Below are 57671 nucleotides of genomic sequence, written 5' to 3'. Positions count from 1 at the left end.
GCAACGATGTGGCTTCGCCTGGCACGAACCGATACCGCGAATCTCGATCTCGTCCTTCGCGTGTCGTACGCGTTGTTCGACGGTGGAAACTCGCGCCGCGGCGAGCCGTTCATCACGGCGGCGGCGGATGCGCATCCCGACAACCTGCAGCTCGTGCAGCAGAAGTGGCGCATGGCGTACGAGAACAAGAGCTGGCCGCATGCGCTCGACGCGGGCGAAGTACTGCTCGCGCGCGACGTGAGCGCGCTTGGCGACTCGACGTTCTATCTGCACCTGGGCACCGCGTATCGTGCCGCGGGCAAACCGTTTAAGGCGATCGAGACGCTGGCGCACGGTGTGGCCGCGTTTCCGAAGGATGCGCGCATGTACTCGTTGTACACGCAGTACATCAAGGCCGAAGCGGATTCGGTGGTGCCGCGCGGACTCGCGCTGTTTCCGCGCAGCGCGGATCTGCTGGCGCTCAACGCCAAGGAGCTCCGCGCGCGCGGCAAGATTCAGGAATCGCTCGACGCCACCAAGCAGGCGGTGGCGCTCGACTCGACGATGGCGCAGGGGCAGCTGATGGTGGCGCAGCTCGAGCTCGAGCTCGGGCGGCCGGACAGTGCGTTGGCCGCGTTGCATCGTGCGATGGTGGCGGGTGAGGACACGACGCTCGTCGGGCAGTTCGCGCTCGCGAAGGGCAACTCGCTCTATCGCGCGGCGAGCGGCACGAAGGCGTCGGCGGACTTCGCGCTCGCGTACCGATTCCTCACGTTCGCGGATACGGTGCGCTCGTCGGTACAATCCAAGTTTCTCGTCGGCGCGGCGGCGCTCGGTGTCGCGCAGGCGGCGCTCACGGAAGCGCCGAAGGTCAAGGACAAGACGGAGAGCTGTCGCCTGGCGCGGCTTGGCGTCGACATGGTGCCGGTGGCGCGCAGTGGACTGCAGGCGGGCCAGGATGCGTTCGCGGAGGCGGCGAAGCAGTCGCTGGATTATCTGACGCAGCTCGATCCGTACGCGGCGCAGGCGTTGACGGCGTACTGTGAGAAGAACGACCAGATCTGAGAAGATCTGACCGGGTCTGTGACAGACGTCGTCAGACTCGGCCCAATCCGGTCGTTCTTTACTTCTTGCGTCCCCCAGAACTCCTAGGTACGATACCTAGGACTCCTTGGTAACCCCCATCGCCCATCGCCCAGCGCCCAGCGCATGACCACCGACTTCCTCAAAGGCACGCTCGATCTCATGATCCTCAAGACGCTCTCCTGGGCGCCCACGCACGGCTACGGCATCGCGCGCTGGATCGAGCAGTGCACCGACGACACCCTGTCGGTCGAAGAAGGATCGCTCTACCCCGCGCTACATCGCCTCGAGGAACGCGGGCTGATCGCCGCCGAGTGGGGCCTCTCCGAGCTCAATCGCAAGGCGAAGTTCTATCGCTTGACCGCCGCCGGGAAAAAGCAGTTGAAGGAGTCCCACGCCTATTGGGCACGTTTCGCCGGCGCGGTCACCAAAGTCCTCGAAACTGCGCCGGGAACCGTATGAATCGCAGTTGGCGACGCTACGCGCGCTTCTGGGGCGCGCGCGTCGACGCGGATGTCGACGACGAATTGGCGTTCCACTTCGAGATGCGCGTTCGCGACTACATGGCGCGCGGCATGAGCGAGCACGACGCGCGCGAAACCGCGCTGAACCGGCTCGGAAACCTCGGCTCGGCACGCGAAGCCTGCCTCACTATCGGCCATCGGAGACAACGCCGCGTGACTCGTACGCAGATTCTCGACGCGCTCGCGCAGGATGTTCGGTATGCGCTCCGCACGCTCGCCAAGCAAAAAGCGTGGACCGTAGTCGCGCTTCTCACGATGTCGCTTGGCATCGGCGCGAGTACGGCGGTATTCAGCGCCGTCGACGGCGTCATTCTCAACCCCCTGTCGTATCGCAACGCCAATCGCGTGGTGAGCATTTGGCGCGATGCCGCATCGGGGATCATGGTGACGCCGAGCGACGCGATGTTCGCCGCGTGGACGATGCGGGCGCGCTCGCTCGAGTCGATCGAGCGATACGGCACGAAGCCGATGACGCTCACCGGCCGCGGCGAGGCCGCAACGGTGAACGCCGGGCTCGTTCGTCCCAGCTTCGCCGAGTTCGCGGGCGTGCACATCATCGCGGGGCGTATGTTCGCGCCCGACGAGATGTTTTCCAACAACCGTCGCGTGGCGGTGATCGGCGAACCGATGTGGCGCGAACGCTTCGGCGGATCGGCGAATGTGATCGGCCAGACGCTGACGCTCGACGACAAACCGTACACGATCATCGGCATCGCGCCGGCGAACCTGCGCCTGCCGGCCCTCGACGCACCGACAACCGACGCGTGGCTGCCACTCGTCAAAGACAGCGTCAATCCCTTCAGCTTCACCATCGCACGGCTCAAGCGCGGCGTGTCGGTGGCGGCCGCCGAAAAGGAGCTGAATGCCATCGATGACCAGGAGCACCTGAGCGGCGATTTCGGTCCGAAGTTCGTCATCCGGCTCGTTCACCCCGGCGATCTGTCCACCACGCGTACCGCATTGTTGCTGCTTGCCGGCGCCGTTGCGCTTCTGCTGCTCGTCGCGTGCGCCAACGTCGCCCACCTGCTGCTGGCGCGCGGGGCCACGCGCGAACGCGAGCTCGCCATTCGCGCCGCCCTCGGCGCCGGACGCTGGCGACTCGCGCGTCAGCTGCTTACGGAGAGCACGGTGCTTGCGGCGGCGGGATGCCTTGGCGGTGTCGCGATCGCCTACGCCGGCGTCCGCGCGCTGGCCGTCGCGCGCCCTGATTCTCTGAGCGAGTTGTCCTACGCGCAACTCGATGCCCGTGCGTTGTGGGCCGCCATCGCGATGTCGGCGCTGGCAGGCATGGCGTTCGGATGCGCCGCCGCGCTGCATGCCATTCGCCGCGCGAGCCATGACGCGCTGCGCGCGTCGGCGTCCGGGACCGCGGCCGCGCGCACGCAGACGCTTCGCTCCCTGCTCGTGGTGAGTGAGATGGCGGTGTCGGCGGTGTTGCTCGTGGGCGCGGCGCTGCTCGTCCGCAGCGTCACGAAGCTCGAGCAAATCGATCCACACTTCGACGCACGCAACCTCTACGCGATGACACTGACGTTGCCGCACGACCACTATAGCGCGAGCAGCGATCGGTACAACTTCGTTCAGCGCGTCATGCAGAGTGCGGCCGCGCTTCCCGGCGTCACGGCCGTGACGGTCAGCAGCGGGACGCCGCCTCATCTCGGCGGTGTGTTCCTCGCTGAAGTTCGCACCGAAGACGGGGTTGCGGCGTCCGGCGCGGGTGAGGTCGTGCAGCCGTTGAACTTCGTCGTGGCGTCGTATTTTCAGACTCTTGGAATTCGTCTCACCGGTTCAACGTTCGGTGCGTCGCCAATCGAACAGCACGAAGTCATCGTCAATCGCGGCTTCGCGTCGAAGTACTGGCCGGGCCAATCGGCGGTCGGCCGTCGCTTCCGCTTCACCAGTGCCAACGACAAGCAGCCCGCCGATTGGATGACCGTCGTCGGCGTCGCGGACGACGTTCCGACGAACGGCCTCGCCGCTGATCTTTCGAGCCCGTTCGTCTATCGACCCATCGATCCGAAGCACATGAACACGCGCGTCGTCGTGAGCGTGCGGACGAAAGACGGCGTCGATCCCGTGCCGTCGCTTCGGCGTCTCGTCACATCGTTCGACTCGCGGATGGCGCCGCCTCCGGTGCAAACGGTCGAGAGCGATCTCGCACGCTCGATCTCGATTCAACGCTTCACCATGACGCTGCTGGCGGCGTTCGCGTCGCTCGCGGTGGTGTTGTCCGCCGTCGGCCTCTACGGCGTCATCTCATACATCGTGACGCAGCGTACGCGCGAGATCGGCATTCGCATTGCGCTCGGCGCCACACCGCGCCTCGTCGCGCGCGCAATCGGAACGCGCGCGCTCGTTCTGTCGGTGGCCGGGCTCGCGATCGGGCTGACGGCGTCGGTCTGGGCCACGCGGTTGATCCAGGGGCAGCTCTACGAAATTCGCGGCACCGACGCGGCCGCATACCTCGTGACGGGCTTGCTGCTGCTCGGAATCTCGCTCGCGGCGTGCGCGGTGCCGATGCGGCGTGCCATGCGCGTCGATCCCGTCATCGCCATGCGAGGGGATTGATCGCACCTGGTCATCCCGACCGCAGGCGCGTTGATCGCGCCTGTCATCCCGAGCGGAGGCGTGTTGATCGCGCCTGTCATCCCGAGCGAAGGCGCGCAGCGCCGTAGTCGAGGGACCCCCGTCCCGACGGAGGAGCCATATCTCTCCTCGGCGTACGGGGGTCCCTCGACTCGCTCACGCTCGCTCGGGATGACACACTCTCGCTCACGCTCGCTCGGGATGACAATGCTTCGTTTTGTAGCGTATTATGCCCGCTATGGTCGTCCTCCTCATTGTCGTTGCCGCGTTGGCGGCCGCATCGCTCGCCGCCCAACTGCTCCTCCTTTCCCGCAAGCCCGCCGTCGACCTGTCGCCGCTGCTGTCACGCCTCGACGCCGCCGAGCGGTCGAGCGAACGCCTCGAGCGCTCCCTGCGCGACGACTTCGCGCGCCAGCGTGAAGAGCTGCGCGTGCAGCTCGCATCCATTCGCTCCACGGTCGACGAACAACTGCAAGGCACGCTCGAGCGCCGGCTAGGCGAAAGCTTCAACATCGTCAGCGAGCGGTTGGAGCTCGTCCACAAGGGTCTTGGCGAAATGCAGTCGCTCGCCGCGGGCGTCGGCGATCTCAAGAAAGTTCTAACCAACGTCAAAACGCGCGGCACGTGGGGCGAAGTGCAGCTCGGCAACTTGCTCGAGCAAATTCTCACCCCGGCCCAGTACGCGCAGAACGTGTGTACCAAAGGCGAAGGTGCGGAGCGCGTCGAGTTCGCGATTCGCCTTCCCGGCCGCTCCGCCGAACAAGGTGCGAACGATCAGGTCTGGCTGCCGATCGACGCCAAGTTTCCGCAGGAGGACTACGCGCGTCTCATCGAGGCCGCCGAAGCGGGCGACGCTGCCGCGGTCGATCAAGCCTCGCGCGCACTCGAGCTGCGTGTGCGTCAATGCGCGCGCGATATCGCCGAGAAGTACGTGGCACCGCCGGGCACCACGGACTTCGGCATCATGTTCCTGCCGACGGAAGGGTTGTACGCCGAAATCATTCGCCGCCCTGGTCTGCCCGACGTGCTGCAGCGCGAGTATCGCGTGATGGTCTCCGGGCCGACGACGCTCGCCGCGCTCCTCAACAGTCTGCAGATGGGTTTTCGCACCCTCGCCATCGAACAGCGATCGAGCGAAGTCTGGACCGTGCTCGGCGAAGCGAAGACGGAATTCCGCCGCTACGCCGACGCATTGGAGAAGATCCGCAACAAGTTGCAGGAGGCGTCGAGCGCGGTCGACAAGGCTTCCGTGCGCACGCGGGCCATCGAGCGAAAGCTGCGCGGCGTCGAAGAGATCGAGCAGCCGCTGGTGTCATCCTGAAGCCCCCCAAATCGAGATTCTAGACCGGGTAAACCGTTCGGCGACTCGCCGGTACTAACTCGCCAGTCCAAGCGGTCGCAGTCCTTACGCCCACCCCACCACCGATGACTCCTCGCCGCCTGCTATTTCTGCTGGCGCTGGCCTGCGGCTCCCTGCTGCCCGCGCGTGTGCTTTCGGCTCAAACCGACGTTGTGCGCGGCCGAATCATTGGCCCCGATAGCCTGCCTGTCGAGCGGGCGAACGTCACCGTCACCAGCTTGAGCGGGAACGTGTCGCGCAACGCGCGCACGGACAAGAACGGCCGCTTCACCGTCACCTTCCCGGGCGATGAAGGCGACTACATGGTGACGATCGGCGCGCTGGGCTTCGCGAGCAAACGCTTCGAGGTGAAGCGCACGAACGATCAGGAGATTCTCGTCGCCGATGCGCGCCTGCAGCGTGTCGCCACCGAGCTCGATGCGGTGAAGGTCAACGCGCAGCGCCAACGGGTCGGACGAGACAACGGCTTGCCCGACATCGGCGGCAGCGAGCGCGTGATCAACTCGAACGCCGTCTCCGCCGACCAGATGGGCGATCTCGCCGCGCTGGCCGCGTCGATGCCGGGAGTGCAGATGATCCCCGGCGCCGACGGCGCTCCGAACGGCTTCTCGGTGCTTGGCGTCGGCGCGGACCAGAATTCGACCACGCTCAACGGCATGAACTTCGGCGGATCGAGCCTGCCGCGCGACGCGAACGTCATCACCTCGGTGATCACCACGCCGTACGACGTTTCACGCGGTGGATTCAGCGGCGGCCAGCTCAGCGTCCGCACTCGATCCGGCAACAACTACGTCATTCGCGCGTCGAGCGTGAACTTCGATTCGCCGAGCATGCAGTGGACCGACCCCGCGGCGCAGGCGCTCGGGCAGCGCTATCAGAACGTGTCGGTGGGCGGATTGTTCTCGGGTCCCTTCCAGCCCGACAAGTCGTTCTATTCGGTGTCGTATCAGGCCGGACGCCGCACGCAGGGTATTCAGAGTTTGCTCAACACCGGTCCGCTCGGCTTGCGGGCGGCCGGCATCGCGAACGATTCGGTCTCGCGGCTCCTGGGCATTCTGAACCGCTCGCACATTCCGAGCACGGTCGGCGGCATTCCGGGCGAGCGGCTCGGTGATCAGGCACAGCTCCTTGGCACTTTCGACTTCACGCCGCCGTCGTCCACGACCGGCCAGGCGTTCAACCTGATGGTCAATGGCTCGTGGTCGCGCCAGGATCCCTCGGGCATTTCGCCGATGGAGTTGCCGTCGCACAGCGGTGAGCGCAGCAATTACTTCGGCATGATCTCCGGCAAGCACTCCGGCTATTTCGGATTCCTGCTCAGCGAGACGTCGTTCGGATACAGCCAGATGGGCCTCAACGGGAATCCCTTCGTCGATCTCCCGAACGGCACGGTCCGCGTGAACTCGACGTTCGCCGACGCGCCGCAGAGCGTGCAGACGGTGTCGTTCGGCGGCAATCCCGGCATGAACCTGTCGTTCGGCACGAAGAGCGGGCAGCTGCGGAACCAGCTCGGCTGGTTCAGTGAGAACAACAAGCACAGCCTCAAGCTCACAACGGAGCTTCGCGCCGATCGATACTCGCAAAACCTGACGAGCAATCAACTCGGCACATTCTCGTTTTTGTCGCTCGCCGATCTCGATGCGGACCGGCCGTCGTCGTTCACGCGCCAGCTCTCGCAGTCGGCGCGAACGACAGGGCTCAACATCGCGAGCGTCGCACTCGGCGACTCGTATCGTCCGGGCGACAATCTGCAACTGCAGTACGGCTTGCGCGCGGACGGCACACGCTTCACGAGCGATCCGACGCTCAACCAGACGGTCGAGCAAGTGTTTGGCGCGCGCAACGATCACGTGCCGAACAAGATCTACTTGAGCCCGCGCTTCGGCTTCTCGTACGCGTACGGCGAGGCGCCGCAGATCGCCGCATTCCAGGGCGCCATTCGCGGCCCGCGCGCCAACGTGCGCGGCGGCATCGGCATCATTCAGGGTCTGCCGAACACGCAAACGCTGGGCACGGCGCTCGACAACACCGGCCTGCCGACCGGCGCGCAGCAGCTCGTGTGCGTCGGGCAAGCGGCACCGACGCCCGACTGGGCCGCGTACGCCGCGAGCGAAGCGGCCGTTCCCACGCGGTGCGCCGACGGCACCACCGGTACCGTGCTCTCGAGCACGGCGCCGAACGTCACGCTGTTCGATCGCAACTACGCCGCGCCGCGCGCGCTGCGGTCCAATCTGCAGTGGACCGGGATGTCGCTCGACAACCGGTTCGCGACGATGGTGGACTTCACGTACTCGCTCAATATGAATCAACCGAGTACGTATGATCTGAACTTCAATCCGTCGTCGCAGTTCGCGCTTGCGAACGAAGGCGGCCGGCCGGTGTACGCGCGTGCGTCGAGCATCGTCGCGCAGACGGGCGCGATTGGCGCGGGCGAAGCGCGCGTATCGCCGGTCTTCTCGCACGTCGGTCAACTTCGCTCGGACATGAAGTCGGAAACGAAGCAGCTGAGCGTGGGTCTTCGCCCGTTCAACTTCAGTTCCAACTACTCGTGGAGCCTGTCGTACGTCTATATGAATGCGCGCGAGCAGTATCGCGGCTTCTCGAGCACGTCGGGCGATCCGCTGGACGTTGCGTGGGGCCGTTCGTCGTTCGATTCGCGCCATCAGATCGTCTATTCGCTGACGTACAACGCGTTCAACATGATTCAGCTTGGCTGGTACGGCACCATTCGTTCCGGTACGCCATACACGCCGATCGTGCTGGGCGACATCAACGGCGACGGCTACTCGAACGATCGGGCGTTCATTTTCGATCCCTCGCACACGGCCGACACCGCGCTTGCCTCGGGCATGCGCTCGCTGCTCGCGTCGGGCTCAGGATCGGCACGCGACTGCCTGGCCCGTCAGATCGGACGCATTGCGGAGCGCAACAGCTGCCAGGGTCCGTGGACACAGACCGCCAACTTGAGCTTCTCGCTCTTGCCGCTCAAGCTGCGCCTGCCGCAGCGCGCCAACCTCACATTCCAGATCTCTAATCCACTCGGCGCCGCCGACGCGCTCCTGCATGGCGACGACCATCTGCACGGCTGGGGACAGGTGTTCGTGCCGAACAGCCAGCTCTTGTCGGTGCGGGGCTTCGATCCGGCAACGAATCAGTTCAAGTACGAGGTGAACCAGCGGTTCGGCGCGACCGCGTTGTCACAGAGTGTGATTCGCGCCCCCGTCACGCTGACGGCACTCATGCGGTTGGACGTCGGGCCGGCGCGCGAGCGTCAGGACCTGACGCTGGCGCTCGACCGCGGCCGCAGTGTCGGTGGCGCCAAGATCCCCGAGCAGATGCTGCGCGTGCTGTACGGCGGCGGCAGCATCCTCAATCCGATGGCGCAGATTCTTCGGAACGCCGACACGCTCGAGCTGAGCGCGACGCAGGCTGACAGCATCGCGGTGCTCAATCGCACCTATACCATCAAGCTCGATTCCATCTGGACGCCGGTCACGAAGTATCTGGCCGAGCTGCCGGACCGGTACAACCGCGACGAGGCGTACTATCGGTATCGTCTCGCGCGCGAGACGACGGTGGACGCCCTGATCAAGCTGGCGCCGGCGATTCACGGCTTGCTGACGCGGACGCAGCTGCGCCGGCTGCCGTACAACGTGACGCAGTATCTGGACACGCGATACCTGGCGTCGGTGCGTTCCGGCACGCAGGGGACGAGCCTGGCCTCGATGATGATGGGCGGCGGCCCGATGGCCGCGATGGGCGGTGGCGGCGGCGGCCCGACCGTGATCATGATGAAGACCGGCAATCCGTAGCCGATACCTATACTTTAATTGGACGATGAATATGAGAAAACTATTAACACTGGCGCTGGCCGCCGCACCCGTCGGCGCGCAGGCCCCGGCCGTTCGCCTGATCGCGGCGCCCGACGCGTCGTCCGCGCCGCTGTTCGGCGTCGCCGCCGCGGTGCGCGCGCTTCCCGGCGGGCGCGTGCTCGTGAACGACGTCGCGCGTCGGCAGCTCACGCTGCTCGACCCGACCCTCAGGTCGCCGACGGTGATCGCCGACTCCGTGAGCGGCACCGCGAGCTCCTACGGCACGCGCGCCGGCGGGCTCATCGCCTACACCGGCGACTCGACCCTCTTCGTCGATCCCGCCGGCCTGTCGATGTTCGTCATCGACCCCGCCGGCACGATCGCGCGCGTCGCGTCGGTGCCGCGGTCGCAGGACGCGGGCGCCATCGCGGGAAGCGGCGTGCTCGCGCTCGACGGAAAAGGACGCCTGGTGTATCGCGGCGGCATGAACATCATGCGCATGAGCGCCCCGCGAGGCGGAAACACCGGCAGCGGTCTGCCCTTCATGCCGGACTTCCCCGACAGCTCGGCGATCGTTCGCGTCGACCTCGCGACGCGAAAGCTGGACACGGCCGCCTATTTCAAGATCGCGAAAGTCAAACTGAACATCACGCGCACGGAGAGCGGAATCGGGTCCATGTCGCAGGTGATCGACCCGTTGCCGGTGATCGACGACTGGGCCGTGCTCGCCGACGGCTCGATCGCGATCGTCCGCGGTCACGACTATCACGTCGATTTCGTGCACGCCGACGGCACGGTGAGCGCCGGCACCAAGATTCCCTTCGACTGGCAGCGCCTGAGCGACGATGACAAGATCGCCGTGATCGATTCGGCGCGAAAAGCGGCCGAGGCGCAGGCAGCCGCCGCACCGAAGGACGGCAACACGGCGGCGAATACATTGGCTGGGGCCGTCGGCGGCGCCACGCAGCAGCGCGTCGTCATGAACTTCAGCACTGGCGGTGGCGGCGCTCCGGCGGGCGCGAAGGTCGCGGGCGCTGCGGGCGGCGGCACAACCGAATACGTCAACGCGTCCGACCTGCCGGATTACCGGCCAGCCTTCACCGCCTCCGCCGTGCGCGGGGACGAGGACGGCAACGTGTGGGTACGCACGACGGCCGTTCGCGGCGGCGCGGCGGGCGCGATCTACGACGTCATCAACAGTCGCGGGGAGCTGGTCGATCGCATTCAGATTCCCGCCGGCCGCCAGATCGTCGGCTTCGGTAAGAGCGGCGTGGTGTACATGGCGGCGCACGACGCGTCGGGGACGTGGATCGAGCGGACGCATCGCTAGGTGGAGCTGTTATCCTGAGCGCCGCAAGCGCGAAAGGATCTCATCCACGTCCGGGCAGCGGGATCATCCATCCGGATGAGATCCTTCGCTACGCTCAGGATGCAACGCCCCCACCACGGTGCGGGCGTTGCATTGCAATAGGCACATGAGCCGTGCCTACCCAATCCTTTCTCTGTCGCTGAGCCTGCTCGTCGCCGCCTGCGGCGATTCTCGAAGCGCCGCGTCGGAAAGCCGACCAGTCGCGAAAGACTCCGCCGCCGGCGACGTGAAGCTTGCTACTCGCGACACGGCGCGCGACAGTCTCCGAACGGACACCGCCGCTGCGAGCACCTCCGACACCGCGCACGCCAAGAACAAGAAGGCCATGCCGGACTCGGCGATCATGATCCAGCTCGCCACGCAGCCCAAGCTTCGCACGAAGGCCGACAGCATCTCGCTCGTCGCCTCGATTCGCACCGGCCTCAAGAATCCCGGCTGGCCGGTCAAGACACCGCCGCTGCTCGCGGGATCGATCTTGCCCGCCAAGCGCATCGTCGCGTTCTACGGCAACCCGCTCTCGAAGAAGATGGGCATCCTCGGCGAGATCCCGTACGATCAGATGCTCGCCAAGCTCGACACGGTCGTGAAGTGGTGGCAAGCGGCCGATCCATCCACGCCCGTCCAGCCCGCATTGCACCTGATCGTTTCCGTTGCGCAGGGCGCGCCGGGCAAGGACGGCATGTATCGCCAGCGCTCGGATCCGGACCTCATCGAAAAGATCTACGGTTTCGCGCACGCGCGCGGCTACATCACCATTCTCGACATTCAGGCGGGCAAGAGCACCATCGACTCCGAGTTGCCGGTGATCCTGCCGTTTCTCCAGCGGCCCGACGTGCATCTGGGCGTCGATCCCGAGTTCTACATGCACTACAACCGCGAAGGACGTATTCCGGGATCGAAGATCGGCGCGATGGACGCCAAGGACATCAATTACGTCATCGACCAGCTCGGCGCGCTGGTGACGAAGTACCACCTGCCGCCCAAGGTGCTGATCGTGCACCGCTTCACGACCAACATGTTACAGAACTCTGATAAGATCAAGCTCGACCCGCGCGTGCAGGTCGTCATCAACATGGACGGCTGGGGCCAGCCGTGGCTCAAGTTCGACACGTACGCCAAGTGCGAGGCGTCGGATCCCGTCGAATACACGGGATTCAAGCTCTTTTTTCACAATGACGTGAAGAAGGGCGACAAGCTCCTGTCGCCCATCGAAGTGCTGGCGTTGAGACCGCGGCCGATCTACATCCAGTATCAGTAAACTGTAAACTCCGCGGCGGCGTCAGCGCACGAACTCGTGCCACAGATTGATGCCGACCCCGATGACCATCGACGTCGCGCCGTTCACGAGCGCGACGCGCACCTTGTCGGGGCCGGTGTCCGGACGCCAGCTCGCCTGCGCGAAGCTGCCCGCGAACGCACCGACGATGCGCGGGACCGCCACCATCCGCTTCTTGTTCGGTAGCACGTCGCTGAAGCCCTGGGAGATTGCCCAGCCGATACGCGCGCCCGTGCCGTGGCACTCGCAGTGCGCGTAGTCGAGCGGCCGATTCATCGCCGCGGCAAGACCTTCCGTCACCCCTTCCTGAATCACGAACTCGCCGACGTTCGACGCGGCGCGCTTCCCGTAGCCGCTCCAGCCCTTGCCCCACTGCGCCGGACTGTCGCTCAGTTGATCGATGCCGGCAAAGGCCAGGCCTTCAGCCGTGCCGTACACCATGTCGCGCCCGAAGCGCGTCAGCCGCGTGGCCGAATCGGACCCGACGCGCGACTGAGCCTGTGCGGCACTGGCCATGACGATGGCGGCAACCGCGAATGATCCCGTTCTCTTCCACATGCGCCCGCTGATTGGCAATCCTCGCGCCGTGCGATCAGCGCCGCTGTGTCATTCCGAGCGAAGCGAGGAATCTTATGCGAGTTGTCGAGAGACGTTCCTCGATCGGGATACAAGATTCCTCGCCTGCGGCTCGGAATGACGGCCTACTTGAGTTCAGCGCAGCCCTTCGGTGCTTGGACGGCCTTCGCAAACGCACCGCACCACGCCGCAACCACCTGCCGAGCCGTCTCGGGCTCGCGAAGATAGCCGACCAGCTCGTGTGGATCCGGCTCATCGGCCGGCGGCTTCGACGCGATGTCGTGATTCGCGGCCGTCACCGATGTCGCGAACGGATCGCCGTCGTTGCGGATGTTGATCCAATCCGCGACGCTGACCGGCCGCGCCAGGGAATCGCTGTCGTCGCCGCCGATCAACAGATGCCGCAGATCCGGCGAGCCGAGCGGCGATCCAAGCGTGAGCAGCGTCCGGACGGTTCCGGTGTCGCGCGCCGCGGAAAAGTAGTCATACGCGACGAGCGACCCGAGGCTGTGCGCGACGACGATCACCGGTCGCCCTTCGCTCCGAGCACGCAGGATCGCGCTCGACAGCCGATCCTCGGACGCGCACCGTTTGCGCGCATCGCTCAGGAACGCGGCGTCGCCCGCCAGGTCGCGCATCTGCGCCGCCGTCTCCTTGTCGTCGACCAACTTGGACAGCGCGCCAAACAACCCGCCGGCGACGGACGCGACGGTCTTGAGCCCTTCGTCGCTTCGGCCCGCACGGAGCGCGCGCGGATCGTTCGCGGGATAGTCACAGCCGGCATCCGACGACGGATCGAGCACATCGGCATACCACACGACGCGCACGTCGCTTTCCTCGAGCAGCGGCGCCTTGGTCAGCGTCGATGCGCCGGTGCGCAGGCCGTCCATCCACAACTTCCTCGTCAGCGCCGTATCGCGGTCGATCATCCCGCGACCGTGAACGAGCAGCACGAGCGGCCGCCCACGATCGGACTGCGCCGGCGCCGCTTGGGCCGCGACGAGAAGGAGTATCGCCAGGAGAAACCGCATCATTCTCATACTACCCGCTCGCGCCGCGCGGTGTTTCGCTCAGGCAAAAACGCCGACCTGTCCGCCGGTGTGCCAGAAGAGGACGGTTTCGTCCGGACGGAAGCGTTCCTCGCGCACGTAGGCGATCAACGCGCCGAGCGCCTTGGCGGTGTACGTGTGATCGACGAAGAATCCCTCGCGCCGCGCCGCAAGCTCCTGCGCCTCGCGCGACTCGTCGGTCGGCGCGCCGTACCCGGCGCCGACCCGGCGGTCGTCGACCTCGATCGCGCCGTCGAATGATTCCATGCCTTCGATGCCACGCACGATCTCACGCACGGTCCGCTGAATCGCCTCCGACGGATCGTCCGCGCTCACGCCGATTACGCGCGACGTCAGTCCGGCGAGCGCCACGCCCGCGATCAACCCGGCCTGAGTACCGCCCGAGGACGTCGCGTGTACGATGACATCGGGCTCGATGCCCTGCTCCTTCAACTCGCGCACCGCGTGCACGAATCCGAGCGCGCCGTACGACGTGGACGCGCCGAGCGGAATGAGATACGGATTTCTCCCCTCGCGCCGCAGGCGCTGCATCACGCGCTCGCACGACTCGGCCCGCTCCGCGCGCGACGGGATGTACTCGATCTCGGCGCCCAGCAGCCGGTCGAGCAGCGCGTTGGCGGTCGGCCGCTCGGGCGGCTCGCCGTTGATGATCAGCACGCATCGAAGGCCAAGCTGTGCGGCGGTCGCGGCCGTCGCGCGGGCGTGATTCGACTGCACGCCGCCGAGCGTGACGATCGTATCCGCGCCCGCGTTGATGGCTTTAGCGATCTCGAATTGAAGTTTTCTGATTTTATTGCCGCCGAACCCGAACGGGATCGTGTCGTCGCGCTTGACGACGAGGCGTGGGCCGCCGCCCAGGACATCGCGCAGGTGCTCCATCGCGTGCGCCGGCGTTGGAGCATGGAGCAGCCGGTGAAACGACGCGTCGAGCGGGGCGGTCACTCTTCACCCGTCGATGGCGGGCCGCCGGAGCGCGCGACCTGATCCGCCTTGATCTTGCCGGGGTCGAATCGCCGCGCACTGCCCAGCATCTTGTCGATCGTGTCGTCGAAGTCGGCGGTGGGCTTCCGCATGAATCGCAGCGGGTTGATGCGCGCCACGACGAACGCCTTGAGATACGGACTCTCCAGGCCTTTGGCCTTCATCGCCTTCACGGCTTCGTTCACCAGCTCGTTGAGCTCCAACAGCTTCTCGGCACGCTCGCGCCGCGTCAGAAGCGCGTTCGGCAGCTTGCTCCCGAGAAACTTGTCGCAGCGTTTGAGGACCGGGTGATACGCGCCGCCAGAGAATCGGCCGTTCTGCTGATAGCAGAGCCCGAGCGTCACGAGCGCCGCTTCCTCGAACTCCACCGAGAACTCGCGCTCCGGACGGTCGTCGAGCACCGACAACGCCTCGGCGAGGCGCGCCACTTCGAGCGCGCGCTCGCGGAGGTTGTGCGCTTTCTCGGTATTGAGCAGCAGAATGCGATGCGCGACTTCAGGCTCCGGCACCACGAGCGCGACGATCGACTTGGCGCCAAGCTCTTTCATCGCGCCAAGGCGATGATAGCCGTTCGGCGACCAGTATTTGCCGCCGCCCGCCGGCACCGCGATCACGGGATCGAGATAGCGATCGAGTTTGTCGATCGCGTTCGCGACGCGGCCGACGTGCGCTTCGGACAGGTCGCGCTGAAACGGCGTAGGCTCGACGGCGTCGATGGGCAGCGCGGCAAGGATCTGCCAGTGTCCGCCCAGCGGATCGCGATACGTCGCGAGCGTAGCGCCGCCGTCGTCTTCGATCGTGCGGCCGAGTGTTTCGACGGACGTGGGTGCCGCAGCGGAGGCAAGCCGGCGCGCATCGAGACCGCGCGAGGCGGCCGGCGCGACGGCGCGCTTCTTCTTCGCGCGTTTTTTTGCGGTGGCCATGGCGGATAGATGCAGGCGTCGAGGACGGCGGTCAAGCTGGCGGTACAAGCTCGAAGACGCCGATCGGCTGCGCGTCTTCGCCCTCGCCGACGATCCACTTCGTCATCCCGACGCGCCAGTGCTGCGACTCGAGCGTCTCGAGCAATCCAAGGCTGAACTTGCGAAAGGGATCGGAGACGAGAATGCGGCCGCCTGCCGCAAGGTTGCCGTTGAATAGCCGGTGCAGACGATCGTGCATTGTGTCCGAGTAGAGAATGTCGGCGCCGATGATGAGGTCGTAGCGCTGCACGTCGTCCCACGTCGACCAATCAGCGGTGCGATACTCGATGCCGCGCGCGCCATTCCGCTCGCCGTTGCGGCGGCAGAGGTGCATCGCGACGTCGTGGTTGTCGGTCTGCGTCACGCGCGCGCCGAACGTCGACGCGACGATGCCCGGTAATCCAGTGCCGGCTCCGAGCTCCAGCACCGTCTTGCCGCGCAACGCATTGCCCCGCGATGCCAACTCGTGCGCGAGTGCGATCGCCGACGGCCAGAGCGCGGCGCCGTAGGGTATACGATCGTGATTCGTACCGAGGAAGATCTGCTCTTCCACCCAGCTCATGAGCGCCGCCGTATGCAGAATGCTCCACTCGCGTCCGCCGACGCGCAGGCTGCACTCTTCGAGGTCAAAGTCGCCGGCGGTTGTCGTGAGGCGCTCAGCCATGCGCTCTGCCATGCGCTCTGCCATGCGCTCTGCCATGCGCGACGTGACCGAGAAGCAGGCGGTAGCCGGCGCAATCGGCGGCTATGAGAATTCTCTGAATTTCCGCGTGGTCGAATTCGGCGGCGACGTCGGCGAGCGGCGGAAAGCGCGGTAAATCTCGAGCAAGCATCCCCGGAAAATAGTCTTCCATCGACCAGAAGCCGGCATGATCGCGATCCCACGTCATCCCCACCACGCGGGACCGCACCACACGCCGGCACTCGGCCAGCCCGCGACGCCAGTCGCTCCAGTGTCGCCGATGGCCGTACGGATGAGTGCGGCGAAGCGTGGGTCGGCCCGACGGCGCGCGGTGTAGCCGGTTCCGATAGTGTCGTAGATCGTCATCGTAGACATCGGTTATGTTGAAATCATGATTCGGCCCGCCGCACTGTCGTCCGGCACGAGTACGGCGATTGCAACGTGTGGGGCGGACAGCGTCTTCAGGGGCGCGGCTGCCATCACGGCGGTACAATAGCATGCGACGTTCGACGACGGTTCGGCTTTGTGCGTTGGTTGCGGCGACCGGTGCCATCGGCGCGATTGCGGCCGGCTGCTCGGCGGACGCGACGCTTCCGGGTCTGAGAGGCGGCGCCGACACGAGCGTGGATTGCTCTCTTCAATCGATCACCGTAAGCCCGCCTTCAATCACACTCACGGTTGGAGACACCGCGGTGTTCGTCGCGGTCGTCCCGGTGTGTGGTACCACGTCCGCGTCCAATGCGTTCACGTGGCGATTGAGTGACAGTTCCATTGCGACCATCGCAGTGCGCGGTGATAGCGCGGTGTGGCTGCGCGCGCGCAACCCGGGTACAACGACCCTCATCGCGTCGCCGAATGCCACTCCGGCGGTGCAAGGCGCGGCCGCGGTCAACATCGTGGCGGCGGTGCACTAACACGCCGCCTGTCATCGCGAGCGAGTGAGCGCGGCGAGCGAGCGCGGCGAGCGAGCGCAGCGAGCGAGTCGAGGGACCTCCGCCCCGACGGAGGAGCCGCATGCAGTCCTCCGCTGAGAAGGGGGTCCTTCGACTTCGGCGCCGCGCGCCTCCGCTCAGGATGACATGCGCGGCGGCTTTGCGTCAGAACCTGAACAAATACGAATACTTGACGAAGAAATAATCCGAGGATCGAATCAGCGGCTGAAACGTGAAGCGCTCATTCGGATCGGGCGGACCGTCCGCCCGCGAACCGTACCCGACGAAGAACACCGTGCCGGGATTCGGCTGATATGAGAACAGGTAATCTCCGCGCACCGTACCGCTTCGCATCGCGATCGCCTTCTGCCCATTGATGATCAGCGGAAAGAACGTGCGCGTCTCGTCGCGCAGGTCGGAATGCTCGGACAGATCGTACTCGCCGACCAATCGCAAGAACATCGAGCGCGTCAACTGATACTCGGCCTTGAGCCGCGGAATCATGTTGCGCCCCGCCAAGCTGCCGTCGCTCCGCCGCCAGTAATCCTGATAGTCGAAGTTCCCGGTGAGACGAATGCGATCCGTCGGCCGGAATGTCAGCGCCGTCGACAAATAATCGATGTTCGCCTGCGCCCACTCGAAGAAGTTCTCGTCCTGCCCGCCGACATACAGCATGGTGGCGTTGAAGCGCGACCACTGCGGCGTCGCGAGCGTGAAGACATAATCGCGATTGGGAATGCGTCCGACGCCGACGAACGGCACCGTGTCGACCGTGGCGCCAACCGTCCGCTCGATCTGATAGCTGCGGTAGAGCTGCGTATCGTAGCCGAACGTCTCCCAGTAGACGCCCAGGCCCGTGGTCCATCCGCCGCGCAGGCCGGCGCTGCCCGAGAGGTGGAACTTCTTATCCTGCGCATCGCCGTGACGCGTGAAGTGCGTGTACTGCCAGGTGTCGTCGTACAGGATGTCGCCCGTCAACGTCTCGAACAGCTTCCCGCGCTCGTTGAACCACGTGCCGCGCTGATCGGCCGCGCCGTGAACGATTCCGTTTCGCGAAATGAATCCGCTCGTCGTGATGAACTTGTCGCTGATGCCGCTCAGGCTGTAGCGCAGCCCCAGCCGCTTTCCATTGCGCGCCAACGTTCCCGACCACAGCGGCGCATTGACCGCGACGTCGTGCGTCTTGTCGAACGACTCCGCGTATTGGAACGAGCCGTTCCACACCTGCGCGAACAGAAGCCGGCCGTCGACGTCGGCGACGCGATTGTAATCGCCGCCGACCGCGCGGTCGGTGTACGCCATGCCGATCCGCGACTGATCGCCGACGTCGCGCTGCGCACGGAGGATGTTGTACGTCGTCTGATAGCGGCCGTTGAACGACAGGCTCGGATCGTCGTTCGCGCTCAGGAATCCAATGTTGGTGCCGGCCATCTTGCCGGTGATCTTCGTCGCCAGCTCCGGCTTGGCGATCCGCCTGGTGTAGATCAGGTTGTTCGGCACGCTGAACTGCTCGAGCCCATCCAGGAAGAACGGCCGCTTCTCGGGGAAGAACAGCGCCTGGCGTGGATCGATCACGAACTGCCCCGCGTCGGATTCCACCTCGGCGAAGTCGGGCCGAACGGTTCCGTTGAGCGTGAGATTGTTCGTGATTCCCCACCGAACGTTCGTCCCGAGCTGCGGTCGCGTGCTCTCGTACCTCCAGCCCGCCGGCGACGGCGCCCCCGTGGACTTCCGCGTCACGAACGGATTGACGTCGAGCACCAGCCCGCGATCGAACCCGCTCAATTCATCCAGGCTCCCACTCTGGCCGAGGAACGAGGAGCTCGAGCGTTTGGCCGGCGCCCAGGAGTCCTCGAAGCCGGAATGCTGGACCTCGCGCACGACGTTGAAGTCCCAACTCTGGACATCAGAGGATTGGTATTTGAGACTTTTAAACGGAATCCGCAGCTCGACCTCGTAGCCGTACTCCGTCACGCGTCCTTTGGACGCGAACACGAAATCCTGGCTCAGATCGGGGGCCGTGCGGCCGGAGAGCGTCGGTGTCCATCCGCCGCCCGACACGGTCGTCTCGACGATCGTGCCGTCCATCTGAATGCCCAGCGGATTCACCGCGAACACGTACGCCTGCCGCTGGTCGTGAAACGTGCCGATGAGCAGCTGCACGTTGTCGTCGGCCGAGATCTTGTCGCGATCGGCGAGCGAGGCGTGCGGCGGACCGTGCGCCTCGAACGCGCGAATGCCGACGTAGAGGGCCGTCGGCGAATACCACAGCAGCACGTGCGTCGAATCGGACGCGGGCACCCCGTCCTGCGGCGCGAACTGCGAGAATCCGGTGAGCAGGGCGGCGCGCTGCCACACCGGTTCGCTCAAATCCCCGTCGATGACAACGTTGGCGGAATCCGCCGATACGCGTGGAATGCGAACGTGCAGCTCATTCGCGCGTCCGACGAACGTCGCGTCGGGCGAAGGCCGCCGCGGCGAGGGCGCCGCGAACGCCGACACGAGTGCCAGCGCGAGGGGGAACGAGGGGGACATGGCAGACATACTATGTCGAATCGCCGGGCCGTCCGCCAACCTCCGATGTTCGAATTGAGCAAGGATTTCAGGGTGTCTTGTCGCCAACGGTGTATCCGAAACGACGACGGGCCGCTCCGCGCGACCCGTCGTCGTAATACTCAACGCCTTCCGTTTACCGCACCGTTCGATTCGCCTTGTTCGCGTTGCTGATCTGCAGGTCGAAACCATTGGGCGTCGTGGTATGATAACTCTTATACAACGCCTTCTCGTCGTGAATGTCGCCCTTGCCGCCCGTATCCGGCCGCGCGCTCAAGCCGCGCTTCGTCAGTTCGGCCGCCACGGCATCCGTGTCCCACGGCGTGATGCCGAAGGCGATGTGGTCGATCGATGCCTTGGTCGCGTTGCCTTGACCGGGCGGACGACCCGCCGCGGCGCCGCGCGCGCCGCCGCCGCCGCGAATGATGATGTTGCCCAGATCGCCGATCTCGGTCTCGTTCTGGCTGCCTTCGTCGCCCGTCGGCTTCCAGCCGAGCAGCGCTTGATAGAACGCGGCGCTTTCCTTGTAGTTGGGGCACTGGAACGAGATGTGGTCGAGCCACACGGTTTTCCAGTTCGTGTTCTCGAATGGCGCCGGCTCGGAGAGCTTGATGCCCGAGCCGCCGTGCACCTTGGCCGCGTCGGAAATCTTGAGCGTGAAGCCGCCGGGATCCGTGATCATGAAATACTCGGACGAGCCCGGGCCGTCGTTGCCACGCACCGGGTTGAGCCCGCGCTTCTTGAGCTCCTCTTCGACTTTGCCGGTGTTCCACGGCTCGATGCCCCAGCAGAACGAATCCCACACCGCGTTGCGCGGCGCGCGCTGTCCGCCGCCGCCCCTGCCGCCGCGACCGCGACCCGCCGCGCTGTCACCGGCCGCCGGCGCAGGACGCGGCGGCGGAGGCGGCGCCTGGTAGCCGCCGCGAATCACGACCTTGCCCACGTCACCCATGCCGAGAACGGCCTTCGTGCCGTCGTCGCTGAGCACCTTCCAGTTCATGAGCGCCGCGTAGTACGCCACCTCTTTCTTGTAGTCCGCCGCCGCCATCGTGAAGTGATCCAGCGAGACGGTTCTCCATCCCGTTGAATCGAACGGCGCCTTGGCTGGTATGGTGTCGCACCCCGCTGCTCCCGCCTGACCGCCGCAGCGGCCCTGGCTGAACAACGACATCGGCACCGCGGAGCCGACCGCGGCCAGTCCGAGCGCCTGCAACAGTTGGCGACGCGAGAGCACGCCTCGGTCGAATTCGTCGAACAGCTCCGTCAGCGGTTCATCCATGGGCTCAATCCTCAGGGCGAGGTGCTCAAATGATCGATCGAAATCCGGCTGAATTACTCTGAGTCATCGCGTGATCTACGCGGGAGAGTATGGCCCGCGTTGACGGGCACTCGCAAGGCGGCGTTCGTCATCCCGAGCGCCGGAGTTCGTCATCCCGAGCGCTAGCGAGGGATCTTTCTTCCCGATAGAGAGCCCTCTGCCAAGAGGCTAGATCCCTCGTCGCTTCGCTCCTCGGGATGACAACGGGCTCGCTCCTCGGGATGACAACGGGCTTCGCTCCTCGCGATGACAACGGGGCTTCGCTTCTGGCGTGACGCCCATCACCCCGCTAAAACCGCGCGCTCACGTAGACGATGCTCGCGTCCCCGGTCTGCGCCGGCACCACCCGCGGCGGTCGCGGCGGAATCGTGACCCCGGGAATCGGCGGCAATCCCATCCGCCGCGCGGATACATCGACGTCAATGGATTTGCCGGGCGGAATCGCCAGCGAAAAGACCGCGCCGCTGTCCGGCACATTCCAGAATTGGAATTGCCACGTCGGGGGGTGATACCGAAAGCGCGTCGTATCCACCACGCGCGCGTCGATCGCCACGCGGCCCACTGCTGCACCCCAGGCGCGCACGATCGCGCCGGTCGTTCCCGGCGGCACGTTCAGTCGGAACACGACGCGACGCGCGTTGTCGATCACGGTGTCGCGAATGTACGTGAGCGTCGGCGCGCTCAAGCCAACCGCCGTCACCGGTTTTCCGGTCAGCACGCCGCCAAACTCGCTGATCCCCCGCGTCCACGCCGGCGCGCGACGCGCAACCTTAGCATCCGCCCCGATCACGGACCGCGTCCAGTCGTCCGCCGCTCGACCCAGGCTACCGAGCCACGCTTCGTGCGTCGCCGCGTTCTCGACATAGAGCAGCGACGTCCCAATCGGATGATCGGCACTCGGGCGAACCGTCGCCAATCCGATCGCGGCAACGACCACCGCCGCCGCCGCGATGCTCGCATCCACCTTCCATGACGGCGACGCGCGATCGAGCAACGGCGAGACGAGCCACGTCATCAGCGCGGTCAGCACGCCGAGTGCGATCGAGCCCGGGACGCTCAAGCCAAGCATGATGACGGCCGTCGCGTATGCGAATCCGGCGAGCATGAAAAGGGTCATCGCCGCCGCGATCCATTCCGCCACCGGATGCTTCGACCGCGCCGCGATCAGCGCGAACAGGAGCGGCCACGTGAAGAGGTAGCTCACGCCCGGCGCCACAATCGACGCCAACAGCGACACCGCCAACCATACGAGCAGTACGCCGCCGTACGCGCCGCCGCGCCGTGCGCGGATGACGTGATACGCGGCGAGATTGATCGATACCATCAGCAGCGCGAGCGCCGCGGCGTAGATCCCGCTCCACCGGGCCGCGCCGCCAAGGTTCACGAATCGCGAGATCGTGACGCTCACGGCGAGCGCAATCATCATGGCGACGGCGCCGATCAGCGAATCGCGCCAGATCGGCCGCACCAGGACCACGGTGAGTACCAGCGCGACGATCGCGAGCGGAATCGCGAACCACTGTGGATACACGATCAGCCCGAGTCCCGGCAGATCGAAGAACACCGCATCGCCGGTTTTGGGCCGCGGCAGGTCTTCATTCGCGATACGCGTCGCGACGCGCAGCATCTGCTGGCCGTGATGCTGCAAGCTGCCGGGATTGAGATGCGCGACGTCGTCCCGCGTCGTGTGGTATCGTTGGACGCCGTCCGCGAACGCGAAGTTGAGCGCCGGAACGCCGAGCAGCGCGAGCTCCGACAGATCCGTGTCGTTGGGCAGCACTCGATAAATCTTCGTGAACACGGAGCCCGCGGTGACGTCGCGCGCCGCGCGCAGTTGGCGAACGGCGTCGAGATTCCCCGGCCCCGTCTCGAACATGAACGAACGGCCCGTCGTTCCACGCGCTTCGAAATTGAGCGCGAACGCGACGTCCTTCGCCCACGGATGCTCGCGCACGAAGGCCGCGGCGCCGAGCAGGCCGGCTTCCTCGCCGTCGGTGAAGAGCGCGATGATGTCGTGCTCCAGCGGCGCCTTCCGCGCGCGAATGGCTCGAATCGCCTCGAGCAGAGCGGCCGTGCCGGCGCCGTCGTCGCTCGCGGCGGGGCCGGCCTCGACGCCGTCGTAATGCGCCATGAGCAGCAGGGCCTTGCCCGTCGACGAGCTGCCGGGGATGTACGCCAGGATGTTCTGGACGCGGCCCGCCTCCTGATAGCGCGTGCCGATGGCCGTCGTGACCTGCAGCCTGGGGCGCAGGCCCATGGCGTTCAGTTGCGCCATCACGTAGTCGCGCACACGATCGTGGTCCGCCGAGCCGATTGGATGCGGCCGCACCGCGATCTGCTCCACGTGGCGCATCGCACGCTCGGCGGAGAAGACCGTGTCCGATGCGGTCGCCGGGACAGGCGACGGCGGGCGGGAAACGCGGAGGATCGACAGCGCGACCAGCGCGATCAGTCCGACTGCCGTGGCGAGACGTCGTAGCATGTTGGTCGCATGTTGGTCCTTGCGCTTGTCGGACGATGCACCATTCTACAAGCATGTCCGTAAAGACAGTACTAGTGGTCGACGACCACGAAACGACCCGGCAGACGATCACCCGCATGCTCGAGGCGGGCGGCTTCGAAGTGCGCACGGCGAAGAACGGCGTCGAAGCCCTGGACCGCCTGGCGCGCGAAGCGAGCGAGATCGACATCGTGCTCTCCGACGTCACCATGCCGGAGATGGGCGGCATCGATCTGTCGTATCAGATTCGCGAACATTATCCAGCGATGCCCGTCGCCCTCGTCTCCGGCGACGTGAGCGATCTCGAACGCAGCATCATCGGCCGCCAGGACGTGCCGTTCATCAAAAAGCCGTTCCACGCCGAGTCGCTGTACAGCGCGGTGAACGAAGCCATTCGTCGTCACACGGCGCGGCAGACCGAGACCTGAACGGGCCTGAAAAGAAGAACGGCGCTGCATCGCTGCAGCGCCGTTCTGAGTTTTCACGCCGGACCTTGGACGATCACGCCTTGTTGAACGTCTGCTTGGTCTGCATCGACTGACCCATCATGCTGGCGCTGGTGTCGATGGTGAGCACCTTGCCCGCCGCGTCGAGCGAGTAGCGATCCGTGCGTTCGATCGCCTGGCCCTGCATCTCGGCCTTCGTCTTGATGACGAGCGTCGAACCGTCCCAGTTGGCGTTCGACGTCATTTCGAGCGACTGGCCCATCTGGCTGACGGTGTTCTTCGAGTCACTGCCGTCGAGGTTGTACGTGACCGTGATTTCCTGCGGGCCGGTCATTGTGGTCGTCATCGACTGCACCTGCTTGAGCGTCTTGGCATCCTGCGTGATCGCCAGCGATGCCTTGCTGATCATCGCGGCGGCCTGCGGCTCGAGCTTGGTCATGTCCAGGTTCCACGTTCCCGTGAAATCCGGGTGGGCGGTCTGAGCGTGCAGCGGCGCGGAAGTAGACGCGACGGACGCAACGGCGGCGAACAACAACACGGCAAGACGACGCATGGAAACTCCAATGAGGTGGGAATTACTTCTTCTTTGACGCCGCGTCGCGGAAGATCTTCGACTCTCCCTCGTACGCGAACTTGACGTTGGCGCTCTTTTCGACCTGCGTGATCGCCAAACCGCTGGAGTCGATCGGGACATCTATGGATGCCATACGATCGAGCAACGACAGGTCGGGCACTTTCACGTCGTAGTTGAACCATCGGGTCAGCGCCTCTACGACCTCGCGAAGCTGCTTGTTTCGCACGGTCACCCGGCCGTCGACCCAGCCAAAAGACTCCGCACGCGCGTCATCGGTCACGGGATGAATGCCGGTCGCGTCGGCGTGCATTGCCTGGCCCGCGGTCACGACGGCCTGGGCCTTTGGCGTCTTGACCGTGACACTCCCTTCCTGCACGAGAATCGAGGGCGTGCTGTCCGCTGAGAATGTCGAGATGACGAACTTGGTTCCCGTGGCGATGAAGTGATATCGGTGCGCCACGACGCGGAACGGCAGCTTCTGCCCGGGCGCGACCTCGAACGCCGCGGTGCCTTCGATCCTGATGACACGGCTCTTGGAGCCGAACTCGTCCGGCTCCCAGTAGCTCGTGTTCGGACCCATGCGCATCTTGGTGCCGTCGCGCAACGTGGTCGACCCGAACTGTCCGGCCGGCGAGGTGACTGGCTGCGTCTGCGAGTTCGCGACGATGGCGAGGGCCGCGTCGTCTTCGCCGAGCCGGTCGACGTACATCACGCCGGCAACGGACGCGACGAGCGCCACCACGCCGATCGCGAGCGGAATCACCCAGCCCGGTCGCTTCGACATCTGCTTCATGTGCGCCGCGGCCTCGTGCCGACCGGCGTCCGCGGCCGCGCGATGCGCCTCGGCCGTTTCGCCGGTCCCGTGCAGCGCCCTGTCGATCTGTCCCCAGACGTATTCGGGCGTCTCGCGGTCGGCCGCGAGGTCGTGCGCTTTCGCGGCGGCGCCGCCGACCGCGCCGAAGCGGCCGCCGGAATGGCGCCGGCTCAGCGCGCGCGCGGCGCCATGACGGATCTCATCTGAGAGAATACTCTTTAAATGATCCTCATTGCCCAACGTGGCGCGCTGGCCCCAGGCGTTGAGGAACGCCGTCTCCACGACGCGCGGCGCGTGCGCGGCGGCTTCGCCAAGTTGCGTTTTCGCGCTCGCCAGGCATTGCGCGAATTCGGCATCGAAGGCGCGCTTGAGCGCGGCTTCGTCGGCAAGCGGGCCGGTGAGTGCACTCGTTGGAGTCAGCGAACTGGGCGAAGCGGTGCTGCGTGCATCCGGCGTCGACATGCGGCCTCCAAGGCCTCGGTGTGCCTCTATCATGCGCCCGGGAAACGTCCGCGCAAGATGGCATTGCCCGACGGATTGAAGGTTACCGACGGCTACGGCTCGTACTTCGCGTCACTGCCCGGCCGATAGGTGCGGCCGCCGTCCCGCCGAATGTCGTCCAGGTTCCACAAGACCGGCTTGAGCTCCCCCCGCGCGAACATCGCCGCCTGATCGGAATACCACGGCGAGTAGGGATGCGGGCTTTCGCCGTAGGCGAGGATGGAGAACGCGCGCGGCTCGTCCGCGAACTCCACGGCGAGAATCCATCCATCCGATCCCGTCGCGACGAGCTTTCCGTCCGCCGCCGGTGCGTAGGTCAACACGCGAAAGCAGCCTTCGTCGCTGGCACAGCCGCCCACCGGCACGTCGACGTCGCCGCGTCGCACGCGATGCACGTCGCCCCACGCGACGTCCACCGATCCGTAGCGCTGGATCACGTCGGTCACGGCGCGACCGAATACCACGGCGGCTCGGGCCGGATTGCGCAAGCCGCGCGGCGTGGTCAGCGGCTGCGCCGGATCCCAGAGGACGGCGAACGAGCTGTCGCCGCGAACGTCATACCGGCGCCACCACGTGTCGAACAACACGCCGCCGCGCGAGTCGGGCGCCGCCGTGCGATCCCACTGCTCGAGCACTTCGAGCCCGCGCGCCACCTCACCGGTGGGATGCGACGCACGCACCGCCGCGATGAGCTCATCCCCAATCCGCTCCGCCAACAGCATTCGATAGGAGTGTTTGAGCGTGATGATCTCCTCGAGGCTCATCTTTCGATTGTTGTGAATGAGCGAGATCGCGAGCTGGCTCCGCAGTCCCAGATGCGGCGGCGGGAAATACGGCGGATACCCGCGCGGATCGAGCGGCTGGAACATGTTCGTGTAATACGGCGCGTCGTTCTCGTTGTGTATGTAGCCCCAAGGCGGGTTGAGGAACTGCGGCAGCGAGTCGTACGGCACGAGATGCGTCCATGCGTCGGTGGTCTCGCGGACCGGAATCGGCATCGAGTCGCCGGTGGGCGGATGCGGCAACGACGGGAGCGACGCGTTCCAGACATAGTAGATGTTGCCGTCGACGTCGGCATACGTGAAGCTCGAGTTGATCCGCGCGCGCATGCGCATCGCGGCTTTCCATTCGTCGAGCGTTCCCGAGCGCATCATGCGCAGGAACTGTTCGCCGCCGCGATACTCCATGTCGTTCGCGGCCTTCATCACGTACAGCGTGGTTCTCGTGCGTTTGACGACCGGACCGAGCGATGTGCGGTACAGAACGACGCTGTCCTTGCCCATGCCAGTCGCCGTCTTGAACTCGGCGACGACGGTCTGTTTCGACAGCGCGTGTGTCTTGCCGTCGAGCACGTACCGCATGGAATCGGCGGCGTCGGTCTCCAGCGAGTACAGCTGCCAGAGGATCGGATCGTTGTTGGTGGTAGCCCAGCCGAGGTACGGGTTGAATCCGCCGACGACGGTGAATGGGCCGCCGATGCGCAGGTCGCCGTAGAAGTTCAGCAATCCCGGAATGATGATGTGTGCTTCGTAGTAGCCCGCGGTCCACGCGAGGTGCGGGTTGCGCAGCAACACCGCGTGCCCGGACGTCACTCGGCTCGGCGCGAACGCCCAGGCGTTGGATCCGTCGTTGGGATCGGCGTGCGGCGCGACACCAGTCGGCGGCGCGAAGCGCGAAGCCTGATTCGTCGGCGGGACCTCGACGTCTTTCGCGAGGACGTCGTAGCCCGTGAAGTTGGGCCGGAATCCTGGCGGAAATTCGCCGCGATGCAGCTCGATGTAGCGATTGACTCCGGCGGCGAATCCTTCATACACGTCGCGCGCGTCGTCGTCGACGTCACCGTAGACCTCCTGCGCGCGCTGGTACGCCAGGTGCCCGGCGAAATCGGAGCGCATGCTGTCGCGTCCGAAGTACTTCCCCATCTCTCCGCGCGCGCGGAGCAGACTGTTGACGACCTGCGCGCCGTAGTCCTCGCACTGCACGTACGCGATGGCGTATCCGGCCGACGCGAAGTCGTGCGCGAGGATGTGGGGTACGCCGTGCGCGGTGCGCGTGACGACGACGTCGCGCGCGAGCTCGCGCGGGTCGAGCTCGTTCGGCGTAACGGCGGGAATACAGGTCGCCGTGAAGATGAGAGTGCACAGAGCCAAACGGCGAATGGAATCGGCGAATGGAAACCGCGCCTCGCTCTTTCCATTCGCTCTTTCCATTCGCTTCTTCCAATCGCTCTTTCCACTCGCTCTTTCCATTCGCCTTTTCTAGACCTCAGCCCAAATACTCTGATCCTTCGTCTCCCGCAACAACAATCCCCCAACGATGAACGTCAGCCCCGCTACCGCGATCGGGAAATAGAGCCCCGCGTATCGATTGCCCGTCGCCGCCACGAGTGACGTCGCGATCAACGGCGTGAAGCCGCCGAACCAGCCATTCCCGAAGTGATACGGCAGCGACAGCGACGTATACCGAATGCGCGCCGGGAAGCTCTCGACGAGGAACGCGGCAATCGGCCCGTACACCATCGTCACGTACAACACCTGCACGAAGATCAGCGCCGTGAGCATGCCGAAGTTCACCGGGTTCGCATACGCCGACATCGTCTTGTAGATCGGGATGTAGGTCAGCGCCGCGAGGAAGCATCCCGTCATGATGATCCGCTTGCGCCCAATGCGATCGGACAGCGCGCCGAACACGACGAAGAACGGCGTCCCGATGAGGAGCCCGAGCGCGACGATCTTGTACGCCGTATCCAGCGGCACCTTGAGAATGTTCTGCAAAAAGATCAGCGCATAGAACTGGCCGGTATACCACACCACCGCCTGGCCCGCCGTCGCGCCGAACAACACGACGAAGAACACCTTCCATCGATCGGCGCTTCCGTAACTATCCGCGATCGGCGCGGTCGACGTTTTTCCCTCGGCCTTCAATTTCGCGAAGAGCGGCGACTCCGCCATGCGCGAGCGGATGTAGTACGACACGACCACCAGCACCGCCGACAGCAGGAACGGAATCCGCCAGCCCCATTGCTTGAACGACTCGGCACTCATCGAATGCTGCGTCGCCAGAATCACGAGCAGCGACACGAAGAGGCCGAGTGTGGCCGTCGTCTGAATGAACGACGTATAGAAGCCGCGCTTGTGATCCGGCGCATGCTCGGCGACGTACACCGCGGCGCCGCCATACTCGCCGCCCAGCGCGAGTCCTTGAAGCAACCGCAATGTGACGAGCAGCGCCGGGGCGAAAATCCCAAGTGTACCGTATCCCGGCAATAAACCGATGACTGCCGTCGATCCGCCCATGATCACCAGTGTCAGCATGAACGCGTACTTCCGGCCCACGAGATCGCCGATGCGTCCGAACACCAGCGCGCCAAATGGGCGCACGGCGAATCCGGCGGCGAATGTCGCCAGCCATTTCAGCAGCGAGATGGTCGAATTCGACTCGGGATAGAAAACGCCCGAGAGAATCGCCGACAGGCTCCCGAAGATATAGAAGTCGTACCACTCGATCACGGTGCCCGCGCTGGACGCGGCAATGACTCCCCAAATACGACGCTCCGACTCGGCTGCAGTGCTTTCAGCAGTGGTGCCAGTAACGGCGGCGGCGCTCGGCGGCGCGGCGGCCCGTCCGGTTGTGGATGTCATGCGCACAATACTGTCCCCATTCGTTTTCGCGCGCGAGACTCGCCGAAAACCCGCTCAAGCGGCAGGCGAGCGCGGCCGAAACTCAGAGCAATGAGGATCATCATTGCAGACGACGACGAAATCGTGCGCGCCTTTGTTCAGCGAGTCATCGAACACGGGTCGAACGACGCGATTGCCGCCGAAGACGGGCGTGAAGCCCTCGAGTTGATCAAGGTTCAGGATCCCGATCTCCTGATCACCGATCTGAAAATGCCGGACATGGACGGCTTTCAGTTGATCGAGGCCCTGCGCGCTCTCCCGGCGCACGCCGCCATTCCGATCATCTGTTTGACGTCCGTCAGCGACCGCGAGGACGTCGCGCGACTCATCGAGATGAAGATCTCGGACTACGTGCTCAAGCCCGTGCGTCCCTTCGATCTCGCCGAGCGCATTCGCACCGTCTCGCTGCGCACCGCCGGCTGGAAGCTGAAGCGGCGCGAAACGCCGGTCAGGGCTCGAAAGGCGATTCGGTAAGCATGGCGCGCCAGGCGCGCGCCACGCGCTCGGTCGGAAGCCACGCCATCGGATAGTTCGGCAGCTTCATCGACTCGGCCCCCAAGGCCCCGAATGCGCCGATCGCCTGCGTATGTGGATCTCCCCACCAGCCGCTCTTCTCATTGAGCGGCTTGAGTGTTCCGTCCGCGGCGAGCCGCGCCGCGAGAACATCCTCGAAGAACACCATCGACACATCGCGCGAGCGTCCAACCACGTGCGCGACGCCCGGCTCTTCAGCGAGCGCCCACAGCGCACCGCCGCGCCGATTCACCGCGAACAATCCGGTGATCGTCTGAATGCGCTGCTCGAGATCCTTTCCGCCGATGAACAGGATGCCCGGCACCTGCCGAGCGGCTCGCGGCGTCAGCGCGCTGTAGTAGATGCCGCCCTTGTTCGCGACGAACGCCGCGATTCGTTCCGGCTTCCACGCCGTCATCTCGTAATCGAACTGCCCGCCCGCCGACATGCCCCACATCAACAGCGGCGCCGTGTTGATCTCCGCGTGATTCGTGCGCAGCGCATAGCGCGACAGCATGTCGAGCAGCGCCTGTCCGCTGCCCCGGCGAACGTCGACGTACTCCTCGATGAAGTTCTGGTCGTGTGGCTTGTCCGTGAACCGGCACGCCACGATCGCCAGCTTGTTCGCCGCGGCGAAGTGCTGCCACACGGTATCTTCGGCCATTGCGCGGCCGTCGCCGTTCGATCCAGGCACGAGCACCAGCACCGCGCGTAACGCGCCGGCATCATGCGGAAGCCACAGGCGGAATTGCGCCTTGTCGAAGTTCGCGCCGGGCGGAATCGAGTCGTCAATGGTTTGCGCGTGCAACGGTGCGGCGCAGAGAGCCAGCACGAGCGCGGACAGAAGTGCGGCGAGGAGGGTTGAGCGCATGGCAGATAACATGCGGAGAGACGCCGGAAAGTCAAAACGCGCCGCGATATCCCGACACCTCACCCTCACGCCGACCGACGCATGCCGTACACGCGCCTCGAGCCATTCGACCGGAAACGCGACGCCTATCTCGGCGTGATCGAAGCCGTGCGCGGCACGCGCAACAAGTTCAAGTTCGACGCAACGCACGCCCTGTTCATCCATGACAGCGTGCTGCCCGCGGGCGCGAGCTATCCGTTCGACTTCGGTTTCATTCCGGGAACCAAGGGCGACGACGGCGATCCGATCGACGTCCTCCTGTTGATGGACGAGCCTGCGTTCGTCGGCGCGGTGATTCCGTTTCGCTTGATCGGCGCGATCGAAGCGGAACAGCGCGAGCGAGACGGCGAAGTCGTGCGCAACGACCGGCTGCTTGGCGTGGCGTGCAAGTCGGAGACGTATCGCGACGTAGGCGAGATCGACGACTTACCGGCGATACTGCTCGAGCAGGTCGAGCACTTCTGGGTGTCGTACAATCACCTGAAGGGCAAACGCTTCAAGGTGCTTGGCCGCACGGCGGCGGCGGGCGCGGCGGAGCTGGTGAAGCAGGCGACGTGAGCCGAGCGGTTACGCTATGACCGCAGATACTCCATCGCCTCGTCGCGCGACGTGAACTCGCGAATGTCGCGGCCCGTGAGCCGGCGGATCTGGCGCAGTGCCACCCGGTGCGGCAAGCTCAAGCCGTAGATTGCGCTCTTGGTCACGTGCGGCGCGTTTGCACGCACCATCTCCTGCATGGCGTTGATCAGCGGCAGCGACATGTGCGAGCCGCTCACGTCGGTGAGCACGCGCACGGAAAATGGCGGATGCTCGGCGATCAACCGCTTGGCTTCATTGATCGCGGCGATGGCGATCTCCGTGTCTCGAAATCCGGAGAAGTCGAGGACACAGATCGTGTACTCGCCACGGGGTTCAAAGGTGACGCGTTGCACCATCATCGGCGCAGCTTCCGAAAGAGTCATGGGTAAAGTATCGGCCCGGTACCGCCGAACCCAAGCAATTCCTGTGAGGTCCGATCGGCGGTATTAAGGGACGCGAAACGCACGTTCAATAAACAAATGTCTCCCCATACACAGACACGCATTCCGTGACCGACCACGACATCACTCGCAAGGATTTTCTGAACGCCGCGCTACTCGGTGTCGGCGCCGCGCTGCTGCGCGCACCCGCGCCGCTCGGCGCGACACCGCCCGCCGAAGGCCTCGCCGACGGATGGACTGGACCGGGTGGTATCGGTGATTACGCGAGCTCGAACGGCAACACGAAGCCGGTGATGGATGCGGCGCACAAGATTCGCGACGGCGTGTACGGTCGCGCGGGCCACGCCACTGACACCGGCGAGACGTACGATCTCGTCATCGTCGGCGGCGGCATCACCGGACTCACCGCGGCGTACTTCTTCGCGCAGCACACGGCGGGCTCCAAACGTTGCCTCGTGCTCGAGAATCATCCGATCTTCGGCGGCGAAGCAAAGCAGAACGAAGTCGTGATCGACGGCGTCCGCGTCATCGCGCCGCAAGGCTCGAACGATTTTGGCGTGCCGCGCCAGGGAAGCGGTTGGCAGAGCGATGTGTGGGACGACCTGCACATGCCGCGCGAATTCACCTGGTCGCAACCGCGCGATGGCGCGATGACACTGCGCATGGCGCAGGACAACTATCAGCCGATGGAAGGCGTCGGCGAGTTCGGCACCGACATCGGCTACTACTTCGATCGCCATTCGTCGCTCGGCGCCACATCCAAGCCGACTTGGCTGCGCAACATGTGGCAGAACGATCTCGCCGAGCTGGCGGTATCCGACGCGGTGAAGCGCGATCTGCTGCGATGGCGCACGACCAATCCCGACATGAAGGGCATGACGCCGGATCAGTTCGCGCGGCATCTCGATACGATGACGTATCGCGACTACGTCGAGAAGGAGTTGGGTTATCCGCGCGAGGTGACGAAGATGATCGAGCCGGTCATCGGCTTGATCAGTGGCGCGAGTCCCGACGCGGTGAGCGCGCACGCCGCGCAGCAGATCGGCATGCCGGGTGTGAGCCGAGCGCGCGGTCGCAACAGCGGGCCCGGGCTGTCGTTTCCAGGCGGCAACGTCACGTACGCGCGGCATCTCGTGAAGAAGCTCATTCCGAACGCGATTTCGGGCGACTTCTCGTTCGAGGGCGTGCTCGGCGGCCGCGTGAATTGGACGGCGCTCGACGCCAAGGATCAGCCCACTCGCATTCGTGTCGGAACGACGGTGGCGCGGGTGCAGCACGCCGGCGGCGGCGTTCGCGTCACGTACGCGCGGAACGGGAAGCTCTATACGGTGCGCGCCAACCGCGTCGCGATGGCGACGGGCGGATGGGTGAACAAGTACGTATTGGCCGACCTGCCGCCGGTTATTAAAGAATCATATTTACAATTTATATATGCACCGGCGCTCATCGTGAACGTGGGGCTTCGGAACTGGCGCTTCATGCACCGCATGGGCATTACCGCGGCACGCTGGTTCGACGAGAGCGGCGTGGGCTTCGTCGCGAACATTCGCCTGCAAATGACGACGCCGGGCTACGATCCGCCGGTCGATCCCGACAAGCCGAACGTCCTGACGTTCTACTCGGGCCTCTACACGCCGGGGAAGACGGCCGCCGAGCAGGGCTCGATCGGCCGGAACGCGCTGCTCGCGAAGTCGTACGCGGACTACGAGCGCGCCATTCTCGGTCAACTCACGCGCCAATTCGGCGACGCCGGGTTCGACGCCAAGCGCGACGTCGCCGCGCTCATTCTCAATCGCTGGGGGCATGCACGTCTGGTGCAGCCGCCGGGTTGGTACTACGGTGTCGAGGGCAAACCATCGCCGCGCGAAATCGTTTCAGCGGGATACGGGCAGATCGCGATCGGCCACTCGGAGCTCAATGGCCATCAGAGCGCGACGGGCGCGATGGCGCAGGGGAAACGGCTCGGCGAGTGGGCCGCGAGTTGACGCGAGTCGACGCGAGTCAACGCGAGTTGACGCGAGTTGACGCGAGTCGACGCGAATTGACGCGAGTCGACGCGAATTGACAAGACAGGAACCATGAACCCAACTCGAGCGGTCTCAACCTGGTGGAACCGCCTCAGCCGGCTGCCTGGCGGCAAGCGGCTGTTCAGCGTGCTCATCGGACGAATTGCACCGTACACCGGGACCGTCGGCGCGCGTATAGAAGAATTAGCGCCCGGCTACGCGCGTTGGTCGCTGCGCGACCGGCGGAAGGTGCGCAACCATCTCAACTCGATCCATGCGGTCGCTCTGGTGAACTTCGCCGAGGTAACGAGCGGGACCGCAATGATGATGGCGCTGCCCGCGTCGGTGCGCGGAATCGTCCGGGGGCTTTCGATCGAATACCTGAAAAAGGCGCGCGGACCGCTCATCGCCGAATGTCGCTGTACTGTCCCCATCGTGACCGCGGACACTTCGTTCGACGTTCACACCGAAATCCGCGATGCCTCGGGCGATGTCGTCGCACGCGCGACCGTAACCTGGCTGTTACGCCCGAGTTGACGCGCTGAACGGTACGACACCGTTCATGGTACGACTCTCGCGGTCGGCATTAGCGCCATGCGCGACTCAATTTTTTCGCTCGTCTCATTTGAAGGCACCGACCCCTACTCGCAAGCCGGGGGCCTCGGCGTCCGCGTTTCCGGACTCGCTCGCACTCTGGCTGAGCTGAGATACGAGACGCATCTCTTTTTCATCGGCGATCCTCACCGGCCGGGCGAGGAACGCGTGATGAACGGCTATCTCACGCTTCACCGATGGGCGCAGTGGATCAGCATCAACTGCCCCGGCGGCGTCTACGACGGCGAGGACGCGAAGGTGCGCGACCTCACGCAGTCGCTGCCCCAGTATCTCCTCGATCACGTGGTCAAGCCGGCGATCGCCGCGAACAAGATGCCGGTCGTGCTCTTCGAGGAATGGCAGACGGCCGAATGCGTCTGTGCATTCTCCGATCTGCTGGCCGCCGAAGGACTCCGCGATCGCGTCGTGATCTTCTGGACCGCCAACAACTCGTACGGCTTTCAGACGATCGACTGGCCGAGGCTCGCCATGCGCGCGACGATCGCGACGATCAGCCGGTACATGCGCAGCATCATTCGTTCGTACGGCGCGGACGCGATCGTGATTCCGAACGGCATTCCACAGGAGTTGCTCGAGCCCGTATCGCGCCGGGACGCGAACTCGGTGCGTCACCTCGTCGATCAAGACCCCGAGGTGACACTCTTCTTCAAGATGGCGCGATGGGAGCGCGAGAAGGGCTGGTCGCAAGCGCTGGGTGCGGTGAGCGAACTGCGCGAACGCGGACGTCATCCGTTGCTCGTCGCGCGGAGCGGCGGACCATCGTCCGGCGCGGCGGGAATCGTCGAGGAAGCGGCGGCGCGCGGCCTCCGTGTCGCCGAAGTGGCCGACGAGCGCGAGCTGATGTCCGAGCTCGAGGCAACTCCGGAGCGTCGCGTCGAAGTGATCAATCTGCGGTTCGGTGTGAACACCGCGCTGGCGCGCAAACTCTTCGCCGCATCCGACGCGGTGCTCGCGAATTCCGTGTACGAACCATTCGGCCTCGTGGGCCTCGAGGCGATGGCCGCGGGCGGCATGATCTACACGGGCGGCACGGGCGAGGACTACGCGGTCGACGGCCGCAACGCCGTCGTGCTCGAGACGCTCGCGCCCGACGAAATCGTCGGCCGTTGGGAAGAGTTCAACTCCGCGCCGTCGCGCGCGGCACGCATGCGGCGCGCGGCGCGACAGACCGCGAAAGATTACTCGTGGCAGCGCGTCGCCGCGGTGCTGCTCGAGCGCGTGGCCGCGCAAGCGGTGCGACAGGGCGCGGTGCGCCTGTCGTCGGAGCTCAAGCCCGGGTGGCTGCTCGCGGGATAGCTGAGGGAAGGGCGATGCGATAAGCGGAAGCCTGCGAGGCCCGCACCGCTTCCATCGTCTCCCTTCCCTTGCATTGACGTCGAACGCGCGGCGGCGCAGCTTCACGCGCATGCCCTCCCGCCGCTCGTTCATCAAGTCGACCGCCGCGCTCGGACTCTCCGCACCGCTGGCGAAAATCCGTCTCGGCACCGAGCCACGCCGAGTCGAGAAGGCGGCCGCGCCGCTCAACATTCTCATCCTCGGCGGCACCGGTTTTACGGGACCGGAGCAAGTCGACTACGCCATCGCGCGCGGCCACCGCGTCACGCTGTTCAATCGCAATCAGACGCGCCCGGGTTTCTTCAAGGGCAAAGTCGCCGAAGAGCTCGTGGGCGATTTGAACAACGACACGTCTGCGCTTCAGGGCAAGAAGTTCGACGTCGTGCTCGACAATCCGACGACGCTGCCCGCATGGGTGCGCAACGCCGGGAAGTATCTCGCCGGCAACGTCGGCCAGTACATCTTCATCTCGACGACGTCGGTTTATTCGGACCAGAGCATCATCGGACTGAACGAAGAGAGTCCGACCACACCGATGCCCGCCGGCCTCGATCCGTACACGGTCGTCCCGCAGGATGCGACGCGCTACTACGGCGCATTGAAAACGCGCGCCGAGCAGGAAGTGAAGACGCTGTATCCCGATCGCTGGACGGTCATTCGCCCGTGTCTCATCGTCGGCCCGCTCGACCGGACCGATCGATTCACGTACTGGCCAGCGCGCATCGACAAGGGCGGCGAGGTGCTCGCGCCCGACAAGCCCGACGACCCCTGTCAGTTCATCGACTCGCGCGATCTCGCCGAATGGACGGTGCGCGTGGCGGAAACGAAGCTCCTCGGCACCTACAACGCGATCGGACCCGACAAGCCGCTCACCATTGCAGAGATGTTGTACGGTGTGAAAGCGATCACCACCGCCGGCGCGCAGTTCACGTGGGTGCCGTGGGAATTTCTGCAGGAGCAAGGCGTGCGGCCCTGGCGCAACATGACCGTGTGGCAGCCGCCGTACGGCCGTACGGCCGGGTACCAACGCCGTGATGCATCGAAAGCAATCGCGCATGGTCTCACGTTCCGTCCGCTCGCGGTGACGGCGAAAGACACGCTCGACTGGCACAGGACGCGGCCCGAGAAAGAGCAGCTCGCGACCTTGAACGGTGAGATCAACGGGCTCTCAATGCAGAAGGAAGCCGAAGTGCTCGCCGCCTGGAAAGCAAAGCGAGCGGGCGCATAGGAGATTCGTCCCGCGCTCCGGCGTGGGACGCGAGCTATCGTTTGGTGTATGAGAAGTATGCGATGGTTCATCCTGACCGTTGCCGTGATTTGCGCGTGCGGCGGCGAACGAAGCGTGCTCCAACCCGCAACGCCGGATTCGTCCCCCGTTGTCCAAGCTCAACCGACGAATCCGATCGAGGGGACGTACGACGTCGTTCTCGAGCTCGGGCCGCTGCTGGGCAGAGCGCCGTGTCCCAACCCATCGGTGCAGGGTCCGTATTGCACCGCGGTCAAGGATTCCGTGCCGTTGACTCAACGCGGCACGCTCGTCATCAGCAACGCCACGGCGCTGGCCAACCCCGCCCGATTTTCGGCGACGGCGCGATTCGATACCCTCGCGTTCGTGACCGACACGTATTCGAACGGCGCTCCCACCGGCGTGACAGACTCCACCGGCGTTGTCACTCTCGCGATGTCCGCCGACTTCTACAATCGCATGTACGTCAGCGGACGTACGTGGGCGCCCGACAGCATCACGGGAACGGTGGATTTCGGAAACGATCCGTACGCGTATCGCGGCGGCACGTTCAGAGCAATTCGCAGACGGTAGCGTATCGATCGCGGGACTCGGCACATCATCTGCTTCACGTGGCTCTCCTGATTCTGATTCGCATTTCCGTACGCGACAGAGGAGAGCTGCATGGCCCCGCCATTCGAAGGACGCACGACCACATCCGCGGAAGAAAGAGACGGTAGCGGACAAAGCGCGCTCGCGCCGTCGATCCGGCCGCGCAAATCCACCATTCAACCGTATCAACGTCTCGCCGACGCCGACAAAGGAACAGGCGGCGAGAGTCTCGCGAATTTTCTCGGGCTCTTCAGCATTGGGCTCGGACTCGCGCAAGTCGCGATGCCCGGCGCGATGTCGAACGTCGTCGGCGTGAAGGACGACGATCAGCATCGCATGCTGATGCGCTTGTTGGGATTGCGAGAGATCTCGCACGGCGTAGCCGTACTGTCGAATCAGCAGCCCGAGAAACCGATGTGGTCGCGTGTCGCCGGCGATGTGCTCGACCTCGCGCTCCTGGGCGGCGCGCTCGCGAACTCCGACAATGATCGCGGGCGCACGCTGTTCGCGACGGCGAACGTCCTCGCGGTTACGGCCCTCGACGTCATGGCGGCGAAGACGCTGTCGAAACAGCCGGACACCCCGGTGCATCAGGCGGCCGATCACGGCATCGTCCACACTCGCAAAGCCATCACCGTGGGCGCTCCGGTGGAGGCTGTCTATGCATTCTGGCGCGACTTCGAGAATTTCCCGCGGTTCATGCGGCATCTCGAGTCGGTGACCGACATGGGGAACGGGCGCTCGCATTGGGTCGCCAAGGCACCGGCGGGAAAATCAGTCGAGTGGGACGCCGAGATCACGGACGAGCGCGAGAACGAGCTGATCGCCTGGGCGTCGCTCGAGGGATCGGACGTCTACAACGCGGGCACCGTACGGTTCCGCGCCGCGCCGAAGGATTACGGCACCGAGATCCGAGTCGATCTCGAATACAAGCCGCCGTTCGGCAAGATCGGGTCGAAGCTGGCGATGATGTTCCGCGAGGAGCCGGGCCAGCAGACGGAAGACTCGCTGCGCCAGTTCAAGCAGTTGATGGAAATCGGCGACGTGGTCGTGTCCGACGCGACCAGAGCGAAAGGTCCGCACTCGGCGCAACCCAATTAGGAGATTCTAACAATGAAGGCAACCTGCTGGATGGGCCCGCGAAGGATGGAGGTCCGCGACGTTCCGGACCCGCGGATTCTCAACCAGAACGACTGCATCGTCCGCGTCAGCTCGACCGCGATCTGCGGCTCCGATCTGCACCTCTACAACAACTTCCTCCCCGCGATGGAGCCCGGCGACATCATGGGGCACGAATTCATGGGCGAGGTGGTGGAAGTCGGCCGCACGGTGAAGAAGGTGCAGGTCGGCGATCGCGTGGTGGTGCCCTTCCCGATCGCGTGCGGCGCGTGCTCGAACTGCCGCCGCGGCCTCACCTCGATTTGTGAGAACTCTAATCCGAACGCGTACCAGGCCGAAAAGCTGATGGGCTCCTCGCCGTCGGGGATCTTCGGGTACTCGCATCTGACCGGCGGCTTCGCCGGCGGACAGGCCGAGTACGTGCGCGTGCCGTTCGCCGACGTCGGCCCGCTCAAGGTGCCCGAAGGACTCACCGACGATCAGGTGTTGTTTCTCAGCGACATTCTGCCGACGGGCTACATGGGCGCCGAGATGTGCGGCATTCAGCCCGGCGACACCGTGGCCGTGTGGGGCTGCGGCCCGGTCGGCCAGTTCGCGATCGCCAGCGCCTATCTGCTCGGCGCCGAGCGTGTGATCGCGATCGATCGGTTTCCGTACCGGTTGCAGATGGCGCGCGAGAAAGCCGGGGCCGTCACGATCAACTACGAGGAAGTGGACAGCGTGCAGGACGTGCTGAAGGATCTCACCGCCGGCCGGGGTCCCGATCACTGTATCGACGCCGTCGGCGTCGAGGGCCACAGCCATGGCGCGTTCTACATGCACGATCGCATGAAGCAGATGATGCGCATGCAGACCGATCGGCCGATCGCGCTCCGCGAGGCGATTCTCGCCTGCGCGAACGGCGGCACGGTGTCGGTGATCGGCGTGTACACAGGGTTGATCGACAAGTTCCCGATGAACGCCGTCATGAATCGGTCGCTCACGATCAAGAGCGGACAGTGTCACGTGCACCGCTATCTCGAGCCGCTGCTGGCGCACATTCAGAACGGCGATCTCGATCCGACGTTCGTGATCACCCATCACCTGCCGCTGGAACAGGCGGCGCATGGATACAAGATCTTCAACGACAAGCAGGAGAACTGCGAAAAGGTGGTGTTGAAGGCGTCGTAGGCGAAGCCTTTCCGAGCCCCCTTGCCCAGGCGCGGGGCTCGGCTTTGGTTCCTTCGCATGCCCGCGCCCGCGTTCATTCGCAACCACAAACTGGCCACCGCGATCACACTCGTGATCGCGGTCCCGGTCATCGCGATCCTCCTCTGGGTCACGATCGCGCTGAGCTACTCCTATTCGTCCGGCGATCGCGCGGGGTATCTCCAGAAGCTTTCGCGCAAAGGATGGCTCTGTAAGACCTGGGAGGGCGAGCTGCTGCTCACCGCCATGCCCGGCGCCATGCCTGAAAAGTTCGTGTTCAGCGTGCGCTCGGACTCGGTCGCCGCGGCGGTGAACACGCTCCAGGGCGAGCATGTCGTGCTTCACTACGAGCAGCACAAAGGCGTACCGACGTCGTGCTTTGGCGAAACGGAATATTTCGTCACGAGCGTGCGCGCGGTGCCGTCAGGAACCACCACTCCGTGAGAGGACTCTCGATGTTACGTGTGAGAATGCGTGCGTGTGGACTGGTGATCGCGTGTCTCGTCCCGACGCTCGCGCTGCGCGCGCAGTCCCCCATCGCCGGCGCCCATGGCCAGACCATCGGCGGCATCTCGTGCGATGCGCAGGAGGGCCAGCGCATTCACATCCATCAGCATTTGCTCATTCTCGACCGCGGCAAGGAAGTGCACATTCCGCCGAATGTCGGCCAGCCCGAAGGGCAGCGCTGCATCTACTGGCTGCACACGCACACACCCGACGGCATCATTCACATCGAGGCGCCGAAGGACCGCAGCTTCACGCTCAACGACTTCTTCAAGGTGTGGGGACAGCCGCTGAGCCGCACCACGGCCGCCACGGCGCACGCGGGCAAGGGCCAGCGGCTGCGAGTGTGGGTCAACGGCAAGCCCTACGCGGGCGATCCCAAGGCGATCAAGCTCAATGCACACACCGACATCGTCATCGAGGCCGGGCCGCCGTTCCCCAAGCCGCCGCGCTTCACGGCATGGGGCAGCTTGTAACAACACTTTAAAGAGGAAATGCGCATGCGTCTGCGTTATATCGCCTGTGCGGCGCTCACGCTCGCACCGGCCACCGCGCGCGGCCAACGCTCCGACCGCGAGGCCGTGCTCGCCACGGTGCAGATGGTGTTCGACGCCATGCGTACGCGCGACACGTCGCTCCTCAGCCAGGCGTTTGATTCAGCGGGTCGGCTGTCCGGGGTGCGGAACGTGGGAGGCACCGTGGCGGTCGCGCTCCTGCCGCCCGCGCGCTTCGGCGCCTCGATCGTCGGCGCCAAGGCGGGTGATGTGTGGAACGAGCGCATCTACGAGCCCGAGGTGCGCATCGACGGCAACGTGGCGCAGGTGTGGGCGTATTACACGTTCCATCTCAACAACACCTTCAGCCACTGCGGCGTCGACGCGTTCATGCTGCTCAAGGTCGGCGTCACGTGGAAGATCACGCAGCTCGCCGACTCGCGCCGCACCGACGGCTGCACGCACACCAACGGCAGCTGACGTCCCGCGGTGCGTCAAATCGCCCGTTCATTGAACGGGCGCGCCGGCTCACGGCTCGCGGAGCGCCAGGATCGGGTCCGTCCGCGCCGCGTGTACCGCCGGGCCAACGATCGCGAGAATTCCGACCGCGGCCAGCAACGCCGCGACGACTCCGAAAATCCGCACGTCCGTCGCCGACGTCCGAAAGAGCAACGGCTGCACCCGCTGGCTCGATAGATACGCGAACGCCAACCCGGCCAGCACGCCGCTGATGCATGGAACGATGCTGCCGCGAACGATGACTCGCGTGACGTCCAATCCCCGAGCGCCGAGCGCCATGCGCAGCGCAAGCTCGGGCCGGCGCTGTGCCGTTGCGTATGACATCACGCTGTACAGCCCGACGGCCGCGACGAGCGCCGCGAGCGCGCCGAACAGCGTGAACAGGATCGCCCCCAATCGCCACGACCGTACTTCAGGCTCCAAAATCGTTCGATACGGCCGAACGTCCACGTACGGCAGATTCGGCGCGAGCGCGAGGATGGCCGCGCGAACCGAATGCAGAATCGCATCCGGCCGCTGCCGCGCGCGCACGAGCAGCACGCGCCCGGGCTGATTGTCGAAGCGCGGGCCAAGCGGCACATAGTACTGAAGCGACGACTCCTCGAGCAATTGAGATTGGTGAACATCGCCGACGATGCCGACGATCGTGATGCACGGCGTGGTGTCGCTGCCGAACCGAATGCACTTGCCGATGGCGTCCTCGCCGGGCCAGACATGTGCCGCCATTCGCTCGTTCACCAGCGCAATCTGACGATTCTCCGCGACGTCCACCGCGTCGATGCCTCGGCCGCGGATGACGCGAATGCCCATCGTGTTCAGATAGTCCGCGTCCACGGCGTTGAGGTACGGCGCGTCGTCGCCGGCCGGCAGCGAATAGGGCGGCGCGATTCGCGGCGGAATCTGGGACGTCAGCACGAAAGGCGCGGCGATCGCCCTTGCGACGTCCTCCACGCCGGGAACCGCGTGCACGGCGTCGCGCGCGCGCAGGAAGAACTGGCTGGCGTCAGCTCCCGCATACCCGGCGTCGCGCAGACGCGCGGTCACCACGATCGTGCGATTCGCGTCGAATCCGGCGTCGATCTGTTGCGCCTGACGAAGGCTGCGGATGAAGAGCCCAGCACCCACCAGCATGAACGTGCACAGCGCAGCCTGCGCCGCGACGAGCCAGATGCGGAGACGCGTGTTGTCGCCGCCGGGCGTCGACGCGCCCGAGCGCAGCGCGCCGAGCACGCGCGGTGACCGGCTCTGCAGCACCGGCGTAATGGAAATCGCCGATCCGACCGCGACGAGCAGCAGCGCGGCGGTCGACGCGAACCGGGCGTCGAAGGGCATCCAGTTCCAGTCGACGTCCGGCAGAAGTAGGCGCCCGATCGTTGCCGCGCTCAACCGTCCCGCAACGACTCCGATGCCGCCACCAATGAGCGCGAGCAACAACCCGTCGATCCACAGCATCATCGCCAACCGTGCAGCTGTCACGCCCATCGCCAAACGAATCGCGATTTCACGCCGTCGCTGCAGTGTGCGGACGAGCAGAAGATTGGCGACGTTCGCGCACGCGATGAGCAGCACGATGCCCGACATGACCGCCAACCACACGACGACTCCGGTCTCTTTCGGACGCGTCGGACCAATCGCGCGAACGATCGGGCCGAACGAAGCGACTGGAGGTCGTGCGACCGGACGCGAGTCGTTGGCCGATTTGCCCGCCACCGCTTTGACCGCGGCGACCGTTCGCGTCGCGAATGCCTCGGCGTCCGACGCGGGAAGGCGGGGCGACAGGCGTACTATTATCTGTAGCCAGTCGACGCCCGAGTTCCGATACCATCCGGGCCCGAGCACGCCGGCGCCGCCAACGCTCAGCGGGATCCATGCGTCGATGGGACGCAAATCAGGACCGGTGAATCCAGCGGGCGCGACGCCGACGATCTCGTAATCACGGCCGCCGATGGTCGCACGTTTGCCGATGACGCCGGGATCGCCGCCGAAGTCCTGCTGCCACGTCGTAAACGAAATCACGGCAACCGCGGCGCCTGTCGGCGGTGCATCTTCGCGTTCGTCGAAATAGCGTCCGCGCGCGGCGGGCGCGCCCAGCATCGGAAATAGCGAGGCGGTCACGCTGGAAACGACGGCGGCGCGTGCCGCGGTCCCGCGGCCGATAGCCGTCCGGCTGATGTAGTACGCCGCGAGTGCGGGAAATGGCGTGTTCTCGGCATGCAGCGCGGTGTACACCGGATACGACGCCGCGGGCGTGGTCAACGGCCCCGTGGGCGAGTTCACCGTGAAATACAGTCGGCGGAGTGTCGCGGGATCGCGAACGTGCGCCGGAGGCCGCAGCATCAGACGGTCGGCGATACTGAACATCGCCACGTTGACGCCCACGCCCAGGGCGAGCGTGAGCACGACACCGGACACGAACGTGGGTGCGGAGCGGTAGCCGCGCATCGCGTGCCGAACGTCGAGGGCGACGGATCGAATCATCTCGCGAACGGACATATCGCTCGACCTCGCGGTCACGAGAGACCGCTCATGCGACAAATTCCGCGTCTGCTTCGCGCGCCTCCATCGCCGGACGGCCGCCGCATCGAATATGCCGGTTCGCCGCAACGGGGCGCAAGAGCGCTACGAAAATGCATCATTTTACTCCACTAATAACATGAAAATTTTCTCATAAATAAATTGGTACTTTACTTTCCGTGAACCAGTGTAAATACTGTGAACGTTCGACAGCTGCGCGATGGGGCGCCCGAGTCAATCGTCGTTAGCGCCCGCGAGGACGCGTCGTGCCCATCAGCCGCAGCAACGCGCCACCGTTCGACACCGCCGCCGCATCCGGGCCGGTGTGCGTCACCGATCCCACCTCGGCGCGACGAGCGTCGATGTGCCGGAGCCTCAGCGCGGCCTCGGTCGTCGTCTGGGCCGCGCCAAGCATCGCCGAGGTGCTCGCCAGCGAGCGCTTGCCGTCGACGCGCGTGGTCGTCATCGGCGCGCCGGTCGACGGCGCCATGGCCCACGCCGTGCGCGACCTGCGGCGACGCGCGCCCGCGACAAGCATCCTCGCCGTCGTCGACGAGCTGCCGAACGGCTCGCCTCGCGAAAGCGCGAACCCGTTGGCCGAGATCGCCGACGACGTGGTGCGCGCGGCGTGCGTGTCCGAAGAGCTCGTCATGCGCGTGCGAACGCTGCTGCGTCGCACCGGCTTGCGCGAGCAGTTTCGTCCGTTGGTGCTGGCGCCACAGTGGCTGCTCGATGTTCCGGGCATGCGCATTCTCTTTCAGAACCAGAGTATTCCCCTCACGCCGCGCGAGTTCAGCATCGTCGCGCTTCTCGCGCGCGCGCGCGGCGCGGTGGTGTCACGCCGGGATCTCCTGGCGACGATGAGCGGACCGGCCGATCAAACACCCTTGTCGGAAAACGCGCTGGAAGCGCGAATCGCGCAGCTCCGAAAGAAGCTCGCGCGCATCGGCCTCGACCATCATCTCCAGACCGTACGCAACGCGGGCTATCGCCTGTCGTTGCCGTCGCTCGCGAGTCTCGCGCGCTATGGCGACGAAGGCTCGGTCGACGCCGGGCAGTGAGCGCGCGCGGGCTCGCGTGCGCGGGTCCGCGTTGCCCTCAGTCAGCGCGACGCCACCGCACGCGGCTCCGGTGCCGTCAACGCGTGGCCGGCGAGCACGAGCTTCGTCAAGCTGTCGAGCACGGCATAGCTCGGTGCACCGGGAAATTTGAGACCTTGAACAATGACGGTCGGCGTGCCGGTCATGCCTAACGCGTGGCCGGTCGCGACGTCGCGCTCGACGCGCGCCTGCGCCGCGCTCGTGGCATCACCGCGGCAGGCTTCGAATGCCGTCGTGTCGGCGACTCCCGCGCGGCGCGCGACGGTCGACCAGGACCATTTGCCGATCGAATCCTGATTTCCGAATACGGCATCGTGAAACGGCTCGAAGCGGCCCTGTTCGGCCGCGCATTCCGACGCGACGGCGGCGGCGTAGGCAAAAGGATGTAGCCCCGTCAACGGGTAATGTCGAAACACGACCTTGATTTGGGCGCCATAGTGGCGGCGCAGCCGCGCAATCGACGCCGCGGCCTGCGAGCAGAAGGGGCACTGAAAGTCGGAGAGCTCGAGAATCGTTACGGGCGCCGTGGCAGGACCCATGACGTTGCCGACCTCGGCGAGCTGACGCCAATTGGCGACGAGCGTCGGCGGTGTCGCCGGCGGTACCGCACTGCGGCGCCGATACGATTGCAGCGCGAGTCCGCCGCCGAGCACGAGGCACGCGACGAGCGCTACCATGATTGCGCGATCGAGCTGCCGTTGCATCCACTCCCGTGACATGTCGCCTCCAATCACCCGCGCGGGCGATGGTGTGTCGAAGGTTTCGTGTGCGCGCCGCGTGCCGCGCGCCCGATGCGCTCCCATGCGTCGCGATGCATCGCGCCGACGGCTCGTATCGTAAGCACGCGCGCGACCGACGACCAGAGCATGCGCATATTTAAATTCGCAATCTGATATTCTCGTCAGGTCCGCGCGATCGGTGACTGGCCGAAGCGGCGTTGCTGACAACCCCGTCAGCTCGCCGCTTGTTGCAGCACATCCCCTTTCTAGGTTCGCTTGGGCGACTCACTCGGGGATGACGCGAGATGCACACGATGATTCTCATCGCTGGTCGATGTTGTCGTGGTTGTCGTGGTTGTCGTGCGGGACGGACGGCGGCGGCGCTCCTCAGCGCACTCGCCGCCGCCGCGATCGCCGGCTGTACGCGCGAGCAACCGCCGAACTGGGCGACGACCATCGGCTGGACGATCGATAACGTGAGTGACGGCCCGCAGATCATTGCCGTTCAAGCGGGCTCGCTGGCCGATCGGCTGGGCCTACACGCCCACGACAGGATCATCGGCCTGAATCGCACGCGAGTAAACACGAGCGCCGCCGTCGACTCGGCGCTGCGGTCGGCGTTTCCGCGCAACGTGACAATGCAGATCAGCCGCGACTCGATCGTCACCGAGCTGCTTCTGCCGTTGCGCCAGGAAATCCGCGATACGGTCACACGCCCACCGGAAGGGCGGCGCCATTGCGCCGCGTTTCGACTCAACGCCTCGGGGCGCACCCTGGGCGAGACGGGATGCGCCGTCGCCACCAGAGCCTACTGCAACGGCTGCCGCCGTACGTGACGGCAGCGTCATCCTACCGCCAGGCCACAGTTCGGCCATTTCACTTTGGAGGAGTTATGGATCGTCGTCGCTCAATTCGACTCTTGGTCGCCGCGGTTGCGGTGAACGTCATGTTGGGTCTCGCCCACTTCGCGAGCCCGGCGATGGCCGGTGAGATTTCTCTCAATCGCGCGTGCGCGTGCGCATGCACGGACGGCACGAACAACTGTTGTTGCAGCGTGGACGCGTCGCAGTGTAACGGCTGCGTCATCAAGTAACACATCGAAGGCACATCACGGGCTCACTCGAGCTCACACGTGAGGGACGACCCATGCACGGCCGCCCGGCCTGGCGGTTCGAGGTCGGAGCATCGGTCGTCCCTCGCTCATTCACAGAGGCTACGAGATCATGCCCAACAGGATTCGCGACAGACTGGGATTGCGCGCAGCCACCGTGTTACTTGCCGCGCTGGCGCTGACGCAACTCGGCATGCTGTATCGGCGCAACCCGAAGCCGCCGTCCGTCGTCACGCCGGGCGCGCACTACGGCCGCATCGCGGTCGTCGACAAGGGAATCCCCGTCTCGCTCGACTTCGCGCGCGTGCCCGCGTGCACCTTCGTCGTGTTCATGATGCCGACGTGTCCAACCTGCGAACACGAAGCGTCGCGGTGGGCGACTGCATTCGGCGACTCGGGCTCGTGGAACGGCATCGTCGTGTCGTTCGCGGACTGGGCGTCGTCGCGTGAATTCGCGGACTCGCACAAGCTCTCGGCGCCGTTGTTCGCCGTCGAGAACGATCGCATGGACGTCGTGCACGCGCTGCACGTGCCGAGCGTGCCGACGCTCGTCGTCATGGGGACGGGCGGCGTGGTGAAGTCCGTCGCGGCTCCGGGCGCGTCGCTCGACTCGCTGGCACACGCCACGAGCTGTCCGCGTCGTGCACCGGTGGCTCCGCACCCAGGAACGACGGCCGCTTCAGGACCATAGGCCGAACGCACGGCTCATCGTCCGCGCGCTCGATCAGTCAGCGTACGTCGAATCCGATGGGCTTGAGAACGAACGACGCGCGCACGACCGGCATGACCGGCCAGTCTTCGGGCCGTGGAACGTGCGTGACGCCGAGCGTATACCACACGACCACGTCGGCGTTCGTCAACGTGCTGCCGCCGTTCGTCCAGGCCTCGACACCGTCGGGGCCTGGATTGTTGCGAGGGTAGCGGCCCGCGGCATTCAGTTGATCCGGCGCGTACGTCGTGATCCACAGCTGGTGATCGACGAAGGCCCCACGCCGCCGTGCCGGATTGTCCGGGGCGAGATAACTCGGCGCGGTCTCGCCCGGAACCAGCGCGTAGCCGACCGGTTGTCCGAGCGCGTTCAGGCGATTCGGATTGATCACTTTCCACCAGCGACTGGCATTGGCGTCGACATCGCGGCGCGATCGCGGCCCGGTCAGCAACGATTCGGTCGTCGCGAATGCATTCCCGTGCGGGTTCTGCGCGCCGCGGGGCACGGGCTCGGTGTTCACCTCGACGACGTCGTTCTGCTCGCCGTCGACGTCAAAGTCCAGCCGGAAGTTAAAAAAATGCTGATGATGCACCGCCGCGAGCCCCGGCGCCACGAGATGCCCGAAGCGATGCGCCGGCGATTGCTCCCACGCATGCTCGTCGGTGGCGGACGTCGCCTGCGCGAACATCACGCCGGTCAACTCCACCTCCACGCGGAGGCTGCCGTCCTGGTTGAAGATCCAGTCCAAACCGTAGTCGTAGTTGCCGACCGTGAATACCGATCGAACGACGAGCTCGCGCGCCCGCGATGCAAACTGGCCGTGCCGCCGCAGCAAGCCGCCGTCGCGCTCGTAGATCGCCACGGCATTCGGCGTGACGATGGCCTCACCCTCGTCGGTCGCGAGCGTCGCCGGAAACAGGCTCGCGTTCGCCGGCACGTCGATTCCGCGAGCCAGCGAATGGATCGTATTGCCGAGCATGTACTCGCCCAGATCGAATGCGGCTCGCCAATACCAGGCGCTGTCGGGCGAGCCGTACGGCACGAGCATCTCGGATAGCGAGGCCCGGCTGAGTATTCGCCGGTTCGCGCCCGCGACGTCGCGCGACACTTCGTACAACACAAGGCCATCTCGCGGGTGAGGCGCGAAACGAAAATGCCAACCCGCCCAACCGACGGCGTGGCCGTCGATCCTGAAACTCGGCCCATCGGGCTGCCGCACCTCGAGCGTTCGAAGTCCGGTCGCCTTCGCTGCGTCCATCGTGGAATCGAACGCGGCCGCCGACACCGGAGCACTGCCGATGTCGATGACACGTTCCACGCGCCGCGTCGTGACATTGACGACGGCCACCAGGCCTTCGACCGGATGGAGGTACGCAATACCCGACCGTTCCAGAAAGGCCAACACTCGGACTCGACGCGCATTATCCGGCGACGCATCGCCGGCCACGATCACGGAGAGATGAACCGAGTCCGGTTCCGTGATCCCACGGCGCTCCAAGGCGCGTCGCCACCGGTCATCGGAAAGCAGCGCGGCACGCACGCTGTCGTACTCCGCTCCAACGAGCGGCGCCGCGCCTGACGTGACCGGCTGCCAGCGCGTGAGCGTCGCGCGCGCGACGTCGGCCGTTGCATCGTAGGTCTGGCCGTTCGCGAGATCGACGACCGCAAGGCGCGCCGCGCGCGTCATGGTCGCGCCCGGCCGAAAACGCCGAACGCTATCCTTCGGCGGCTCGTCGAGAACGATTTCCGCGAACCGATACGTTCCGCGCGGCAACTTTCCAGAACGCTCAACGGCGCGGGCCGCAGCCGCGATTTCCGGCCCGCTTAGCGGGTCCAGCGGGTAAGTCGCCACAGAGTCCGCGGGCATGCCGGCGCCGGCTCGTGCGCCATGCCGCGCCTCGGAGCGGCGACACGCGCCAAGAATCCAGAGCACGGTCAATGCGGCGACCTGGGACAACCGGCCGCGTCGCCCGTTCGTCGTTCGCGCCGCCCACGACCACCTCCCGGAGCCGCGACTCCGGAGAGGACGGGGAAAGCGATTCATAATAGTCTAATTACAATCCGCGTTGCCCGCCCGCAAGTCCTTCGCAAATGCTTGGGTTGTTGTCACGCACGCTAACTTTGCACGCATGCATATCGCGGAAGCCATTCGCGCTCGACGCTCGATCAAGCGCTTCACCAATCGCGAGCTGACGCGCGAGGACATCGCGTCGCTGCTCGACGCGGCGTCGCTCGCGCCCAATCACCGCCTCACACAGCCATGGCGCTTCTACGTCCTCGGCCCCGACGCCCGCCAGGCCTACGGCGACGCACTCGGCGCGCGCAAGGCGAAGAAGATCGAGGATGCCGCGCTCGCGCAGAAGACGCGCGAAACGACGGCGGCCGATCATCGCACGCTGCCGGCGATGATCGCCGTCGCGGTCGCGCGCAACGAAAATCCCGAGATCGCCGAAGAGGACTATGCCGCCGCGATGATGGCGATTCAGAACCTGGCGCTCGCGGCGGTGGAGCGCGGGTTGGGAACGCACATCAAGACGGGCGCCATCATGGACGATCCTGCCGCCCGCGCCGCCGTCGGTGTGCGCGGGAACGAGCGCATCGTGGCGATCGTCAACGTGGGCGAGCCCGCCGAGACACCGCCCGAAAAACCCCGTCAGCCGGCCTCGGCGTTCACGACCTGGGTTCCGTAGCCGCCGCTCTCAACGGCACGCGGCACGCCCCATGCGCCCTTCCGCGGTATTCCTCAGCGGAGAACACCAATGGACCATACACACGAATACGACTGTGTCGTCTGCGGCGCGCATTTCGATTCGCAGGAAGATCTGGCGCGCCACGACGAAAAAAATCATCGCCCGAAGCTCGAGGCGAGTCCGAGCGCGCCGGCGGAGCCGATGGGGACCGAGCGGGCGCGCCACCCGGATGAAGAGGAGAGGTCGTAGCCTCTCGCGCGGATCGTCGTAGACCCTTGCGTGGACGGCGGAAGGCGGAAGAAAGAAGAAGGGGAGCCTTGCGAGGCTCCCCTTCTTCTTTCTTCACCACGTCTCTCTACGTCCGAGCGCCCATCGCCCAGCGCTACGCGTTCACCCACGGATCATTCGCCATCCAGTTGGTGTTCGGCGCGAACAAGAACACCATCGCCCCATCGGCCAGCTTGGGCAGCAGACGCTGCGCGCGCGCCGGTTCCATCGCCGGACAACCTTCGCTGCGGCCGGCCTTGCTGGCCGTCACATACGGCGCACCGTGCGCCACGACACCGCGAGCAAAGGCAAGATCGTTGAAGCCTTTCGAGACACCCATCAGTCGCAGACCGATCGAGCTGTAGGTGCTGCCGCCCGTGTGACCGGTGAACGGATAGAGCGCCTTCGTCACGTACAAGCCGAGCGACGTCTCGGCGCTGCCTGACCCGTTGCCGAACCGCGTCGGCACGCCGTACCGCGACGTCGACGAGCCGCGGCCGTGCGCGACCGTGAACGGGCCGTCGACGATCTTGAGAGAATCCATATCGAAGACGTAGCCGCGCGCTTCGGTGCTGGCGAGACCGTAGTCGACGAAGTAGAGGTAGGGCTTCTTGATCTCGTCCGGGTGTTCGGTGCGGTAGGCGAAGTAGGCCTTGAACGCATCCTGGAGCGCCGACGGACTGCTGAGCTTGGGCACGAGCGGCGACAGCAGGTTCAGCGCGGTCTCCGTCTCCATCGCGAGCGAGCTCGCCGGCGAAGCGGGCGCGGCCGAGGTCGTCGCGGGCTTACCCGTAACGATGGCCGTCGCGGCCGTGAGCACCGGGCCCGAGTGGTCGGCACCAGGGATGAGCTTGGCGCCGCCGAAGAGCACGGCGGTGCTACCGATGAGCAGATTCGAAAACAGTTTGCGTCGTGCCATTTGGGCCTCCTGGCGCAGGCGCAGCGATGAGAGCGCGCGATGTCTTACGAGGGTATACTGGCTCCCCCGTCGAATGATCCATTCGTTGTCTTGGATCAGTGAATCTAATCGATCGAAGACACGAGGTAAACCCTTATATGACAATATTTTACGGCTGGTCTCGCTTCTTTGTTCTGCGAAATAATGGCGTCATAGTGCTGCCATACTGCAAAGCCCTGTTTCGCCGCCACTGAAGACGCCGGAAACGCCCGTCTCCCAGTTCTAGACGAGCCATCCCGGAATTAGGAACCGAGCGCGACTATTGACTTTTTTTGGCGAGGTGAACGCCCGAACGCCGCTCAGTGCGGCAGCGCGTCCAGCCAGCGAACCACGGCGGCCTCGAGCGCAATGCGCCGATCCGACCACGAATGGTCGGTCGCGACATGCAGCGTCGTCACCCGTTTATTGCCCGCGGCGCGCACCGCCGCGACGAGCGAGTCGTTCGCCGGGGCCAGTCCATCATCCGACGTCAGGACCAGCAGCGGCACATGCGCCAGGCCATTCGCCGCTCGCGCGAATCGCCACGAGGCCCCGTTCGCGCGCATCTCATCGGCCATCTGCGTTGGCGTCGTGCCGGCCAGCGTCTCCATGTCCCCTTCCATGTGCTTGATCACGGAGTCGCGAGGCTGCTGATCGGCCCGGCCCATGTCGGCGGCGGAAATGAGTATCGCGCCTTTCAAGCCGCGGTCGTGCGCCGCGGTGTGCACGGTGACCATCCCACCCATGCTGTGGCCCGCGATCACCAGCCGCCTCGTATCGATGCCGAGCTTTCGCGCGTTCGCCGGATCGCGAACGAAGGCGAGCACCGCGTTCATGTCCTCGAACGTCTGCGCGAACCGAAACGAGCCGGGACTTCCCCACGAGCCGCGATAGTTGAACGTGATCGCGTTCCATCCGGCACGCCGCACCGCCTGCGCGAGGTCGAGATTTTTCTCGTTGCCCGGCAGTCCGTGCGCGAGGACGAGCGTGGGATGCGCGCCGGCGCCCGCCGCGAGATACGCGACGCCGTTGATCTCCACACCGCCCGACGGAACGTGCAACACCTCCATGCGCGCGGGATGCTGCTTGTCGTGCACGGGATCGGTGGAGATCGCGCGCGGAATCTCCTGCGCGCCGAGCGTGGCGGCGGACAACAGCAGCACGAACACACTGCGCATGGGCGTCACGGATGTTCCGGAGGTTGATGGTTCATCATGCCGTGCATCTGCATGCCGTCGAGCCGATAAGTTAGCCGGTAGTCCGTTTTGTAATCGGCGCTCTCGCGATCGATGCCGGGCCACGCCGTGCCGCGCGACGGAACGAACACGCCGCCGAGTGCGCCCATGCCGTCGTCGACGATCGTGGCGCCCGTTGGATTGTCGTACACCGCGGTCAACCGATACACGTGATCGGGATAGATCTTGAGTCCCAGGTGCGACAGGAAGCTCGCGATCGGAATCGCGGAGATGTCGCCCGTCGAATCCGTCTCGGGCTTCACTTGCCACATCAGATCGCCCGTCGTGCGATCCTCGAGCTTGAGCAGCGTGCCGTATTTGTGCAGGTGGCCGCTCACGCCAAGAATGCGTCCCTCGACGGACGGCTTTCCTTCCCAGTAGTGCTCGGAGTGGCCCGCCGGCACGTCGAACGAGTGCGATCCCGCGGGCGGCATCACGTCGAGATAGAACGGATAGATGCCGACGGCCTTGACGAAGCTGTGCGCACTCTTGAAGCGGAAGCGAATGCGCAGCGTCGCGACGTACGATTCCGGCGTGGGATTGTGAAACATCGCCGAGACCAGCAGCGAATCGCTCGGACGCACGCGATAGCCGATCACACTCGGCATCGCCACCGGCGACGTCTCGGCGCTCGCCGCCGCGATGCGGAGCATGATGTCGCTGAACAACTCGCGTTTCGCGGGCACGATCACGTTTACATGATGCAACACGACGCGGGGGATCGCCTTGCCGCTCGTGTCGACGAGCTCCACCGAGTATCCCATGATCCAGCCGTCGGCGCCGAATGCGACGGTGAGCGGCGGTGGTTGATCGACGCCGTCGTGGCCCGCATGCGCCGGCAGCACGATCGGACCGAGGGTGAGTACGACGTCGTCGGATGTTCGCTCGACGCGGAGTGTCGGTGCCTGCGCTCCGACTGTCGCGCCGGCTGCCAATCCAATCAGCAACAGAAACAGCGTTCGAACCGTTCGATGCACTTACGCTTTCCTCGCACGAATTTGTAGGAAGTCGGCGACGACGCGCGCCCGCTCCAGCCGCGGCTGCGTGCGAACAGCGTCGTCGCTCGGATAGGGCTCGCCCACGCGCTCGATCGTGAACCCCGTATCGAGCACGAGATTGATCCACTGACTCAAAGTGCGCGCAAAGCGTGGAATACGGAATGGCCGCATGCCGGCGCGCACTTCGCGTGGTGCGGCGCTGAACAGAAACTCGGCGACATCGCCGTCGACGTTCTGAAAATAGTTGCTTACCTGCGCCGCGATCTTGTGGTGATCCGCATCGGTGACGGCTCGCGTGAACACGGTATTGAAGCACGGGTGCGTGATCGAGAACTGCAGGAAGCCGCCCGGCTTCAGCACGCGATACGCCTCGCGCATCGCGCGATCGTTCTCGGGAATGTCCATCAGCGACATGAACGCCGTCGCGGCGTCGAACGTCTCGTCGTCGAACGGGAGCTCGACGGCGCTCGCGACTTGATAGTCGATGCCGAGCGGTGCGCGGCGCTCCTCGGCGATGGCGTAGGCGATGAATCGCGCCGCGGACGTCGGGCAGCATGTCGAAGAAGGCGGGCGTGTTGACGAGGTCGCGATAGATGTCGTAGCCGGCGCACGCCAGCGAGGTCCAGCTGTCGGCGTTCTCATCCCAGTAGCGTCCGACGTCGCGGTGATCCATGCGGGTTCCAGGCTGTCGTGGTGTCGTTGAGTATGGAGCATATCGGCGAAGCGAACGCTGCGGTTTCGGCCGAGTTAACAACCGCGCGTTGGTCGCGTCGAATCTCCATGAGGTGGCGGCGATAGTCCGCGACGTAGCGAGGTAGCGACGTCACGGCGCCGCTGCACGACAATTTGGTTGGAGCATTCATGCGAACGATTGCATTAGTGGCGGCGTTTGCCGCTCTCACCGGCGCGACTGCGCTGCAGGCGCAGGGCGGCGGTGAACCGCCGGCGGGGCGCGGTCGTGGTCCGGGTGGTCGTGGCGGTCAAGGAATGATGATGGACGGTGCGTTGCTGCAGAACATCACGCTGAGCGACGCGCAGAAGGCGAAGCTCGAAGACATGCGCAAGGCACAGCGCGAGGAGATGCAGGCGCAGCGTGGTCAGGGCAACTCGACGTTCGAGCAGATGCGTGACGCGCGCGAGAAGGGTGACACGGCGACGCTGCGGCAGTTGATGGAGAAGCAGCGTACCGAGATGGAGGCGCGGCGCGACCAGCAGATCGCGGCGCTTCGCGGGATTCTGACGAGCGATCAGTACGCGCAGTTCGATGCGAACGTCGCCGAACTCAAGAAACGTGAAGCAGAGCGCGGTCCGGGCATGCGTGGTCGTGGTCCGAGGCCGCCTGGTGTGATTTAGTTCTCGGCGTTCTCTCGCCGAAACGCTCAGGGCCGGGGATGTCTTCCGGCGAGCGAGTGCAATAGTGCCGATACTGCCGGGCACTATTGCCACGCCTCGCCTCCAGACATCCCCGGCGCTTCGCTTTCAGGCCTCGGCCTACCGAAAAAGATGCGGCACAAAGCGCGACGTATTGCCCGTCACCCAGCCATCCGCCTCGCGTACACCCAGGCCCCCGGCCTCCTGCCCGATGATCCAGCTGCCGAGCACCGGACGCTTGCCGTCGAGCTCGGGAATCGGCGCGAGCTGCTGAAACACGTAGCCCTCGGCGCCATACTCACCCGTCGACTCGAGATGCTCCTTCATCGTGTGCACCGTGACGTTCGCGCCTTCGCGCGACAGCAGCGGCTTTTTCACATACTCGAACATGCCGTGCGGCTCGTCGAGATACGCGGGTAAGAGATTCGCGTGGCCCGGAAACAGATCCCACAGAATCGCGAGAATGCCCTTGTTCGACAGGACCATCTTCCACGCCGGCTCGATGAAGCGCGTCTTCGTCCGTGGAATGTGCTGCGCGAACGGTTCGTGGACGAGCCATTCCCACGGGTAGAGCTTGAACAGCGTGTCGATCGTCTCGTTCGACAGGTCGGCGAACTCGCGCGCGTCCGGATCCCAGCCGATGTCGCTGATGCCTACGAGCTGCGCGCGCAATCCCGCCTGCACCGCCGTCTCGGCGAGATACGCCGCGGTCATTCCGTCTTCGACGTCGTCCATCGACGAGAAATGGACGAGCGGACCGAGCGCGCTGCGTGACGTCAGATACGGAATCATCTCACGCCACACCGCGACCAATCGTTCGTGCAGCGAATTGAATTGATCGGCGCCCGAATGACACTGCTCGAGCCAGTCCCACTGAATCACCGAGGCTTCGAGCAGCGAGGTCGGCGTGTCGGCGTTGTACTCGAGCATGACGGGAGGACCGCCGGAGCCGTACGCCAGATCAAAGCGCCCGTAGATCGACGGCGGCTCGTCTTCCCACGACTGCTCGATGAGCGGAATTGCGTGCTCGGGGATCTTGAGCTCGGCGTACCGCTCTTCGTCGATGACGTGCTGCACCGCCTCGAGGCAGCGCTCGTGCAATTCGTTCGTCGCGCGTTCGACGGCGTCGATCTCGTCGGTGGTGAATTGATAGTACGCCGACTCACTCCAGTACGGCTCGGCGCCCGTATGCCACTTGAGGCCCCGCGCCTCGACGGTCTCGCGCCAGTTCGCGCGCGGTTCACAGACGATGCGTTTCATGATTGGTGTCAGCTTCCCGCGAACGCGTGACCTTCACCGATGCCGCCGAATCCGCCGCGCACCACACTCGGGCGCGCGGCCGGTGCGCTGCGACTCGGCGCGTAGACCGTCGGCGAGATGGTGCGGAGTGCTCCGCCGCTGGAGACGTAGCCGTTGTATCGCGTCAAGTAATACAGCCCGGCGTACGGATAAACCCGCGGATACCACGCGCCACCGTAGTAATACCCATGGTGCACGACGGCGGAATCGCACGCGACCTGCGCGTAGCTTTGGGGCTCGCACGGATCATAGGCGACCGAATCGCCCGCGCAGCGCGCGCCAACGGTGGCGGCGAGGAGGGGAACGAGCGTCAATGGCACGGCGCGCGAGCGCCGAATGTGATCGAGCTTGGACATACGCCAGCACTACGACCGGCCGCGCCCGCGAGTTACAGAAATTTCCGCCACCCTCGCCGGCATCCTCACAACGCCCTGACACCGCCCGCACACCACCGGATCGCGCCGGCAGGCAACTTTCGTCACGTTCTCCGTGACTGAGGCGACATGGACACCATTCTGCAGGATCTTCGCTACGCGGGCCGCAAGCTGTTGCGCGCGCCGGGCTTTACGATCATCGCCGTGGCGACGCTCGCGCTGGCTATCGGCGCAACGACCGCCGTGTACTCCATCGTCGACGGCGTGCTCCTCGAGCCGCTGCCGTTTCGCGCGCCGCAGGAGCTCGTGCGCCTTCAGTCCACCGGCCGCGACGGAAAGCCGTTTCCGTTGTCGCCGTCCGACTATCTCGACTACAAGGATCTGGCGACGACGTTCACCGACATGGCGCAGTTCAGTGTCGGCTTCACGAACTTCGCAACGACGTCCGGCGATCCCGTGCGTCTCGATCGCCTCGTCGTCGGTCCCAGCTTTTTCTCGGTGCTCGGCCTCGCGCCCGTGCGCGGACGATTCTTCGCGTCGAACGAGGGAGCCCCCGGCGTTCCGAACGTCGTCGTGATCTCGGAGAAGCTCTGGCGCTCTCGCTTCGCGAGCAGCCCGTCGGTGATCGGGCAAACTATCATGCTCGACGAGCGGCCGGCGACGATCATCGGCGTGGCGCCGAGCACGGCGAGCTATCCGCAGCCGAGCGATGTGTGGACACCGAAGGTGTATCAGCCGTCCGCGGACGC

At 65.3% G+C, this 57671-nt stretch carries 54 protein-coding genes (2 of these 54 cut by a window edge); 30 read left to right on the top strand and 24 right to left on the bottom strand.

Features of this window, described 5'->3' with window-relative positions:
- The 7 genes from VN706_16660 to VN706_16630 all read left to right on the top strand — a co-directional run.
- Positions 1–1044, top strand: partial view of a hypothetical protein gene (locus tag VN706_16660; GenBank protein HXT17272.1) — the 3' portion only. It extends 759 nt beyond the left edge of the window; only the last 1044 of its 1803 coding nucleotides appear in the window; the start codon falls outside the window, past its left edge; the stop codon is at positions 1042–1044.
- A gap of 144 nt (positions 1045–1188) precedes the next feature.
- Positions 1189–1524: a PadR family transcriptional regulator gene (locus VN706_16655; protein ID HXT17271.1), complete on the top strand. Its 336-nt coding sequence runs from the start codon at positions 1189–1191 to the stop codon at positions 1522–1524.
- The gene (locus VN706_16650) at positions 1521–4154 is read left to right on the top strand and encodes an ABC transporter permease (GenBank protein HXT17270.1); all 2634 of its coding nucleotides are present in this window, start codon (positions 1521–1523) and stop codon (positions 4152–4154) included. Before VN706_16655 ends, VN706_16650 begins: the two co-directional genes overlap by 4 nt.
- 256 nt (positions 4155–4410) lie before the next feature.
- The gene (locus VN706_16645; GenBank protein ID HXT17269.1) at positions 4411–5493 is read left to right on the top strand and encodes a DNA recombination protein RmuC; all 1083 of its coding nucleotides are present in this window, start codon (positions 4411–4413) and stop codon (positions 5491–5493) included.
- A gap of 104 nt (positions 5494–5597) precedes the next feature.
- Positions 5598–9344 carry a TonB-dependent receptor gene (locus VN706_16640; GenBank protein HXT17268.1) on the top strand — a complete coding sequence of 1249 codons (3747 nt, stop codon included), beginning with the start codon at positions 5598–5600 and terminating at the stop codon, positions 9342–9344.
- A 31-nt stretch (positions 9345–9375) separates the two neighbouring features.
- A complete protein-coding gene (locus VN706_16635; protein ID HXT17267.1) occupies positions 9376–10674 on the top strand; it encodes a hypothetical protein in 1299 nt (432 codons plus the stop codon).
- Positions 10675–10819: 145 nt separating this feature from the next.
- Complete coding sequence (locus VN706_16630; GenBank protein ID HXT17266.1) at positions 10820–11971, top strand: hypothetical protein; 1152 nt, start codon at positions 10820–10822, stop codon at positions 11969–11971.
- A gap of 21 nt (positions 11972–11992) precedes the next feature.
- Here VN706_16630 and VN706_16625 read toward each other — a convergent pair whose 3' ends face one another.
- The 5 genes from VN706_16625 to VN706_16605 form a co-directional block, all read right to left on the bottom strand.
- Complete coding sequence (locus tag VN706_16625) at positions 11993–12547, bottom strand: hypothetical protein (protein ID HXT17265.1); 555 nt, start codon at positions 12545–12547, stop codon at positions 11993–11995.
- Positions 12548–12690: 143 nt separating this feature from the next.
- Positions 12691–13599: a hypothetical protein gene (locus VN706_16620; protein HXT17264.1), complete on the bottom strand. Its 909-nt coding sequence runs from the start codon at positions 13597–13599 to the stop codon at positions 12691–12693.
- A 36-nt stretch (positions 13600–13635) separates the two neighbouring features.
- Positions 13636–14577: a pyridoxal-phosphate dependent enzyme gene (locus tag VN706_16615; GenBank protein ID HXT17263.1), complete on the bottom strand. Its 942-nt coding sequence runs from the start codon at positions 14575–14577 to the stop codon at positions 13636–13638.
- Positions 14574–15539 carry a hypothetical protein gene (locus VN706_16610; protein ID HXT17262.1) on the bottom strand — a complete coding sequence of 322 codons (966 nt, stop codon included), beginning with the start codon at positions 15537–15539 and terminating at the stop codon, positions 14574–14576. Before VN706_16610 ends, VN706_16615 begins: the two co-directional genes overlap by 4 nt.
- A 31-nt stretch (positions 15540–15570) precedes the next feature.
- Entirely contained in the window at positions 15571–16242 is a 672-nt protein-coding gene (locus VN706_16605; GenBank protein ID HXT17261.1) for a 50S ribosomal protein L11 methyltransferase, read from the bottom strand.
- Between the two features lie 22 nt (positions 16243–16264).
- Between VN706_16605 and VN706_16600 the strand changes: the two genes are divergently transcribed.
- Complete coding sequence (locus VN706_16600; GenBank protein HXT17260.1) at positions 16265–16396, top strand: hypothetical protein; 132 nt, start codon at positions 16265–16267, stop codon at positions 16394–16396.
- A gap of 68 nt (positions 16397–16464) precedes the next feature.
- Here the strand turns inward: VN706_16600 and VN706_16595 are convergent, their stop codons facing one another.
- Complete coding sequence (locus VN706_16595; protein HXT17259.1) at positions 16465–16635, bottom strand: hypothetical protein; 171 nt, start codon at positions 16633–16635, stop codon at positions 16465–16467.
- A gap of 122 nt (positions 16636–16757) precedes the next feature.
- Here VN706_16595 and VN706_16590 point away from each other — a divergent pair, with 122 nt between their 5' ends.
- Positions 16758–17174, top strand: coding sequence for an Ig-like domain-containing protein (locus VN706_16590; GenBank protein HXT17258.1), 417 nt, complete (start codon positions 16758–16760; stop codon positions 17172–17174).
- A gap of 183 nt (positions 17175–17357) precedes the next feature.
- On the opposite strand, the gene VN706_16585 is transcribed toward VN706_16590, so the two are convergent.
- The 3 genes from VN706_16585 to VN706_16575 all read right to left on the bottom strand — a co-directional run bounded on the left by VN706_16585 (position 17358) and on the right by VN706_16575 (position 23545).
- Complete coding sequence (locus tag VN706_16585; protein ID HXT17257.1) at positions 17358–19727, bottom strand: DUF5916 domain-containing protein; 2370 nt, start codon at positions 19725–19727, stop codon at positions 17358–17360.
- Between the two features lie 154 nt (positions 19728–19881).
- A complete protein-coding gene (locus tag VN706_16580) occupies positions 19882–21024 on the bottom strand; it encodes a VOC family protein (protein HXT17256.1) in 1143 nt (380 codons plus the stop codon).
- Positions 21025–21352: 328 nt separating this feature from the next.
- Positions 21353–23545 carry a M20/M25/M40 family metallo-hydrolase gene (locus VN706_16575; protein ID HXT17255.1) on the bottom strand — a complete coding sequence of 731 codons (2193 nt, stop codon included), beginning with the start codon at positions 23543–23545 and terminating at the stop codon, positions 21353–21355.
- 74 nt (positions 23546–23619) lie between these two features.
- Here VN706_16575 and VN706_16570 point away from each other — a divergent pair, with 74 nt between their 5' ends.
- Complete coding sequence (locus VN706_16570; protein ID HXT17254.1) at positions 23620–23991, top strand: response regulator; 372 nt, start codon at positions 23620–23622, stop codon at positions 23989–23991.
- 73 nt (positions 23992–24064) lie between these two features.
- Here VN706_16570 and VN706_16565 read toward each other — a convergent pair whose 3' ends face one another.
- The 4 genes from VN706_16565 to VN706_16550 all read right to left on the bottom strand — a co-directional run bounded on the left by VN706_16565 (position 24065) and on the right by VN706_16550 (position 29539).
- The gene (locus tag VN706_16565) at positions 24065–24562 is read right to left on the bottom strand and encodes a hypothetical protein (protein HXT17253.1); all 498 of its coding nucleotides are present in this window, start codon (positions 24560–24562) and stop codon (positions 24065–24067) included.
- Positions 24563–24584: 22 nt separating this feature from the next.
- Positions 24585–25859 carry a FecR domain-containing protein gene (locus VN706_16560; GenBank protein HXT17252.1) on the bottom strand — a complete coding sequence of 425 codons (1275 nt, stop codon included), beginning with the start codon at positions 25857–25859 and terminating at the stop codon, positions 24585–24587.
- Between the two features lie 92 nt (positions 25860–25951).
- Positions 25952–28108 (bottom strand): penicillin acylase family protein, encoded by a 2157-nt coding sequence (locus VN706_16555; GenBank protein ID HXT17251.1) that lies wholly within the window; start codon positions 28106–28108, stop codon positions 25952–25954.
- A gap of 48 nt (positions 28109–28156) precedes the next feature.
- A complete protein-coding gene (locus VN706_16550) occupies positions 28157–29539 on the bottom strand; it encodes an MFS transporter (protein ID HXT17250.1) in 1383 nt (460 codons plus the stop codon).
- A gap of 90 nt (positions 29540–29629) precedes the next feature.
- On the opposite strand from VN706_16550, the gene VN706_16545 reads away from it, so the two are divergent.
- On the top strand, positions 29630–30052 hold the full coding sequence (locus VN706_16545) for a response regulator (GenBank protein ID HXT17249.1): 423 nt from the start codon (positions 29630–29632) through the stop codon (positions 30050–30052).
- On the opposite strand, the gene VN706_16540 is transcribed toward VN706_16545, so the two are convergent.
- Entirely contained in the window at positions 30027–30962 is a 936-nt protein-coding gene (locus VN706_16540; GenBank protein HXT17248.1) for a hypothetical protein, read from the bottom strand. The two genes, VN706_16545 and VN706_16540, sit on opposite strands and share 26 nt — an antisense overlap.
- Before the next feature lie 81 nt (positions 30963–31043).
- On the opposite strand from VN706_16540, the gene VN706_16535 reads away from it, so the two are divergent.
- Entirely contained in the window at positions 31044–31559 is a 516-nt protein-coding gene (locus VN706_16535) for an inorganic diphosphatase (protein HXT17247.1), read from the top strand.
- Positions 31560–31573: 14 nt separating this feature from the next.
- Here VN706_16535 and VN706_16530 read toward each other — a convergent pair whose 3' ends face one another.
- Positions 31574–31963 carry a hypothetical protein gene (locus tag VN706_16530; protein HXT17246.1) on the bottom strand — a complete coding sequence of 130 codons (390 nt, stop codon included), beginning with the start codon at positions 31961–31963 and terminating at the stop codon, positions 31574–31576.
- A gap of 125 nt (positions 31964–32088) precedes the next feature.
- On the opposite strand from VN706_16530, the gene VN706_16525 reads away from it, so the two are divergent.
- The 10 genes from VN706_16525 to VN706_16480 all read left to right on the top strand — a co-directional run bounded on the left by VN706_16525 (position 32089) and on the right by VN706_16480 (position 41559).
- Entirely contained in the window at positions 32089–33966 is a 1878-nt protein-coding gene (locus VN706_16525) for an NAD(P)-binding protein (GenBank protein HXT17245.1), read from the top strand.
- Between the two features lie 93 nt (positions 33967–34059).
- Entirely contained in the window at positions 34060–34524 is a 465-nt protein-coding gene (locus VN706_16520) for a hotdog fold domain-containing protein (GenBank protein HXT17244.1), read from the top strand.
- A 57-nt stretch (positions 34525–34581) separates the two neighbouring features.
- Entirely contained in the window at positions 34582–35898 is a 1317-nt protein-coding gene (locus VN706_16515) for a glycosyltransferase (GenBank protein ID HXT17243.1), read from the top strand.
- A gap of 109 nt (positions 35899–36007) precedes the next feature.
- On the top strand, positions 36008–37165 hold the full coding sequence (locus VN706_16510; GenBank protein HXT17242.1) for an NAD-dependent epimerase/dehydratase family protein: 1158 nt from the start codon (positions 36008–36010) through the stop codon (positions 37163–37165).
- Positions 37166–37222: 57 nt separating this feature from the next.
- Positions 37223–37756 carry a hypothetical protein gene (locus VN706_16505; GenBank protein ID HXT17241.1) on the top strand — a complete coding sequence of 178 codons (534 nt, stop codon included), beginning with the start codon at positions 37223–37225 and terminating at the stop codon, positions 37754–37756.
- Between the two features lie 90 nt (positions 37757–37846).
- Positions 37847–38875 carry an SRPBCC family protein gene (locus tag VN706_16500; GenBank protein ID HXT17240.1) on the top strand — a complete coding sequence of 343 codons (1029 nt, stop codon included), beginning with the start codon at positions 37847–37849 and terminating at the stop codon, positions 38873–38875.
- Between the two features lie 12 nt (positions 38876–38887).
- On the top strand, positions 38888–40063 hold the full coding sequence (locus VN706_16495) for a zinc-dependent alcohol dehydrogenase (protein HXT17239.1): 1176 nt from the start codon (positions 38888–38890) through the stop codon (positions 40061–40063).
- Positions 40064–40120: 57 nt separating this feature from the next.
- Positions 40121–40525: a hypothetical protein gene (locus tag VN706_16490; GenBank protein ID HXT17238.1), complete on the top strand. Its 405-nt coding sequence runs from the start codon at positions 40121–40123 to the stop codon at positions 40523–40525.
- Positions 40526–40536: 11 nt separating this feature from the next.
- A complete protein-coding gene (locus VN706_16485; protein HXT17237.1) occupies positions 40537–41061 on the top strand; it encodes a hypothetical protein in 525 nt (174 codons plus the stop codon).
- 24 nt (positions 41062–41085) lie between these two features.
- Positions 41086–41559, top strand: coding sequence for a hypothetical protein (locus tag VN706_16480; GenBank protein ID HXT17236.1), 474 nt, complete (start codon positions 41086–41088; stop codon positions 41557–41559).
- A gap of 48 nt (positions 41560–41607) precedes the next feature.
- Here VN706_16480 and VN706_16475 read toward each other — a convergent pair whose 3' ends face one another.
- Complete coding sequence (locus tag VN706_16475) at positions 41608–44091, bottom strand: ADOP family duplicated permease (protein HXT17235.1); 2484 nt, start codon at positions 44089–44091, stop codon at positions 41608–41610.
- 287 nt (positions 44092–44378) lie between these two features.
- Between VN706_16475 and VN706_16470 the strand changes: the two genes are divergently transcribed.
- Positions 44379–45173 (top strand): winged helix-turn-helix domain-containing protein, encoded by a 795-nt coding sequence (locus tag VN706_16470; GenBank protein ID HXT17234.1) that lies wholly within the window; start codon positions 44379–44381, stop codon positions 45171–45173.
- A gap of 41 nt (positions 45174–45214) precedes the next feature.
- On the opposite strand, the gene VN706_16465 is transcribed toward VN706_16470, so the two are convergent.
- The gene (locus VN706_16465) at positions 45215–45931 is read right to left on the bottom strand and encodes a DsbA family protein (GenBank protein HXT17233.1); all 717 of its coding nucleotides are present in this window, start codon (positions 45929–45931) and stop codon (positions 45215–45217) included.
- Positions 45932–46245: 314 nt separating this feature from the next.
- Here VN706_16465 and VN706_16460 point away from each other — a divergent pair, with 314 nt between their 5' ends.
- From VN706_16460 to VN706_16450, 3 genes are all read left to right on the top strand, one after another.
- Positions 46246–46767, top strand: coding sequence for a PDZ domain-containing protein (locus VN706_16460; GenBank protein ID HXT17232.1), 522 nt, complete (start codon positions 46246–46248; stop codon positions 46765–46767).
- A gap of 56 nt (positions 46768–46823) precedes the next feature.
- Positions 46824–47024 (top strand): hypothetical protein, encoded by a 201-nt coding sequence (locus VN706_16455; protein ID HXT17231.1) that lies wholly within the window; start codon positions 46824–46826, stop codon positions 47022–47024.
- Positions 47025–47154: 130 nt separating this feature from the next.
- A complete protein-coding gene (locus VN706_16450) occupies positions 47155–47733 on the top strand; it encodes a hypothetical protein (GenBank protein ID HXT17230.1) in 579 nt (192 codons plus the stop codon).
- Positions 47734–47770: 37 nt separating this feature from the next.
- Here VN706_16450 and VN706_16445 read toward each other — a convergent pair whose 3' ends face one another.
- Positions 47771–49618: a hypothetical protein gene (locus VN706_16445; protein HXT17229.1), complete on the bottom strand. Its 1848-nt coding sequence runs from the start codon at positions 49616–49618 to the stop codon at positions 47771–47773.
- Positions 49619–49880: 262 nt separating this feature from the next.
- Here VN706_16445 and VN706_16440 point away from each other — a divergent pair, with 262 nt between their 5' ends.
- Complete coding sequence (locus tag VN706_16440; protein ID HXT17228.1) at positions 49881–50441, top strand: nitroreductase; 561 nt, start codon at positions 49881–49883, stop codon at positions 50439–50441.
- Positions 50442–50510: 69 nt separating this feature from the next.
- Positions 50511–50690 carry a hypothetical protein gene (locus VN706_16435; protein ID HXT17227.1) on the top strand — a complete coding sequence of 60 codons (180 nt, stop codon included), beginning with the start codon at positions 50511–50513 and terminating at the stop codon, positions 50688–50690.
- 133 nt (positions 50691–50823) lie between these two features.
- Here the strand turns inward: VN706_16435 and VN706_16430 are convergent, their stop codons facing one another.
- The 4 genes from VN706_16430 to VN706_16415 all read right to left on the bottom strand — a co-directional run bounded on the left by VN706_16430 (position 50824) and on the right by VN706_16415 (position 54520).
- Positions 50824–51627, bottom strand: a complete 804-nt coding sequence (locus VN706_16430) for a murein L,D-transpeptidase catalytic domain family protein (GenBank protein ID HXT17226.1) — start codon at positions 51625–51627, stop codon at positions 50824–50826.
- A 338-nt stretch (positions 51628–51965) separates the two neighbouring features.
- A complete protein-coding gene (locus VN706_16425; GenBank protein HXT17225.1) occupies positions 51966–52823 on the bottom strand; it encodes an alpha/beta fold hydrolase in 858 nt (285 codons plus the stop codon).
- Between the two features lie 5 nt (positions 52824–52828).
- A complete protein-coding gene (locus VN706_16420; GenBank protein ID HXT17224.1) occupies positions 52829–53857 on the bottom strand; it encodes a hypothetical protein in 1029 nt (342 codons plus the stop codon).
- On the bottom strand, positions 53858–54520 hold the full coding sequence (locus VN706_16415) for a class I SAM-dependent methyltransferase (GenBank protein ID HXT17223.1): 663 nt from the start codon (positions 54518–54520) through the stop codon (positions 53858–53860). It abuts the gene before it with no gap.
- A gap of 219 nt (positions 54521–54739) precedes the next feature.
- Here VN706_16415 and VN706_16410 point away from each other — a divergent pair, with 219 nt between their 5' ends.
- Positions 54740–55231 (top strand): DUF4890 domain-containing protein, encoded by a 492-nt coding sequence (locus VN706_16410; GenBank protein HXT17222.1) that lies wholly within the window; start codon positions 54740–54742, stop codon positions 55229–55231.
- Between the two features lie 138 nt (positions 55232–55369).
- Here VN706_16410 and VN706_16405 read toward each other — a convergent pair whose 3' ends face one another.
- Together VN706_16405 and VN706_16400 are read right to left on the bottom strand one after the other, a co-directional pair.
- A complete protein-coding gene (locus VN706_16405) occupies positions 55370–56509 on the bottom strand; it encodes a glutathionylspermidine synthase family protein (protein ID HXT17221.1) in 1140 nt (379 codons plus the stop codon).
- Positions 56510–56517: 8 nt separating this feature from the next.
- Positions 56518–56904, bottom strand: a complete 387-nt coding sequence (locus VN706_16400; GenBank protein HXT17220.1) for a hypothetical protein — start codon at positions 56902–56904, stop codon at positions 56518–56520.
- A gap of 147 nt (positions 56905–57051) precedes the next feature.
- Between VN706_16400 and VN706_16395 the strand changes: the two genes are divergently transcribed.
- A protein-coding gene (locus VN706_16395) for an ABC transporter permease (protein HXT17219.1) crosses the window boundary here: on the top strand, positions 57052–57671 show its 5' end (the start). 1822 nt of this gene lie beyond the right edge of the window; only the first 620 of its 2442 coding nucleotides appear in the window; the start codon lies at positions 57052–57054; its stop codon lies beyond the right edge, outside the window.

This window comes from Gemmatimonadaceae bacterium (genome assembly GCA_035606695.1).
GTDB lineage: Bacteria > Gemmatimonadota > Gemmatimonadetes > Gemmatimonadales > Gemmatimonadaceae > JAQBQB01.
Note: the sequence above shows the minus strand (reverse complement) of the source record. Positions and strands in the feature narration are given on the sequence as shown.

What these genes read in the sequence shown, in the direction of transcription:
- VN706_16655 (HXT17271.1), top strand. Translation starts at nt 1,189, where the DNA reads ATGACCACCGACTTCCTCAAAGGCACGCTCGATCTCATGATCCTCAAG.
- VN706_16650 (HXT17270.1), top strand. Translation starts at nt 1,521, where the DNA reads ATGAATCGCAGTTGGCGACGCTACGCGCGCTTCTGGGGCGCGCGCGTC.
- VN706_16645 (HXT17269.1), top strand. Translation starts at nt 4,411, where the DNA reads ATGGTCGTCCTCCTCATTGTCGTTGCCGCGTTGGCGGCCGCATCGCTC.
- VN706_16640 (HXT17268.1), top strand. Translation starts at nt 5,598, where the DNA reads ATGACTCCTCGCCGCCTGCTATTTCTGCTGGCGCTGGCCTGCGGCTCC.
- VN706_16635 (HXT17267.1), top strand. Translation starts at nt 9,376, where the DNA reads ATGAGAAAACTATTAACACTGGCGCTGGCCGCCGCACCCGTCGGCGCG.
- VN706_16630 (HXT17266.1), top strand. Translation starts at nt 10,820, where the DNA reads ATGAGCCGTGCCTACCCAATCCTTTCTCTGTCGCTGAGCCTGCTCGTC.
- VN706_16625 (HXT17265.1), bottom strand. Translation starts at nt 12,547, where the DNA reads ATGTGGAAGAGAACGGGATCATTCGCGGTTGCCGCCATCGTCATGGCC.
- VN706_16620 (HXT17264.1), bottom strand. Translation starts at nt 13,599, where the DNA reads ATGATGCGGTTTCTCCTGGCGATACTCCTTCTCGTCGCGGCCCAAGCG.
- VN706_16610 (HXT17262.1), bottom strand. Translation starts at nt 15,539, where the DNA reads ATGGCCACCGCAAAAAAACGCGCGAAGAAGAAGCGCGCCGTCGCGCCG.
- VN706_16605 (HXT17261.1), bottom strand. Translation starts at nt 16,242, where the DNA reads ATGGCTGAGCGCCTCACGACAACCGCCGGCGACTTTGACCTCGAAGAG.
- VN706_16600 (HXT17260.1), top strand. Translation starts at nt 16,265, where the DNA reads ATGCGCTCTGCCATGCGCGACGTGACCGAGAAGCAGGCGGTAGCCGGC.
- VN706_16595 (HXT17259.1), bottom strand. Translation starts at nt 16,635, where the DNA reads ATGTCTACGATGACGATCTACGACACTATCGGAACCGGCTACACCGCG.
- VN706_16590 (HXT17258.1), top strand. Translation starts at nt 16,758, where the DNA reads ATGCGACGTTCGACGACGGTTCGGCTTTGTGCGTTGGTTGCGGCGACC.
- VN706_16585 (HXT17257.1), bottom strand. Translation starts at nt 19,727, where the DNA reads ATGTCCCCCTCGTTCCCCCTCGCGCTGGCACTCGTGTCGGCGTTCGCG.
- VN706_16580 (HXT17256.1), bottom strand. Translation starts at nt 21,024, where the DNA reads ATGGATGAACCGCTGACGGAGCTGTTCGACGAATTCGACCGAGGCGTG.
- VN706_16575 (HXT17255.1), bottom strand. Translation starts at nt 23,545, where the DNA reads ATGCTACGACGTCTCGCCACGGCAGTCGGACTGATCGCGCTGGTCGCG.
- VN706_16565 (HXT17253.1), bottom strand. Translation starts at nt 24,562, where the DNA reads ATGCGTCGTCTTGCCGTGTTGTTGTTCGCCGCCGTTGCGTCCGTCGCG.
- VN706_16560 (HXT17252.1), bottom strand. Translation starts at nt 25,859, where the DNA reads ATGTCGACGCCGGATGCACGCAGCACCGCTTCGCCCAGTTCGCTGACT.
- VN706_16555 (HXT17251.1), bottom strand. Translation starts at nt 28,108, where the DNA reads ATGGAAAGAGCGAATGGAAAGAGCGAGGCGCGGTTTCCATTCGCCGAT.
- VN706_16550 (HXT17250.1), bottom strand. Translation starts at nt 29,539, where the DNA reads ATGACATCCACAACCGGACGGGCCGCCGCGCCGCCGAGCGCCGCCGCC.
- VN706_16545 (HXT17249.1), top strand. Translation starts at nt 29,630, where the DNA reads ATGAGGATCATCATTGCAGACGACGACGAAATCGTGCGCGCCTTTGTT.
- VN706_16540 (HXT17248.1), bottom strand. Translation starts at nt 30,962, where the DNA reads ATGCGCTCAACCCTCCTCGCCGCACTTCTGTCCGCGCTCGTGCTGGCT.
- VN706_16535 (HXT17247.1), top strand. Translation starts at nt 31,044, where the DNA reads ATGCCGTACACGCGCCTCGAGCCATTCGACCGGAAACGCGACGCCTAT.
- VN706_16530 (HXT17246.1), bottom strand. Translation starts at nt 31,963, where the DNA reads ATGACTCTTTCGGAAGCTGCGCCGATGATGGTGCAACGCGTCACCTTT.
- VN706_16520 (HXT17244.1), top strand. Translation starts at nt 34,060, where the DNA reads ATGAACCCAACTCGAGCGGTCTCAACCTGGTGGAACCGCCTCAGCCGG.
- VN706_16515 (HXT17243.1), top strand. Translation starts at nt 34,582, where the DNA reads ATGCGCGACTCAATTTTTTCGCTCGTCTCATTTGAAGGCACCGACCCC.
- VN706_16510 (HXT17242.1), top strand. Translation starts at nt 36,008, where the DNA reads ATGCCCTCCCGCCGCTCGTTCATCAAGTCGACCGCCGCGCTCGGACTC.
- VN706_16505 (HXT17241.1), top strand. Translation starts at nt 37,223, where the DNA reads ATGCGATGGTTCATCCTGACCGTTGCCGTGATTTGCGCGTGCGGCGGC.
- VN706_16500 (HXT17240.1), top strand. Translation starts at nt 37,847, where the DNA reads ATGGCCCCGCCATTCGAAGGACGCACGACCACATCCGCGGAAGAAAGA.
- VN706_16495 (HXT17239.1), top strand. Translation starts at nt 38,888, where the DNA reads ATGAAGGCAACCTGCTGGATGGGCCCGCGAAGGATGGAGGTCCGCGAC.
- VN706_16490 (HXT17238.1), top strand. Translation starts at nt 40,121, where the DNA reads ATGCCCGCGCCCGCGTTCATTCGCAACCACAAACTGGCCACCGCGATC.
- VN706_16485 (HXT17237.1), top strand. Translation starts at nt 40,537, where the DNA reads ATGTTACGTGTGAGAATGCGTGCGTGTGGACTGGTGATCGCGTGTCTC.
- VN706_16480 (HXT17236.1), top strand. Translation starts at nt 41,086, where the DNA reads ATGCGTCTGCGTTATATCGCCTGTGCGGCGCTCACGCTCGCACCGGCC.
- VN706_16475 (HXT17235.1), bottom strand. Translation starts at nt 44,091, where the DNA reads ATGTCCGTTCGCGAGATGATTCGATCCGTCGCCCTCGACGTTCGGCAC.
- VN706_16465 (HXT17233.1), bottom strand. Translation starts at nt 45,931, where the DNA reads ATGTCACGGGAGTGGATGCAACGGCAGCTCGATCGCGCAATCATGGTA.
- VN706_16460 (HXT17232.1), top strand. Translation starts at nt 46,246, where the DNA reads ATGATTCTCATCGCTGGTCGATGTTGTCGTGGTTGTCGTGGTTGTCGT.
- VN706_16455 (HXT17231.1), top strand. Translation starts at nt 46,824, where the DNA reads ATGGATCGTCGTCGCTCAATTCGACTCTTGGTCGCCGCGGTTGCGGTG.
- VN706_16450 (HXT17230.1), top strand. Translation starts at nt 47,155, where the DNA reads ATGCCCAACAGGATTCGCGACAGACTGGGATTGCGCGCAGCCACCGTG.
- VN706_16445 (HXT17229.1), bottom strand. Translation starts at nt 49,618, where the DNA reads ATGCCCGCGGACTCTGTGGCGACTTACCCGCTGGACCCGCTAAGCGGG.
- VN706_16440 (HXT17228.1), top strand. Translation starts at nt 49,881, where the DNA reads ATGCATATCGCGGAAGCCATTCGCGCTCGACGCTCGATCAAGCGCTTC.
- VN706_16435 (HXT17227.1), top strand. Translation starts at nt 50,511, where the DNA reads ATGGACCATACACACGAATACGACTGTGTCGTCTGCGGCGCGCATTTC.
- VN706_16430 (HXT17226.1), bottom strand. Translation starts at nt 51,627, where the DNA reads ATGGCACGACGCAAACTGTTTTCGAATCTGCTCATCGGTAGCACCGCC.
- VN706_16425 (HXT17225.1), bottom strand. Translation starts at nt 52,823, where the DNA reads ATGCGCAGTGTGTTCGTGCTGCTGTTGTCCGCCGCCACGCTCGGCGCG.
- VN706_16415 (HXT17223.1), bottom strand. Translation starts at nt 54,520, where the DNA reads ATGAGAACGCCGACAGCTGGACCTCGCTGGCGTGCGCCGGCTACGACA.
- VN706_16410 (HXT17222.1), top strand. Translation starts at nt 54,740, where the DNA reads ATGCGAACGATTGCATTAGTGGCGGCGTTTGCCGCTCTCACCGGCGCG.
- VN706_16405 (HXT17221.1), bottom strand. Translation starts at nt 56,509, where the DNA reads ATGAAACGCATCGTCTGTGAACCGCGCGCGAACTGGCGCGAGACCGTC.
- VN706_16400 (HXT17220.1), bottom strand. Translation starts at nt 56,904, where the DNA reads ATGTCCAAGCTCGATCACATTCGGCGCTCGCGCGCCGTGCCATTGACG.